The following is a 55,339-nucleotide window of genomic DNA, read 5'->3' as shown; positions in this document are numbered from 1 at the left end:
GCAATCTACGCGGTCACGGCGGTCGGCCTGTTCGGCTCGATCTCCCTGTGGCTCGCCCTGCCGGTGGTGCTCTGGATCGCGGCCTACGCCGCCCTGACCCGCTGGTTCGTGCCCCGGGCCCGGTCCCGCTCGCTGCTCACCGCCGACACCCGCTCGGCCCTGATCGGGCGCATCGTCGACAGCTACACCAACATCCTGACGGTGAAGCTCTTCGCCCGCGACCGCGAGGAGCGTGCGGCGGTGCGCGACGCCGTCGACGTCCACACCAAAGCCTACCTGCACCAGTTCCGCCTGCTGAGCAGCACCACGACCCTGCTCGGCCTCCTCAACAGCCTGCTGATCCTCGCCACCGCCGGCGTCTGCGTGATCCTGTGGCAGCGCGGCGGCATGACCACCGGCGAGGCCTCGGCTGGGCTCGCCCTGGTCCTGCGCCTGATGGCGATGTCGGGCTGGGTGATGCAGACCGTGCGGGGCATCTTCGAGAATGTCGGCGTCATCCAGGAGAGCATGCAGACGATCGCCCGTCCGCACGCCATCACCGACCGGCCCGATGCCGGGACCCTGGCGGTGACGGGCGGCGACATCCGCTTCGAGAACGTCAGCTTCCATTACGGCCGCGACGACGCCGCGATCATCGAGGGCCTGAACCTGCACATCCGGCCGGGCGAGAAGGTCGGCCTCGTCGGCGTCAGCGGCGCCGGCAAGACCACGATCACCGCCCTCCTGCTGCGCCTGCACGACCTCGAAAGCGGGCGTATCCTGGTGGACGGCCAGGACATCGCCGGCGTAACCCAGGGGTCCCTGCGCAGCGCCGTCGCCATGGTGACCCAGGACACCTCGCTGCTGCACCGCTCCATCCGCGACAACATCGCGTATGGCCGCCCCGACGCCACCCAGGCCGAGGTCGAGCGCGCCGCGCGGCTGGCTCAGGCCGACACGTTCATCCGCGATCTCGTCGACCACAAGGGCCGCACCGGCTACGACGCCCAGGTGGGCGAGCGCGGCGTGAAGCTCTCGGGCGGCCAGCGCCAGCGCATCGCCATCGCGCGGGTGATCCTCAAGGATGCGCCGATCCTGATCCTCGACGAGGCGACTTCGGCCCTCGATTCGCAGGTGGAGGCGGCGATCCAGGAGAGCCTCGACACCCTAATGGAGGGCAAGACGGTGCTGGCCATCGCCCACCGGCTCTCGACCATCGCGGCCCTCGACCGCCTCATCGTCCTCGATTCCGGACGGGTCATCGAGGAGGGCACCCATGCCGAGCTGATCGCCGGTGGGGGACTCTATGCGCGCCTGTGGCAGCGCCAGTCCGGCGGCTTCCTCGCCGACGGCCTGGCCGCGCAGCCCTACGAGGCGGCCGCCGAGTAGGGGGGCTCGCCGGCAGACGGTGTCCAGTTCCGGGACATCCGTGCTGCACCGCACACGGGCGGTGCTGGCTTTGCCGGAGCCTTGGGCAGGGGGCGTTGGGCGGGTTTGGCGTCAGGCCGAAGAAACCCAGCGTCAAGAGGGATTTAGGATCGGTTTGCCCAGGGCTTAGGCAATCCCTGCCCTTTTCATGTCCATCCTGCATAGCAGACCGGCCGCCTCAGCCCTCGTGCTGCGCTGCGGCGACGCCTACATCAGGGCCATGGCGATGGGGCGACAGACCCCGTGGCACGAACCGTTTCGGACCCAGACTCCCATGGTACACGCGATCCTCAACCACATCCGTTCCTCCTGGAAGGAGAACGCCTCGGCGCGCCAGATCGCCGATCTGACCGACCAGCAGTTCGCCGATATCGGCGGCGACCGCCTGGACAGCCGCCTGCTCGACAAGGCCCGCCGCCACCGGGTGCGCGAGACCGTGCAGTTCCACAAGTCGGTGGGTGTGTTCTCCTACCCGACCGCCTAAGATCACCGAGGCGCCCTGACCGACATCCCGTCGTCGGGGTGCCGGTGAATCAAGGGGCGCCGCTTGGAGCGAGGCAACCGGACTTCGGCCAAGCGCACGTGGACCCGTCGGAACGCGGGCAAGCGACGGAACGCCGTCGCGTCCCGTCTCCGGGCCGGCCTCGCGGCTATCCTCCTCTCCGCGACCCCGCGCGTGGCCCACGCGGCCGAGCCCGTCGTCATCACGGTCGATCCCCAGTCCGGCGCAGCCGCTCCGAAGCGCGCCGTCGGTCACGCCGTCGTCGCCACCCTGCCGGAAGCCCTGGCCCTGCGCCGCACTTGGCAGAAGGCTTGGCGCCGATCCGATCCGCGTCGCGCGATCGAGATCGCCTTCGCACCGGGCCTGCACCGTCTCGCCGAGCCTGTCCGGTTCGGTCCCGAGGATGGCGGCACGGCCGCCGCCCCCCTGGTGGTGCGCGGCAGCCCGGACGGCACCAGCCGCCTCGTCGGCTCCATTCCCCTGCAGTTCGCCCCCGGCGGCATTCCCGCCGATCTCCTCGCGCGCCTGCCCCCATCCGCCCGGGCCCAGGTCCGCGCCTATCGGCTGCCGGCGGCGGCCGGCCTCGAATCCCGTATCCAGGAACCCCGCACCCTCGCGCAGCGCGACGCCCGGGTGAACCTCGCCGTCTTCGACGGGGCCGGGGCGCTCTGGCCGGCGCGCTGGCCGAATGCCGGCTGGGCGAAGGTGGCGGCCGCCTCCGACGACGCGGCCGGCTTCACCACCTCGGACGGCCGCGCGGCCGGCTGGCGCGGCGAGCCCGACCTGTGGGCCGAGGGCTACTGGCACTGGGACTGGCTGTTCGAGACCTTTCCGGTGGTCGGCCTCGATGGAGCGGCCAAGCGCCTGACCCTCGGGGATCGGCCCTATGAGGGCATCGCCCGGGGCGCCCGCTACCGCATCGTCCACGCGCTCGCCGAACTCGATGCGCCCGGCGAATGGTGGCGGGACGTGGGCTGGGGCGTCCTCCTGGTCTGGCCGCGCGATCCCGCCGCCGCGCCGGAGGTGGCGGTGACCGACACCTTGCTGGCGGTGGAGGGCGCGTCGCACCTGCGTCTCGAAGGGCTGACCCTCGAACAGGCGCGCGGCGACCTCGTCCGGGTCGCGGACGCGACCGACGTCGTCCTGTCCGGCGTGAATCTGCGCCGGACCCCCGGCCGGGCCCTGTCGATCGCGCGCGCGACCGCCAGCGGCCTCGAGCGCAGCAACGTGGCGGAAACGGGTATCGGCGCCCTGCGCCTGTCGGGCGGGGACCGGGCCAGCCTGACCCCGGCCGGGCTCTTCGTGCGGGATTGCCGGATCCGCGACTACGCCCAGGTGGCACGGACCCAGAGCCCGGCGATCACCCTCGACGGCGTGGGCCAGGTGGTGGAGGGCAACTACATCCACGACACCGACGAGTACGCCATCCACTTGCGCGGCAACGACCACCGGGTCGCCTGGAACGAGATCGCCCGGGTCCTGTCCGGCTCGACGGACAGCGGCGCGATCTATTCCGGCCGGGACTGGACCGCCCGCGGCACGGTGATCGAGCACAACTACCTGCACGACATCCGCGCCGCGCCGGGCTTCGAGATCAAGGGCGTCTATCTCGACGACATGGCGAGCGGCGTCACCGTGCGGGACAACCTGTTCGTCCGGGTCGACCAGCCCGTCTTCCTCGGCGGCGGCCGCGATAACCGCGTCGTCGACAACCTGTTCGTGGACTCGAGCCCGGCCATTCACGTCGATGCCCGCGGCCGGACCTGGGCCCGGGACGCGATCGCCGACCCGCAATCGGAGCTGCGGGCGGCCTTCGCGGCGATGCCGGTCGGCTCCAAGCTCTGGCGCGCCCGCTATCCCGGCCTGGCCACGATCCTCCAGGACGATCCGGCGGCGGCGCGCAACAGCCTGACCGGGAACGTCTTCCTGGACAGCGACCCGTTCCGGTTCGCCGACGGCGCCCGGGCTGACGAGCAGGTCCGGTCCGGCAATCGTGGCCCGGACGGCCTGCGCCTGCCCGCCGACGCCCCCGCACAGGGTGCAGCGCGCTTCGGCACGGTGCTCGACGCGGCGGGCGCGGTGGTGCGGCAGGCGGATCTCACGCGGCTGGACCGCGACGCGCGGCTCGCCCCCTCTCCTCCGTCCCCGGCGGAACGATAGCCCCGAACCGCGGGCGGCCCCCGGTCGGTCTCCGGCCGGGACGCATCGGGGCCTGCGCGGCCGCGTTCGCCGCGGAGACATCGGTCGCGCGGGTCGATACGGTGGCGGACGCCCCATGATCGCGGCCCCGCTGCGCCTTCGGGTCGCGCGCGCCGGACCCCGGCGACCACGACGGCATCATCCTGCAATGCGAGGCGGTTCGGATCCGGCATGCGATACGGCGAGACGAAGACGGTGCTGGTCACCGGCGGGGCGGGCTTCCTGGGCTCCCACCTCTGCGAGCGCCTGCTGGAGCAGGGCCACGAGGTGCTCTGCGTCGACAACCTCTTCACCGGGTCCCGCGGCAACATCGCGTCGCTGCTCGACAATCCCCGCTTCGAGTTCATGCGCCACGACGTGACCTTTCCGCTCTACGTCGAGGTGGACGAGATCTACAATCTCGCCTGTCCCGCCTCGCCTGTGCACTACCAGTTCGATCCGGTGCAGACGGCCAAGACCAGCGTCATCGGGGCGATCAACATGCTGGGGCTGGCCAAGCGCCTGAAGATCAAGATCTTCCAGGCCTCGACCAGCGAGGTCTACGGCGACCCCGAGGTGCACCCGCAGCCGGAGGAGTATTGGGGCCGGGTCAACCCGATCGGGCATCGCTCCTGCTACGACGAGGGCAAGCGCTGCGCCGAGACGCTGTTCTTCGACTACCACCGACAGCACAAGCTCTCGATCAAGGTGGCGCGGATCTTCAACACCTACGGCCCGCGCATGCACCCGAACGACGGGCGGGTGGTGTCGAACCTCGTGGTCCAGGCCCTGCGCAACGAGGACATCACGCTCTACGGCGACGGCTCGCAGACCCGGGCCTTCTGCTACGTCGACGACCTCATCGACGGCGTCCTGCGCCTGATGGCGACCGGCCCCGCCGTGACGGGCCCGATCAACCTCGGCAATCCGGGCGAGTTCTCGATCCGCGCGCTCGCCGAGCTGGTGATCGCGCTGACGGGCTCGCGCTCGCGCATCGTCGCCCGCCCGCTGCCCGCCGACGATCCGCGCCAGCGCCGGCCCGACATCGCCCAGGCCAAGGCGCTCCTCGACTGGGAGCCGACCGTGTCGCTGCGCGAGGGGCTGATGCACACGATCGGCTATTTCGACCGGCACCTCGGCGCCGACACCCCCGCCTGACGGGGGTGTTCCGGCGCCTCAGTCGAGCGCCTCGGCCCCGGTGAGCACGAGGCCCACGAAGGGGCGCGGGCCGATGGCCGCGAGCGCCCGGTCGAGGGTGGAATAGCGGCTCTGTCCGTGCCGGACGGTGACGAGCACCGCCGTGACCCGGGGATCGGCCGCCAGGCGCTCGGCGATGGCGTCGGCCCCGATCAGGCCCACATGGATCACCACGAGGTCGTAAGCGTCCTGGGTGCCCAGGATGCTGTCGACGTAGTGGCGCAGGTCGCTGCGCGCGGTCTGGCCGTCCTGCGGGATGAGGGCGAGGCCCGAGCGGTGGCGCACCAGCACGTCGGAGAGGTCGGATCGGCCCGGAACCGGGGCCCCGCCCCGCCGGGGCGGCAGCCCGACCTCTCGGGTCACGGTGCCGTCGGCGGAGGCGTCGACCAGGAGGACGCGCTCGTTCTCCTGGGCGGCCGAGGCGGCGTAGTCGAGGGCGAGCATCGAGCGGCCGGCGACGTCGTCGGCGGAGGTGACCACGATCACGTGCGGGCGCTTGGCCGGCAGGTCGCGCCGCAGGCGGTTGCGCAGGCGGGTGATGGCGACCTCGTAGGGCCCGCTGCCCAGGCGGTCCGTCCCGTTGCGGGCCCCGCGCGGCAGGGTCGGCAGGAGCCCGAGGACGAGGCGCTGGGTCCGGGCTTCGAGGCGGGTGCGCGACCGGATGCGCCCGCTGAACTGCTCGGCCATCAGGCTGCCGCCGACCCCGAGGCCGAGGCCCGCCACGAGGGCGGCCGCGAGGACGAGGGCGGCGGGCGGCCCCTGGCGCCGGGTCGGCGGCAGGGCCGGCGAGATGATGCGCGAGGTGGAGGTGTCGAGCTGCTGCTGCTCCTGCAATTCGCGGGTGCGCACCAGGAAGGCCTCGTAGACCCCGCGCCGGGCCTCGACCTGGCGCTCCAGCTCGCGCAGCTTCACGAAGCTGTCGCCGACCTTCAGGGCCTCGGCCTTGCGCTTCTCCAGGGCCTGCGAGAGCTCGGTGACGTTGGCGAGGCTGGCGCGGTACTCGTTGCGGATGGCCGCGCCGATGCGCTTCACCTCGGCGTCGATCTGGTTGCGGGCGCTACGCACCTGCACGTCGGAGGCGTTCATCGCCGGGTGACGCTCGCCGAGGCTGAGGGCCGCGTCGGCGCGCTGGCGCTCGGCCTGGGCGAGCTGGCTCCGCAGCTGCCCGATGGTCTGCGACTGCAACACCTCCTGGATCGAGTCGAGCTTGGCCGGGTCGCCGCCGGCGGCGCCCTCGATCTGGCGCAGCTTCGCCTGCTGCTCGGCAGCCTTGGCACGGGCGGCGCCGAGCTGGTCGCTGAGCTGGCCGAGCTGCTGCTCACTGACGAGCTGGGTGCGCGTGCCCACGAGGTTGTTCTTTGTGCGGAAGGCCTGGGCCGCGGTCTCGGCCTGCTGGACGCCGTCGCGCAATTCGCCGAGGCGGCTGTTCAGCCCCTCCCGCGCCCGGCGGATCGCCTCGGAGCGGGTGCCGATCTCGGTGGCGAGATAGGTCTCGGCGATGCTCTGGGCGAGGCGGGCGGATTTCTCGCGGTCGTTGGACGAGACCGAGACGTCGACCGCGAAGCTGCGCTCCAGGCGCCGGGCCGACATCCGGTCGCGCAGGGCCCGCAGGGCGGTCAGGGCGGGGTCGGCCTCGGGCTCGGCGGGGCGCCCGAAGAGGTGCCCCACCCAGGCGCGGAAGCGGTCGAGGGCGCCGGGCTCCACGAAGTCCGGGTCGGTGGCGAGGTGCTGCGTGGCCACGACCTTGCGCAGGACGTCGTCCGACTGCAGCACCCGGAGCTGGCTGTCCACGAGGAGCAGGGTGGATTCGTTGGCCTGGCCCTGCGGGTTGGCCTCATCCTTCAGCACGGCGAGGCCGCGCGGGTCGATGAGGAGCTGGACCGTCGCGGCGTACTGGGCGGGCAGGGCGAGGTAGCCCGCCGCCAGGCCCAGGAGGACGAGGATCGGCAGGATCACGGTCGGCCAGCGGCGGCGCAGGATGCGGCCGACCTCGCCCATGTCCAGGAACCAGGGCAGCGACTCGCGCGACGGCTCGGTGCCGGCACCGAGGTGCTGCAGGATCGCAGGGGGGGCGCGTTCGATGACAGCCATGGACGCTTTCCGTTACGCAATCGGCGAGGGCTGGGGCCCGGGGCCGCCCGTGTCCCGCCCTGGGACACCGCGGTCCGCCGAGTCCCGGCCCGGTCGGTCGATCCGGCTGATTTCGGCACGTCGCGCGCCGAAGGCCGCCGGGTGGAGGGCGCGTTTCATGAAATGCGCCACGTGCTCGGGAGGCCGGCCTCGGGGGCGGGCGGGCGCGCAACCGGCGCGGGCGCCGGGGCGCGGGGATAGGCCGGCACGCGCCCGTCCGGCGGCAGCTGGACGCGGATGAAGGCGAGCAGGCCCGCGAGCGCCAGGACGTTGACGTTCCAGTCCTGGAAGATCCCCGGCGTCGTCATGCCGTTGAGCACCAGCATCAGCACGGAGGCGGCCACGAAGCGGCGCCCGCCGAGGTCGAGCTTCATGCCCCAGGACAGGGTGGTGAGCAGGACCACGAGGGCGAAGCCGAGGCCGATCAGCCCAGTGCCGGCCCAGGCGCTGAGGAACATGTTGTGCGAGCTGGTGATGAAGACGTCCTCCCGCCCCAGGGTCTCGGCCAGGGCGGTGGTGGGGATCAGGAGCTGAATGAAGCGGTCGCCCGCCGAGAAGCCCGATCCGGCCAGCCGGTCCTGGGTCGCCGCGATGAAGGTCGGCCAGAAGGTCGAGCGCCCGGTGCCGTTGGCGAGCTCGATGGCGGGCTTCTGCAGGAGGGTGGCCAGGAGGTCGAGGAGCGCCGGGAAGGCCGCGAGGTCGAGCATCAGCAGGACGAAGCCCACGATGGCCAGGAGGGCGCCCGCGATGCCGAGGCGGCGCAGGACGGCGTGGCGCGAGGACATCAGCAGGGCCGGGCCCACCGCGACGAGGGCGCCGGTGCTGGCCGCCGAGCCCGCGATGACGAAGCCCGCGAGGGCGAGGGCGAGGTAGGTCCGGCGCCGGCGCTCGGGCGGCCGGAAGATCACCAGGAAGCCCAGCATCGCGCAGACGAAGGGCATCATGTTGTTCTTGGCGGCCGAGAACACGATGCCGTGCGCCAGGCTGTCCAGGATGATCGGCAGCACGGCGACGAGCCAGGCCACGGTGATGATCGCCAGGAGGTCGGCGAAGCGCCGCTCGATGTCGGTCCGGTCGAAGATCACGATCGAGGCGTGATAGAAGATGAACAGTTCGGCGCTGCGATAGAGGGTGTAGGGCGGCACGATCGACCAGGCGGCGCTCAGCGTGTTCACGCCGATCATCAGGGTGAAGGGCAGGTAGGGCATCGCGAAGGGCAGCAGCGCCACCCGCCGGTCGAGGGCGATCTTTCCGAACAGGTAGAGGCCGGTCAGTCCGGTGAGCACCAGGGTGATGATGTTGGAGGCGCTCAGTCCTTCCTCCAGCACCGCGTTTCCGTCTTCCCGCGGCACCGTGAAGACCAGGGGCATGAACGCGAAGGTGCAGACCAGCACCATCGGCAGCACGAGCCGGGCATCGAGCGGGCGAACCGCCGCCGCGAGCCTGCGCCGGACCACGGGATAGAGCATCGTGAACCAGGCGGGGATCGCCAGGACGAGAAACAGGTTCAGCACGCGTGTTCCTCCCTGGTGGCCTGCGGGTCCGACGCTGACGACACTTCCGGTGTGAAGCGTTTCATCGATGTGAATTGCTCCCGAAACGCGACCGGACTTCGACAATATCGTAAATGCCGGCCGAACGGTCTCGACGACTCTCGGTCGCAGAAGACACAGGCGGGGAAAAGCTTGTGGACGACTGACCCCGGCTCGCTTGCCCGGCATCGACCTCGACACGGAGGGCCCGGCCGGCCGGCGAATCCTAGCAAAGAGGCCATCTCCTCCAATGGCGACGCGACGAGCCGGGCCTCTCGACGAACTTGTGCTTGTCTAAGCCTGCCCTTTGAAAGTACGGACACAACACAGGCCGGGGCTGGGCGAGTCGGGCGGGCGTCCCCAGTCCACGACGGCCCTCGACGCGGCGCCGACCCTCGAACGAGATGCGATGTCCGAGAAGTCCGCTCCGGGAGATCCCGCATCCGAAAATCCCGCGTCCGACGATCAGGCCGCCGCGATCCCGTGCGACCGGTTCCGCTTTCCCGACGATCCGGACCGGTGGGCGCGCGCCTGGGAGGAGCATCTGGCGTCGATCTACGCGGTGACGGTCGCCCGCGATGCCGACCTGTCGGCGGGCTTCGGCCTGACGACCTACCATTTCGGGTCCGTGCTGCTCGGCAGCGTCTCGGCGCCGGTCCAGCGCCTGGAGCGCAACGCCCGCATGATCGCGCAGCAGGGCATCGACCACATCCTCCTGCAGTTCTACACGGTCGGGCAGAGCAGGGTGGCGAATGGGCGCCGGGCCGCCGCGGTGAAGCCGTGGCAGCTGGTCGTCTTCGACATGGCCCAGCCGGTGGTGACCGAGGCGGAGGCCGTCTGCGCCACCAACATCATGCTGCCCCGCGCGCTCCTGGCCGAGCACGGCGCGACGATCGAGGGCCTGCACGGCCAGTCCCTCGATTACGGCGGCACGCCGGTGCGCCGGCTGTTCCACACCTTCCTGTCCGGGCTCGCCGCCTGTGCCGGGGGTTTGAGCGCCCATGAGGCCCACCACCTCGCCCGTTCGGCCGCGCACCTGTGCAGCGCCTGCTTCCAGCCGGAGGAGGGCGCCGCCCGTGCCGCGGACCAGCTCACCGGCATCGCGATCCGGCGCTTCATCGAGGCGGAACTGGGCTCGGAGGCCCTGGATGCCCAGGCGATCCTCGCCCGGTTCGGCCTCTCCCGCTCGAAGCTCTACCGCCTGTTCGAGGCCGAGGGCGGGGTCGCCGCCTACATCCGCGAGCGGCGCCTGTTGCGCGCCATGCGCCTGCTCACCGCCCCCGGCGGGACGCCGCGCGTCTCGTCCGTGGCCTACGCCACCGGGTTCTCCAGCCAGAGCGCGTTCAGCCGCGCCTTCAGCCGGCGCTTCGGCGTCCTGCCGCGGGAGACGGGCCTGGGCGAAGCCTTGTCCGGCATGGGCCGCGAGGCCCAGCCGCCCCTGTTCTCCTGGATGAAGACCCTGGCGGCCTGACGCCGACGGATGCGGGTCTCCGACGGGTCCGGCCGGGGGCTCAGCCGCCCCGGGCCGAGCGTCGGCGCAGGGTCAGGATCAGGTGGGTCGCCGACACCGCGTGCCCGATCGTGATGACGAGGGCCGCGCCGGTGATGCCGTCATAGGCGATGAGCGGTACCATGATCGCCAGGGAGACGACCAGGCTGACGACGAAGGCGCGGAAGACCGGGCCGGTCTCCTGGATCGCCCGGAAATACTGGGTCACCATATCGCGCAGGAAGATGCAGGCGACCGCCAGCGCCAGGATCCGTACGCTGGCGGCGTAGTCCGCGAAGGCCGGTCCGAAGACGAGGGTGAGCCAGGTCCCCGCCGGAAGCGCGATGGCGAGGAGGAGCAGGGCGACGACCGGGCCGAGGGTCAGCGTCGCCTTCTCGAGATAGGCGCGCAGGGCTCCCTCGCCGCCGGTCTCGTAGGCCCGCGCCGCCGCCGTGGGCAGGATGTTCTCCGTGGCGGTGAGCAAAATGATGACGAAGCCCACGAGGTACTGCGCCGCGCGCAGGCCGCCGATCGCCTCGTCGCCGAGCATGATCCCGGCGAGGATCCAGGCCATCTGCTCCTGCCCGAAGGTGACGAAGACCAGGGGGAACATCCAGCGGCCGATGCCCCAGTGCCGGCGCGCCACCGGCCCGAGGCGCAGGGCGCGCCGGGGGGCGCGCCAGATCCCGTAGGCGAGGGGGGCGGCGGTGACGAGCGCGGTCCCCGCCAGGGCCGCGGTGGCGAGGGCGGCGTCGAGGGGCAGGCCCGCCCACCAGGCCGCCCCGAGCACCAGGGGGAAGGCGACGGCGCGGCCGGTGTCCATCGCCACGGCGACGAGGCCGCGCCCCCGGGCGAACAGCGTCCGGCGGACGGTGAGCTGGAGGTTCTGCGCCAGCGCGAGCCCGGCACCGGCGAGGACCACGCCCCACTCCACGGCGTGGTGGCGCAGGGCGAAGATGCCCACGAGGGCGAGGGCCACCCCGGCGGCGGCGACGAGGGCGGCCAGGAGGGCCGCGGCCAGGACGGTGGCGTCGTAGGTCGGGGCCGACCGGCGCCCCTGCGCCGCGAGCGTCATCATCGGGGCGGTCACCAGGGCGTTGTGCAGCCCCTGCGCGAAGGCGGTGACGATCAGGATCAGGACGAAGAGCCCGAATTCCTCGATGCCGACCAGGCGTGCGGTGACGATGCCGCTGACGAAGCCGAAGCCGCTGACGACGGCCTGGTCGAGCAGGGAGGCCAGGGCCGGACGCCGGGCGAAGCGCCGCGCGCGGGCGACGAGCCCGGCCTCGTCGCCGAGGGGCTGGATCACAGGAGCTTGCGGGACCATCGACCTCCGGGGGATGCCTCGCTCAGCGATAGGACAGGAACGCCGCCGCGGCATCCCGCAGGCGGGGGGTGCGGCCATAGATCCAGCGCGGGCCGCTCAGGGCCGGCCGCTTGCTCAGGCCGTGCTTGAACTCGAATACGCCGCGGTTGCCCGCCGGGTCGATGCCGCCGAAGTCGAAGGTCTCGCGGCCCTCCGCATGGGCCTGCTCGACGAAGCGCCAGACCGCCAGGGTGGGCGCGGCGCAGGCCCGGGCCCGGTCGTTCGAGGCCGTGTAGAAATCGGTGAAGCGCCGGCCCGAGACGTGGGCGATCCGCACCAGGACGCGCTCGCCCTTCTCCCGCACCTCCAGGATGCGGTGATGGGGATCGCGCGCGACGAGGTCGCGGAAGAGCGGTCCGTCGAGGCTGTCGCGGAATCCCTTCTGGGCCTGCAGCGCGCCGTACATCGTCCAGAACGCGTCGAAGGCCGCGAGGCGCTCGTCGAGGTCGGTGAGGAAGCGGGTGGTGAGATCCGGGTTGCGCTCGGCCTTGCGCAGGGCCTTGCGCCAGCGCTGGTCCATCGCCTGCAGGAGCGGCGCGGTGCCCCCCGTGAGGTCGAGTTCCAGGGTGAAGTACTTGGCCGACTGCGCCGGCACGAAGCCGTGGCCCAGCAGGGCGAGGAGGATGGCGTCGGACTGGAAGTGCTCGAAGCTCACCGCCAGGAGATCGAGGCGCCCGAGGGCGAGGTGCTCCAGCAGGAGGGCGACCACCGCCTCGGCGTGCTTCTCGCCCTTCTCGGTGAGGAGCGGGCAGCCCTGGAGCAGGACGAACCGCACGAAGCCCCGGCGCTTCACCTGAACCTGGATCAGCCCCACCGGCGCCTCGCTGGCGTCGCGCACGATGAGACGCGTCACGGCCCAGCCGACCTGAGACTTGTACGCGCCCCACATCCACGAGGCGAAGACGTTGCCGTTCGGCAGAGCCCAGATCGCTTCGTCCCAGACGGCCGGATCCAGGCAGGGACGGATGCTCAGTACCGCGCTCATCGGAGCTTCATATCTCGTGTCCTCGACGCATCCCTCGCGGGACGGGCCTTCCTACGGCGAAACGCTTGTCATCCCTTCCTGCCGACCGGAAATCTCCCGCCCAGACTGCGAAGATCCTTAATTTAACGCTGTTGGCGAATGCTGCCGGGGATTGGTGTCCCGTCCGTGCCGCTCGGCCGCGAAACTGCTAACGTCTCGGGATGCCGAGGACGCTCGAACACTTCATCCGCGACACGCCCGTCCTGCGCGAGGCGGCCCTGCGGGTGCGGGCGCTGTCCCGGTCGATGGCGGCGGCGCCGGCGGGTCTCTACACCCTGTGCTACCATCATGTCGCGCCGGGCGAGCAGGCGGGCTTCGCCCGGCAGATGCGCTTCCTCGGCCGCCACGGCACGTTCGTCACGGCGGACCGGGCCGCCGACCTCGTCGCGAACGGCACGGCCGGGCAGGGCCGCCACTTCCTCGTCAGCTTCGACGACGGCTACGCCGACACCCACGGGGTGGCGCTCCCCGTGCTGCGGGCGCTGTCGATCCCCGCGATCGTGTTCCTGGTCAGCGACTGGGTCGACGCGCCCCCCGGCGGGGACCGGGCCGGCTACATGGACCGCGCCGCCGTGGCCGACTGGCTCGCCGCCGGGCTCGACGTCGGGTCGCATTCGGCGAGCCACCGCAACCTCGGGCGTCTCGCGGCGACGGAGGTCGCCGGGGAACTGGGTCGGTCGCGCCGGGACTTGGAGGCGATGACCGGCCGTCCGGTCCGGCACTTCGCCTGCCCCTGGGGCGTGGCCGGCACCGACTTCGACCCGGGCCGCGACCCGGCCCTTGCCCGCGACGCCGGCTACCACAGCTTCCACACCACCCGCCGGGGCGTGGCCCGGGGCCCGGAGGATCTGCTGCTGATGCCCCGCCACGTCCTCGAACCCGCCTGGGGGCTCTACCAGATCGATGCCCTCGTGGGCGGGCCGACGCGCGCCGCCCGATGATCCACGCGATGAGCCACCGCGCATCCGGGCGCCGCGACGGACCCGTCGTCATCGTGATCGGCGCCCGCGCGCCCTACATGCACCGCCTCTACGAGCGCCTGGGAGCGACCCTGGACCGGCCGCTCCACGTCCTCGCCTGCAGCGCCCGGGAGGCGGCCCGGCACTGGGAGATGCCCGAGCCCGAGGCCTATCGCTTCGCCGTGGTGCCGGGGCTGCGCTGGTACCGCAGCGCCGTGAGCAACCTCTACATCAACCCCGCCATCGTGCCGCGTCTCGCGGCCCTGCGGCCCAGCCTCGTCGTCGTCAACGACTTCGCCCCCACCATGCTGATGGCCGTCGCCGCGGCGCGGTGGCTCGGGGTGTCCTACGGCCTGCGCACCGACGGGGTGCCGGAGACCGATCCGGGCCGGCGCTCGCGGCCGCACCGGGCGATGCGGCGCCTGCTGGTGCCGGGGGCGCGCTTCGGCCTCGGAGCGAGCGCCGGCAGCCTCGCGCTCCTCGAAGGCTACGGCCTCCCCGCCGACCGCCTCGCCCTGGCGCCCCTCTTCCCCGCCTGGGAGCCCGGCCCGGCCGCCACGACGCCGGAGACGGAGCGCCCCTACGACCTCCTGTTCTGCGGCATCCTGAACGAGGACGTGAAGGGCGCGCGCTTCTTCACCGACGTCGTCCTTGCCTGCCAGGCCCGGGGCCGGACCCTGCGGGTCCGGGTCGCGGGCGACGGCCCCCTGCGGGCGGAGATGGAGTCGCGGCTGGCGGCGGCCGGGATCGCGGCCCAGTTCGACGGCTTCGTGCAGCAGGCCGACCTCGGGGCCGTCTACGCCTCGGCGCGCCTCTTCCTGTTCCCGAGCCGCGGCGACGTCTGGGGCATCGTGCTGCAGGAGGCCCTGCAGAGCGGCGCGGCGGTGCTGGCCTCGCCGCATTCGGGCGCGGCGCGCGAGCTCGTGGCAGCCTGGGATTGCGGCGAGGTCCGCCCCCTGACGGTGGCGGGCTGGGCCGAGGCGGCCCTGGCGCTCCTCGACGATCCCGCCCGGCGCGCGACCTATCGCACCCGGGCCGTCCCGGCCCTGGCGCGGTTCTCCCTCGAGGCCGCGACGGGGGCCTATCGCGCGGCTTTGGCCCCCGCACTCGGCTGAGGGGCGCCCGGTCTCAGACCGGTCGGACCCCGCCCGGGCGCGGGGCGCGCTTGGCGCAGCGGGCCCGGTCGAGGGCCACGATGGCGAGGAAGCGCGGCACCACCTGGGCGTAGCGGGCGCGCAGGCGCCGGGGCTCCTGGATCAGCCGGTAGAGCCATTCGAGGCCGCACCAGGTCATCAGCCGGGGCGCGCGCGGGATCGTGCCGATGTTCACGTCGAAGGCGGCCCCGACCCCCATGGCGATGACGCCGGGCAGGGCGGGCGTGTGCGCCTGCATGAAGAGTTCCTGCTTGGGCGTGCTCAGGCCGATCCAGAGGATCTGGGTGCCGTTGGCGCGCAGGCGCGCGTAGAGGTCCTGGGCCTCGGGCTCCGTGAGCGGCCGGTAGGGCAGGGTCTCGGCCCCCGCCACGGCGAGGCCCGGCGCGCGCCGGGCCATCTCGGCGGCGAGCTTCTCGGCGACCCCCGGCCCGCCGCCGAGGAAGTAGTGGCGCCAGCCCGCCTCGAGTCCCGCGCGGCACACCGCCTCGACGGATTCGATGCCCGGCACCTGCGCGATGGCCGTGTGGCCGCGCAGGCGCCCGACCCAGGCGAGGGGCCGCCCGTCGGCGCAGACCAGCAGGGCGGCGTCGTGGGCGGCGCGCACCTCCGGCTCGTCCTGCGCCCGCACGATGCCGTGGGCGTCGCGGAAGACCACGAAGGTCCCGGGAGCCGGAGCCTGCCGGCTCAGGCGGCGCCGGAGCGCGGCGACCAGGCCGGCCATGTCGGTGATCGAGATCGGAACGCCGCCGAGGAGGAAGTGGGGGACGTCCGGGTCGTGGCCCCAGGCGCGCACGGGCATGTCATGGTCCGGTGTGAGAGGGCGCGAAGTCAGAGGGCGCGAAGTCAGGGGGCGCGAAGTCAAAGGGCGCGTCATGCGGCAGCCCGGGGCATGGCGGCGGAACGGGTGGCGATGGCTTCGCGGTAGATCGCGAGGGCGCGCGCGGTGACGGCGTCCTCGGTCCAGTCGCGCTCGTAGGCGAGGCGGGCGTGGCGCCCCATCGCCCGTGCGGCGTCGGGGTCGTCGACGATGCGGTCGAGGGCCTGGGCGAGGGCGTCGGGATCGCGGGGCGGGACGAGGAGGCCGGTGCGGCCCTCCGTCACGAGGTCGGCGAGGGCGCCGATGCGCGCGGCGACCACCGGCGTGCCGAGGCTGAACGCCTCGGCGATCACCATCGGCAGGCCCTCGTACCAGTGCGAGGGCACCACCAGGGCGGCCGCCCGCGCCATCGCGGCCTGCACGGCCGTGGGGTCCTGCGGGCCGAGCAGGGTCAGGCCGGGCTCGCGGGCGAGGGCGTCCGCCTCGGGCCCTTCGCCGATGACGGTGATCGGGGCCCGGGTCAGGCGCGCGGCCGCCCTCAGGGTGCCGACGCCCTTCTCGGGCACGAGCCGTCCGACGAACAGGATGCCGGCCCGGGGGCCGCGTGCGTCGAGGCCCGGATCGGCCAAACCGTTGGGCTTGATGCGGATGCGGCTCTCCGGCAGCCCGGCGGCGAGGAAGCGGGTGCGGGCGAAGGGCGTCAGCGCGATGAAGCGGTCGACGTCCCGTTCCCAGGTGCCGGCGCGCCGGTGCACGTCGATCATCCGCGCCACGGCCAGGGACCCCAGGCGGGACCCGCGATAGCAGGCGTGACGCACCGCCTGGTAGGGCGAGCCGGTCACGCAATCCTCGCAGGGGCGGGACTCGCGCATGAGGATGCCGTTGGCGCAGGTCACGCGGAAGTTGTGCAGGGTCTGGACGGTGGCGACCCCCTCGGCCCGGACCGCGGCGTGCATGCCCGGCGACACCTGCGGGAAGACGTTGTGCGCGTGCACCACGTCGGGGCGGAAGGCGCGGACGGCCTCCACCACGGCGGCGATCCCGCGCGGGGCGTGCGGCGCTTCGTAGGCGGTGCGCAGCCGGTCCCAGCCCGTCCGGATCGCGGCATTGTCGAAGAACAGGGTCTCCACGACCTGCCCGGCGCGGCGCAGGCTCGCCACCTCCTGGGCCACCACCGAATCCTCGCCACCGCGCACCTGATAGCGGTTGTGAACCACGAGGATGCGCAGGGGCGCGGCCGTGACGGGGCCCGCGGGCGTATCCCGCCGGTCCGGAAGCGCTGTGGTCGGGCGACGCTGTGCGACTTCTGGTTCCATCATCGCAGGATGCCAAGCCACGGAGAATGGCAGCGGGGCTGCCGGCGAAGAGCGAGACGATCGTGACGTGATCGTCGGTGTTTTGCAAGAATAACAGCGTGTCCTTTAAGATTTCACACCGCGGAACGACAAGCATTGTAAACTGCCGTTCACCAAGATCTTACCAAGTTTGATTGCGTTGCGGCAGAACCCGTCGACCACCATGCATCGCCCCGAATTGTGGGCCCCTCGGCGAGTCGTTTCGCGGTCGGGCCAGCGACAAAGAGTCGTCGTTCAAGATCAGGGGAGCGCCTTGGACTGTCAGTCCGGCCTCTCCGGGGCCAACGCCGTTTCAGCGTGGCCGTCCGCGCCGGTGGTGCGAAAGCCAATTTATGGTTGACGATCGCCCGCCCGTGCCGCGCCGGCCCGGTCGTGCGGGATTCGGGCCGGATCGGATCGGCCGGCCCATGCGGGAATCGCATGCCGCGGGGTGTGATCCCCGCAGATCAGGGATGCGCGACCACAGGGCCAGGAACATGGGCCGGGGCCTGTCGTTGATGGGGCAGACTGATCGCACGGGCGGCGCATCCCGCCTGCCCGAGATCATGTTCCGCCGACATCGGAGGCTCGGCGTCGCGACCGCGCAGGCTGCGGGATGAGCGACGCGCCTTCCATGAGACTTGAAGGACGAACCGAATGGCCGATTCCAAGACCCAAGCCGGAAACCAGCGTCTCCACGAGACCCAGAACGGTACGAAGTCCAACGCGAAGAAGGTTTCGATCGAGGTGCTCAACGCGCGCCTGTCGGACGGGATCGACCTCGCCCTCGACGTGAAGCAGGCGCACTGGAACCTGAAGGGACCGCAGTTCATCGGCATCCACGAGATGCTCGACGGATTCCGGACCGAGCTCGACGACTACAACGACAAGGTCGCGGAGCGCATCACCCAGCTCGGTGGCACCGCCCGCGGCACCGCCCACGCGGTCGCATCGGCCTCGCAGCTGAAGGCCTACCCCCTCGACGCCTACGCGATCGCCGACCACCTGGCCGCACTGATCGACCGCTACGGCGTCTACGCCAACGCGGTGCGTCAGAACATCGACGACACCGACGAGGCCGGTGACGCCGGCACCGCCGACCTCCTCACCGAGGTGTCGCGCGGCGTCGACAAGCAGCTCTGGTTCCTCGAGGCCCACGTGCAGGAGCCGACCGGCGCCCTGCGCGACGGCGACCACGCCGGCCAGCGCTGAGCGTCAGCCAAGAACCGACGGATCGGGGGACGCCACGCGGCGTCCCCTTTTTCGTGGGCGGAATGCCGTGAACGGACGAGCGATTCCCTTCGGTGGTCGCAAGACCTCCCAACCAACGTCCGGCGTCCTGTGCGGGTCTCGTCTCCTTCTGGGAGAGGGAGCGCCGTTGCGTCTCGCAGGGGCGGCCGGTCACCGACGCCGTCCGACCGCCCCGGTCTCCAGAAATCCGCTCGCGATCCGCGAAAACTCCGGCGTGCGCAGGTAGCCGTAGGATTTGTGGTGGTTCGCCTCGCCCGTGGGCCGCCGGTAATCGTTCACCACCCGGTGATCGGCGATGGCGACCCCGGTGTCGCTGGGAGCGTAATCCTCCGCCAGGGTGCCGGTGACGGTGGCGATGTCGTTGCCGTCGGCGAGGTTGGTCCAATGCTTCACGTTGTTCGGCACCCGGGTGGCGCCGAATTCGCTCGCGATCTTCATCTTCACCTTCGCGAGACCGAGGGGCGAGCCGACCGTGATCAGGTGGTCGACGCGCAGGTCCGGCGCGTCGCGCTCCAGCTGCCGCAGGACGTCGTAGGCGATCACCGAGCCCATGGAATGGGCGACCAGCAGGATGCGGTGGTCGCGAAATGCGGCGAGGCGCTCGCTCAGGCGGGTCCGGACCTCCGCCGCGAAGGCGCGTTCGCCGTGGTAGTGCCAGAGATCGTCGAAGCGGTGCTCCAGGATGACGTCGTCGACGAGGGTGACCCCCGTCAGCCCCTCGATGCGGTCGATCCCGGCATACAGGGTGGCCAGCACGTCCTGACTCGTCAGCCTCGGTGCATCCTCCTCGGCGGGGAGGGGGTCGGAGGTCGCCTGGGGGCGGTAGGGCTCGGCGAGGGCGTCGCTGGCCAGCGGCGTCTCGTAGCGCAGGTCGGCCCAGTAGACGAAGTCGAAGGTGAACGCGGCGCCGTCGACGCCCTCGTTGCGCGCCAGGCCCTCGGCGATGGCGTCCCGCCACCAGCGCGTCTTCTCATCGACCGGCGGCTTGTTGGCCAAGCCGTGGATGCCGACGATGACGCTGGGCCGTTCCATGATGTCCGAGGGCGTCCTGATCGTGGGGGGCGGTTCTGCCGCGCTCACCGGGGAACTAGGGTCGATGGCGCGGCCGGCGACCGGGCGAAAGGTCGCCCGGCGGGAGGGCGCTCAGCCGGCATCTTCCCAGTAGCCCCGGACATCGGCCGCCGTGGCGGTGAGGTGGACCTGCTCGTCAACCCGCTCGACCCAGGACAGCGGCAGCAAGTGGTGGCGGCCATGGGCCGCCGGATCGGACCGCGTCAGCTTGATAAGGGTATCGCCCTCCATGTGGTCGACCGTCCCGACATGCAGTCCGTCCGACGATCGCACCTCCATGTGCGCCGCGATCGCCTGCGCCGTGATCTCCGATGGCTCTGCCATGTCGCCTTTCCGCCTTGGACCCTTCGTGCCACAACGGCCAAGCGCCGCCCTGGTTCGACCCCGCGGGCGCTTCGCCACGGGGCCTCAGGCGGGCCGCTTCGTGAAGCCGATATCCGCCGCCACCGCCCGGAGCCGCTCCGGCTCCCGCTCCTTGCGCTCCGAGTAGCGGTCGACGAGGTAATCGGCCCGCTCGCGGGTCAGGAGCGTGAACTTCACGAGTTCCTCGCAGACATCGACCACCCGCTCGTAAAGCGGCCCCGGATTCATCCGGCCGGCGGCGTCGAACTCCCGGTAGGCCATCGGCACCGAGGACTGGTTCGGGATGGTGATCATTCGCATCCAGCGCCCCAGGACGCGCAGGCCGTTGACCGCGTTGAAGGATTGCGAGCCGCCGGACACCTGCATCACCGCCAGGGTCCGCCCCTGGGTCGGGCGCACCGAGCCCTCTGACAGGGGTAGCCAGTCGACCTGGGCCTTCATCACACCGGTCATGGCCCCGTGGCGCTCGGGGCTGACCCAGACCTGGCCCTCGGACCAGACCGAGAGGGCGCGCAGTTCCTGCACCTTGGGATGGTCGGCGGTCGCGTCGTCCGGCAGCGGCAGGCCGTGCGCGTGGTAGATCCGCACCTCGCCGCCCATGGCCTCCAGGAGGCGCGCCGCCTCGTAGGCCAGGAACCGGCTGAACGAGCGCTCCCGCAGGGACCCGTAGAGGATGAGGAAGCGCGGCGCGTGGGTGAAGGTTTCGCGGATCCCGAGGTCGGCGGAGGTCGGGACCGCGAAATGCGTCGCGCTCAGGGCCGGCAGGCCATCGGCGAAGGGCCGCGGTGGCCCGGCGCGATCGGTCTCGTCCCCATCGGTCGTGTTCGGATCGGTCTTGTCCAAGGGCTCGGCATCCTCTACGTTTCAATGATGTTTGAAACATTGACATCATGATGGACGAGGGGCAAGCCGTCGCCGCCTTCGCGGCCCTCGGCCAGGAGCACCGCCTGCGCATCGTGCGCCGCCTCGTCACCGCCGGGCCGGACGGCCTGGCGGCGGGGCTGCTCGCGGAGGCGGTCGGGGTCTCTGCGACCAACCTGTCGTTCCACCTCAAGGAACTGAGCCGCGCCGGCCTCGTCACCGCGCAGCGCGAAGGCCGCTCGATCCGCTACCGCGCCGCCTACCCGGACCTGTCGGCGCTGATCCAGTTCCTGATGCGCGATTGCTGTCAGGGCCGCCCCGAGGTCTGCGCCCCCGCCGTCGCCGCCCTCTCGACCTGCTGCCCGGAGCCCGCCTGATGGACGTCGTCATCTACCACAACCCGGCCTGCGGCACGTCCCGCAACACCCTCGGCCTCATCCGCAACGCCGGCCTTGAGCCGCACGTCGTCGAGTACCTCAAATCGCCCCCGACCGGCGCGCTGCTGCGCCGCCTCGCGGAGCGGGCGGGCCTCACCCTCCGCGATCTCCTGCGCGAGAAGGGGACGCCCTATGCCGAACTCGGCCTCGACGACCCGACCCTCAGCGACGACCAACTCCTCGACGCCATCGCGGCGCACCCGATCCTCCTCAACCGGCCCCTGGTGGTGAGCCCCCTGGGCGTCGCCCTGTGCCGACCCTCCGAGACCGTGCTCGCCCTGCTTCCGCCGCAGCGCGGGGCCTTCGCCAAGGAGGATGGCGCCCCCGTCGTCGATGCCCAGGGGCGGCCGGCCACGAGACTCTGATCCCGCCGGGGAGCAAGACCTCGCCGGGGAGCAAGACCTCGCCGGGGAGCAAGACCTCGCCCCGGTGAAAGAACTCGCCCGGGTGAAAGAACTCGCAAGATTTCGTCGCGACACCAACAAGAAACGCCGATGCTCGCCCTCGCCATCTTCGTCGTCACCCTGGTCCTCGTCATCGTCCAGCCGCGAGGGCTCGGGATCGGATGGAGCGCCCTCGCGGGGGCCGCCGTCGCCCTGGCCACCGGCGTGATCCAGCCCGGCGACATCCCGGTGGTCTGGCACATCGTCTGGGACGCCACCTTCACCTTCGTGGCGCTGATCGTGATCTCCCTCCTCCTCGACGCGGCGGGCTTCTTCCAATGGGCCGCCCTGCACGTCGCCCGCTGGGGCGGCGGTCGCGGTCGCCGGCTGTTCCCCCTGGTGATCCTGCTCGGCGCCGCCATCGCGGCGGTCTTCGCCAATGACGGGGCCGCCCTGCTGCTCACCCCGATCGTGCTGGCGATCCTGCTCCGGCTGGATTTCCCGCCGGCGGCCGCGATGGCCTTCATCGTCGGCTGCGGGTTCGTCGCCGATTCGACCAGCCTGCCGCTGGTCATCTCGAATCTCGTCAACATCGTTTCGGCGAATATCTTCGGCATTTCCTTCGGCCGCTACGCCGCCGTGATGGGGCCGGTGAACCTCGTGTCCCTGGCCGCGACCCTCGCGGTGCTGTGGCTATTCTACCGGCGCGACCTCGACACGACCTACGCGGTATACCGTCTGGACCCGCCGGCCTCCGCCATCCGCGACGCCCGCGTGTTCCGGGCGGCCTTCCCGCTTCTCGCCGTGCTCCTCGGCGCCTACTTCGTCACCGCCCCGTTCGGCGTCCCGGTCTCCGCCGTCACCGGTGCCGGCGCGCTCCTTCTGCTCGCCCTCGCGAATCGCAGCGGCGTGATTCCCCTGCGGAAGGTCCTCGCCGGGGCCCCCTGGCAGATCGTGCTGTTCAGCCTCGGCATGTACCTCGTGGTCTACGGCCTGAAGAATGCCGGCCTCACCGAACTCCTCGCCCAGAGCCTGGTCCGGCTCGCCGAGGCGGGCCCGGTGGTCGCCACCCTCGGCACGGGCGTCGCCGCCGCCCTGCTGTCCTCCGTGATGAACAACATGCCGAGCGTCCTGGTTGGGGCGCTGGCGATCCAGCAGCCCCACGACCTGTCGCCCCTGACCCGCGAATTGATGATCTACGCCAACGTCATAGGCTGCGATCTCGGCCCGAAATTCACGCCGATCGGCAGTCTCGCGACCCTGCTGTGGCTGCACGTCCTCGACGCCAAGGGCCACCGCATCACCTGGGGCCAGTACATGCGGGTCGGCCTGCTCATCACGCCGCCGGTCCTGCTGGCGAGCCTCCTCGCCCTGGCCCTCTGGCTCCCGCATCTCGGGACGCCGTGAGCCGCCCGCGGCCTGCGCCGCGGCGCGAAATCGCTCGGCGACCAACAATCGTGAATGCGCGCTCCGGCCCGATGCCGGACCCTGTCCGCTCACCGAGGCTCCGAGGGGGTCCCATGAGAGCGGCGTTGGAGGAGGGTCTGGCGGCCCTGGAGCGGATCATCGCCACGGCCGAGGAGCGCCGGGTCGACCAGATGATCCGGATCGCCGTTCTCCTCGCCGAGGAACAGGACCCGACCGACGCGCAGGACGCATTGCGCCGGACCGAGCGCCTCCTCAAGATCATGCGGACGCAACGGACCCTGCTGATCGGCGTCCATCCGGTGCCAACCGACCCCGTCGGGCAAGTCGATGACTCCCTCGCGGCGGTCCTGTCCGGTCCGGCGCCTGACCGCGCCGCACGCCTGTAATCTCACCGCTGCACCTGGAGCGGGAAGCTGAGTTCCGTGGTGCCGGCCGGGGTCAGAAGCGGCGCGGGCGGCGGGCCGAACGGCCCGGCTGCCCGGACCAGGCTCCGTGCCCGCTCATCGAGATCCGGCACGCCGGAACTCCGCTCGACCTCCACCCGATTGACGAAGCCGTCGGCCGCGATCTGGACCCGCACCACCACCGTTCGGCGCCCGCGCTTGCGCCCGGCGGGGGCTGGGCCCCGCTCGGCCATATCGATCTTCGCGAGGACCGCCGACACCCAGCCCGTCACCTCCGACGAGGGGCGCTCCCGTGCCTCGAGCCCCGCGCCGCTCAAGAGCGTCGCGCCAACGCTGATCCAGCCGACGACCGAGCGCAGTCTCATCGTGGGTACTCCAGCACGCTGCCGTCAGAACGTTCGACCGGTCCGGCCCGCCGGGCCATCCACCCCGCGGCGCCGATTAAACACAAACGGCGCAGGGCCTTGAGGCCGCTGCGCCGCTGGTTCTGGCCGCCGAGGGGGCGAAGGCGGCCGCAGGTGTGATGCGCCCGGATCGCCCGCGCGGATGTGCGCCTAAACACGCCCAGTGCGACGTGGCCGGTTGCGGTTGCATCCACGGCGGCTTTCGGGCCTGTCCCTCACGGTGCCGAGGGTTTGATCGGCCCGCTCCGCGTCAGGCGCGGTGGACGATAGTCCAGAGTTGCGTGATGCGGACTGGGGTGCCGCACCTGGGACGGGCGTCCGTCCGCGCGCATCCGCTGATCCGCTTCGGCCCAGGATGGTGGGCCGGCCCCGGGCTGCGTCCAGTGGACCAAGGAAGCTTCGTCACACCAATGGATCAGCTTCGGCATCGCCTGCCGATGCGCGCCGGCCATCATGTAACGGCGCATGGCAGCCTCGTCGTCCCACACCGTCATGGTCCAGAAGGTCCAGGCATGATCGGCCAGGATTGATCCCGCCCGGAACCCGGCCGCCTGCCGCGCCTGTCTCTGCGTGCGGACGGCGTGGACGGCAAAGCCCGGCAGGAACCGAACCGAGCGGATTCTCAAGCGCGTGATACTCACGAAGGGCACGTCATGCAGTCCCCGGTTACCTCTCGTTGCGACGGTTCTTCAGGCAGATTAGACCATCAGCCGACCGAGCGGGAATTCGTCCGCCGCATGGTCCCTTCCTGTGGTTGCGGACCGATCCGGGCTTCTACGCCGTTCTCGCTTTCGACATGCCAATGATCAAACGCTGGCAACGTGCCGAACGGCACGGTTTTTCCGGTTGTGAGATGCCGGTTCGACATCGCGTTACAAGCCGCATCTAGCCGCAACTTGATGGAGACCATGCAAACCCGATTGGACGGCGCTACGGATCCGCGTGTTGCTTCGTTTTGGCTGCACTTGTTATGCGCGCCGAAGCCGTTGCTTCGCCTACGGTTACGCTGTGCGTTAAGGCATTTGGCGGGCGTCGCTGCCGACGCGGTACCCTGTGGACATCAACCCCCCGGCGGCGACATCACCCGCGTCTCCAGCGGGTATGGCCGCCAACCCCCTTTGCACCGGAGGAGAACGCCGAGCAGGACAGCTTCCCGGTCTGGCAGTCCGGCCGTACCTCTGGGGGGACGTCTCGGTCACCCCGCACATCGGGGTAGGGGATATCGAAACACCCTGACTGCACCCGCCCGCCGCACCGCGCGACGCGGCGGCAGGTCCAAACTCATCGCGACGGTGTCCCGCGACATCATCGAACGGCGGCAAAAGGCGCTGCGGCACCCTATCTATTCACCAGCGACGTCAGGCGTCGATCCGGGAGAGAGGGAACCATGAGCCATGAACGCGCAGTCCTCGCAGGAGGATGCTTCTGGGGAATGCAGGATCTGATCCGGCGGCAGGAGGGCGTCGTGTCGACCCGTGTCGGCTATACGGGGGGCGATGTTCCGAACGCAACCTACCCGAACCACGGCACACATGCGGAGGCGATCGAGATCATTTTCGATCCCGAGCGGACGAGCTTTCGCCGGGTGCTGGAATTCTTCTTTCAGATCCACGATCCGACAACCCCGAATCGGCAGGGAAACGATCGTGGCCTAAGCTATCGCTCGGCGATCTATTACGCCGATGACGCTCAACGCCGGGTCGCCGCGGAGACCATCGCCGATGTCGATGCATCGGGTCTCTGGCCCGGGAAGGTCGTCACCGAACTGGCTCCCGTCGGGCCTTTCTGGGAGGCCGAGCCTGAGCACCAGGATTACCTCGAGCGCCGCCCCGACGGCTATACGTGTCACTTCATCCGCCCGAATTGGCGGCTTCCTGTAAGGACGCCCACTTCGCAGAATGCCTGACCGTCGAGGATCCCTCTGATTTACCTTGCCCGCAGGCGATGGGATCGGTTGGCGGACTGGCTGGACGTCTGTCCGACGGCGAGGTCCTGGGGCCGCCTAGCTGGATTGGCTACGTCAGCACGGGTATCGGTCCAATTGCGGTAGTTCGCGAACGCTCCGGCGCTGCGAAGACGGGCCAACCGAACCTCCAGACCGCAGGACAGCCCCGCTGCCGCGCAGACGATCCCGTCGACCTCCGGACGAGGATCGCTCGGCGCGGTGGTTCGGTCTCGGGTCGATCGCGTCGTGACCGGGAGGGGCCTTCCCTTGTCGATGCGCTTTTCGAGGCACGCTGAGAGCCGAGACTTCGCGATGCCGATCGACCGACCGGCATGATTGTAGTGCTGCGAAAGGAGGAAGTGGTGCCGCAAGAGGGATTCGAACCCCCGACCCCCTCATTACGAATAGTGTCGCACCCGGTCCATGGGGGTATCGGGAGGTATATCCGGCACCCCTCAACACTCTGTTTCTGCTGATTTAATCGGGATACCGTGGGATATATGGCGTCCGGCAGGTTTGCGAAAACCGTGCTGCCCATGTGCTGCCCACGGGGTTCTGATCGATGAAACAGAAGCTAACCGACGCTCTCGTCGCAAAGGCGGCTCTGCCGCCGAGCGTCGTCGATCTGGTGCTCTGGGACAGCGACGTATCCGGCTTCGGCCTGCGCATACGTCCCGCCGGAAAGACCTGGATCCTCGCCTACCGCCCGGCCGGTGCTGGCCGGCGTGCCTGCACCAAGAAGATGAAGCTGGCGACACTCGGTGCAATCGCCAAGGTGTCTGCCGCGCGCACGCTGGCCCAGATAGAGCTCGGACGAATTGCGTCGGGCGCTGACCCCCTGGCCGCGCGTGCTCAAAACCGCATTCGCGAGAAAGCTCGCCTGGGCGACCTGCTCGATCGCTACGACCGGCACCTCGAGCGACGGCAGTACGTGAACCGTAAGGACGTGCTGGTCATGCTGCGCTCGAGGATGGCGCCACTCCTGAATCGCGACGTGGCAACCATCACCGGCGCCGAGTTCGCGAAGATCACCGACGCCATCAGGGAAAAGGGCCTGCACGGCGCGGCCGCGCATTTCCGCACGCTCTGCCGGGCGTTCCTAACTTGGTGCGTTGCCGACGCGAAGGTGCTGCCGGTGAACCCGCTCGCTGGGCATCGGAAGGAGCGGGCCACACGCGCCGACCGCCTCGCGAAGACGGAGAAAGGTCGAGCCCTGTCTGACACCGACCTGGCCAAAGTGTGGGCCGCAGCCGGTCCGGATTCGACCGCCGGCCGGCTGATCCGCTTCTATATCCTCACCGGCTGCCGGCGTGGGGAGGGGGCCGGTATCACGTGGGCGATGCTCAAGACGGGCACCGCCGTATTCGAGCTGCCTCCGGTCTTCGTGAAGCAGGGTCGCGGGCACAAGGTCCCCGTGACGGCCCAGCTACAGAGCTTGCTTGATTTCTGCCACAGGGACGCCCGGTCCGATCTCGTCTTTCCGTCCGTCCGGACAGGCGGCCCGATGAGCGGCTGGACGAAGCTGGTCGCTAGCCTGACGAAGGCCTCAGGCGTCGAGTTCACGCTGCACGATCTGCGCAGGACTTTCCGAACCGGCTTGTCTCGGCTCGGTGTCGATGTGGACACCGCAGAGCTCGCCCTGGGGCACGCGCGGGCGGATCTCGAAGCAATCTATAATCGGGACGAAGGGCTTGATCGCCTCCGGGATGCCTTCGAACGGTGGGGTGCGTTTGTGGCTTCGCTACCAGCGACTGCCGAAGGGCAGAGAGTGGCGGCTTGAAACGGCGCTGCGTGTTAGGGGTCAGCTATCATGCTGAGTAAGCAATAGAAAAGACGATGTTGTATGTCACCTGTATGTCACCTTACGGAATACACGGTGAGACCTTGACGAACCAAATAATACTTTAATATACTGCGGTCGCCGCGCTGCCCTGAGTATCTGTGAATCGCGAACCTGAAGCGGCTCAACCTTCATCGCAACGATGACGGACGACGCATGCGCGTTCCGTTTCACAGGAGAGCTGTATGTCAGCGAGCGCAGCCCCATGCGCCGGCGCAAGCCCGCGTGCCGTACCGGATATCGAAAAACTACCTGGCGAAGCGCTGATTACCCGGCAGCAACTTGCGGCAGTGAGCAGCTTCGCTCTCATCACCCTGAAGGTGTGGGCGAAGCAAGGCCGCGGTCCTCGTATCACCGTCGTGGAAGGTCGCCCCCGCTACCGCGTGCGCGACGTCCGCGAGTGGATGGGAGTAGCGCCATGAGCGGCCGACGCCACTACTCCTCCTTCGCCAAGAAGCCCGTCGCCGGCACGGTCTTCGACTTCCACGTGGCCGCGACGGAGATCTGCGATGAAGAGCCGATCCCGTCGATCGGGTGGTCTCCGGTGCCGATCACCGAAGACATGGCGCCTCAGATGCGGAGCTTCTGGGAGCGGCGCAATCCGCTACTTGTATCGATCGGCAAGCAGATCGAGGACGAGGCAATCGCGAAGCTCGCGGCAGTCGGCGTGCCGGCATCGAAGCTGACACCGCCGTTTTCACCGGAAGTCGAAGCCCTGGTCGCAGACTATGTCCGCGGTGTGCGTCACGGCTTCTTGCTAAAAGACGAGACGTTCAATCGCCCGCCGGCGACGAGATCGGATCTTACCGACCTGCAGCCACATCACAGGGTGATCGTCGGCGCTTGGCTCAGTCGCGGAGGCTCGACGAAGGCCGCCGAGGCGCTGAATGGCGGTTTGCCGACAGGTGTCAGGGGTGGCCTGAATCGCAACCACGTCGACCGGGTGATGCACGCCTTCAAGCGCCTGCCCGGTCGCACGAGGATAGTCTTTCAGGCCGAAATCCTTGTGTTCTCGACGAGCTTCCTCGGCCTGGAACGCGTGCGACTGGATGCCAGCCCGCGCCCCGAGTTCAAGGGGCTCCGGGGTCGTGAGCTGGCCGAGGCAATCCACGAGAGCCGTGATCTCTGGAGCGTCATGGATCGAGCCGTGTCGACGATCCCGCGCTCGCAGATCCCGAACGTAGCCTGATCGACGGACGCGCGATCTGCGGCCTGCTCAGAGCATCTCGTATCGCGCGCGAAGCCTCGTCAGTCTGCCTGCTTCCATCCCGCCACGTCAGCAGGACCGCGCATGACCGCACTCCCGAACGAATTTGAACTCTGGCGCGAGCGCAATTCGCTCTCGGTCCGCGAGACCGCAGCCGTTTTTCGCCGGTCCACCTCGTGGGTCCGCGACCGCATCACCGATCGGAGCCTGGCAGTCCTTCACTCGCCTATCCGCAGCCCGACCGAAGTCACCGTCAGCAGCATCGCGGCTCTGCTCGATCGGCTCGGCCCTGAAAGAGTGCAGATCAGCCCACCGCGCCGTCGCGGCGCCTACCTGAGACTGATCGTCGACAACACAGCTTCATAAACAAAACGGCCAGAAACCCTCGCCACAAGGGTGCTCCTGGCCGTTCCGCATTAGTGTTCGAGGACGTCTTATGCTGGATATCGAAAACATATCGGCTTACGAGCCGCAGGACAATGGCTCGCCTGCGCAAACCAATGGAGGCGCGCTGATCGCCGATACCGGCGATATGCAATCGTTCATTCGTGTAGCGTTCGGTGGGATCGAAGCAGAGCGCGGCTACATCGCGCTCCGGTCGCTCCCCAATGACGGCACGAAGGGGAAGCCGGATATTTGCTGGCACACCTTCGGCCGGGGATTGATTCCGACTGCTGTCGGCCTCGCCACCGAGGCGGCCAACCGAACCGGCGACGATGCTGCGGTTTTCGCCCCGCCAGTGTGCGTGTTTGGTGACGCGACGTGGAAGGGTAGGCGCCGGGCCTACGAGGATAACGTCATCGCGTGCCGTGTCGTCTCGCTTGAACTCGATGAGCGGCCACGGGAGATGCTGAGTAAGGCGGCCGAGATCCTGGGGGAGCCGCCGACGCTCCTAGTGAGATCGGGCGGCGTGTGGTTCGGCCCTGGAGGTCCGGAGGACAAGCTGCACGCTTACTGGCGACTGGCGAAGGTCGCTACGACACCAGAGGATCTTGCCCGGCTTAAAGCTGTGCGGCGCGGGCTAACGCGCCTTTGCGGTGGCGATGGCACCGCCCCGCCCTTGTCGCACCCGATGCGCTGGCCGGGGTCGTGGCATACGAAGGCCGCGCCGAGACGGTGCGCCGTGATCGACGAGACCCCGACCGAGATCAGTCTTGAGGCCGCGGGCGCACGGATCGCCGCGGCGGCGGAGGCCGCCGGCCTCGACCTGGACCACATCGGGCGCCCGCGGCGGCCTCGGGGCGAAGGCTTCAAGACCAAGCATCCTCTAGGGGCGGCAGAGCTGGCCGCATTGGCGGCGGCAATTCCCAACCCCGCCGATCTGCCGTGGGACAGGTGGAACCACATCGGCATGACGTTCTGGGATTCCTCGCACGGGTCGGCCGAAGGGCAGGAAGCGTTCGACACCTGGAGTGCGAAGAACGAAGCGAAGTACGACCCCGACAGCGTGGCCGAGCGATGGGCGCACTGGTTCACATCGCCACCGGACAACCTGTCTACCGGTTCGCTCGTTCGTCTGGCGCAGTCGAGCGTTCCTGGCTTCGCACTGCCCTTCAACCTTGAACGATGGTTCGATGAATCCGCCGCGGCGGTTTCGATCACTGCAGGAGATGAGGCGCTTGCGGGTGCTCCCGCGGGCGAAGCGGCGTCCTCGGTATTCGACGACGTCGAACCGATCGACATCTTCGGCGATGCGGATCCTTCCGAGCTCGATACTCCGCCGGACGGGGCAATCCCTCCCATCATTGGCCCATGGGCACGCGACGAAGCTCGACGAAAGGGCGTTCCGCTTTCCCTGCCCGTAATGGCGGCGCTGAGCGTCATCGGCGCGGCGATCGGGTGTTCGCTGAAGATCCGATCGCGTCTTCACGACAAGCGCGAGGAACCCGCGGCCCTATGGGTCACCATCGTTGCGGATCCGGGGAGCGTGAAGTCCCCTGTTATCTCGGCCGCCCTCGATCCCCTCAGAAAGTTGGATCGCGAAAACTACCTGCGCGATAAGCCGCTTCACGATGCTTGGGCTGCGAAGAAGCGGCCTCGGGGCGCAGTCGTCACTGACCCGGAACCCAAGATCCGGCGCTGCGTGGTGGATGACGCCACCGTCGAACAGCAGATACGCATACACACGGATAACCCGCGAGGCATCATGCGCGCGCCGGACGAGCTCGTGGGGCTGCTCGGCTCGCTTGGAGCCTACAAAAAGGGCGCCCAGGTCGACCGAAGCATGATGCTCCGCATGTTCGACGGCGAAGCAATCATGGTGGATCGCGTCGGCGGCGGGAACAGGTATGCAGCCTCCGGCCTGATGGGGATCCTGGCGGGGACGCAACCCGATGTCCTGCGCGAGCTGACCCGAGATCTCGGGACGGACGGGCTTCTGCAGCGCGCCATCTTCATCCTTTACGATGGCCGCCGCCGGCCGGAGCTGGATGTGCCGCCGGATCACGCTGCAGCCGGAGCGTATGCGCGAGCGGTGCGCGTGCTGGGAGCGTCAGAGGCGGGGTCCGGTGTCGTGGAACTCTCACCGGACGCCTACGCCGTGTTGACCCGAGCGGAGGCTGATTTTCGAGCGATGTCCGATCTGCCGGGGGTCTCGAAGGCGTGGCAGGGGCACATAGCCAAATGGGGCAAGCTCTTGCCACGCCTCACGCTGATCTGTCACGCGCTCCGGCACGCAGACGAGTTCGACGGATTGCTGCCCGGGGTGAAAGTCGACAAGGCGACGGCCGAGCAGGCGGTGCTGCTAGGACGTTTTGTCCTCCGACACAGCCTGCGCTTCTACGAGGATTATTTCGACGCCCGCGCCGAGACGAGCGAAGCGCGGAAGATCGCGGGCTACATCCTGACTAAGCCGGACAAATCCCGGCTGAGCCATCGCGATCTCTACGAGGCTCGGAAGGAGCTGCGCGGTGCCGATAGAGCCAAGATCCGGCTCCGCGTCGAGATCATGGGCGAGCTGGAACGCGCCGGCTGGTGCGCTGTGGCGGAGCGGGGGCCGGACGGTCCGGTAGTCTGGCTCATCAATCCGAAAATCCGAACCCGCTTCCAGGATCGCGCAGCGCGTGAGGTCCAGGACCGCAACAGTGCTCGGGAGAAGATCATCGAAGCGGGCAAGGCGCGAAAGAGAATGAACACCGACACGCTGTCGGACGGGGAGGCATAATGGCCTGCGTGACATACAAAAGGTCTGGTGAGACGTTTGCTACGGGGGGCGATTGCGGAAATTGCGGCTTGCGTGTGCGCGAACTTATATATGGTTTTCCTCTCTCTTTTAATTATCTCCTTGTTCCCCCGGCTATCCGAGTGGGTTCAAAAGTATCTCATACGCACACAAGCCGCAGTTTCCGCAACTCAACCGCTAGCATCGATGCTGGAAGGCCGACGATCCAGCCGCTTCGGGGCCTAACTGAAGGGGCCGCAACGTGAAGCGCGGCTTTGGAACAAACGAGCCGGCATCCGCACGGCAGATTGCGTGGCGACGCTCCACCCGCTTCAAAGCGATGGGCCGGGCCGCCTGCATCCAGTTCAACCAGGCGCGCCAAGCCGCACCGAAATGCGGGGCAAGAAAGAAGTCCGACGGGGAGCCGTGTCAGAATCCGGCCATGGCCAACGGACGCTGTAGGCTGCACGGCGGGCGCGTGCCCTCGGGTAAAGCCTGGCACGTCGTCCAACTCCCGCCGGTCGACACGCCAAAGTTCGATCGTAAGCTGACCGCCGTTCAGAAGCGCGCCCGCGCGCTGGCGAAGCGTCTCGCCGCCATGACCCCCGAGCAACGGGAGCGCTACGACCGGTGGCAGCGCACCCATAAGCCGGGATCGGCTGGCGCGCGGTCGGCGGCTCGTTACCGGGCGGCGCAGGACAACGCCATCGCCGAGATCCTGGCGCGGCCGGAGGCGCCGGGCGCCAACGCCGCAAAGATCGCCGAGGTCGAGGGGTTCGTCGCACGGCTGAAGCGAGAGCAGGCCGCAGCGGCGATCCAAATCGCAGTGACATACAGCGAAGGGATATTCGGATGAGCCAGCACACGCATGAGATGACGCCGGCACAAGTGCGCCGGCACCTTCGGGAACGGATGGAAACGGAAGGGGCGCTCCTCGCCTACGAAACCGCCGTCGCAATCTGTCGCGACACGCGGGCGCCGGCGACCGCGAAGGCCTCTGCCCTCAAGGCGCTGCTGTACGTCGGCGGCTACGACGGCAAGCCTGCGCCCGATCGCGACAAGCCGATTTCCGCGATGACGCTGCAGGAGACGGAAGCGTTGATCGCCCGGCTGAAGGGCGAGGAGCCTGCCTTGTCGGATGACGTTTTCGGGTAGGTGCTCAGCACCTGCCTTCAGGACGTTCCCGGCTTCTCTCGAGCCTTTGCAGCTCGGCGAAGCACGGCTCGCTGCCTTTTCTTCCTTTGGTCCTGGCGAAAGGTTTCCCGGCGAGCCTTTTCCTCATCTGTCAGCGGCGTACGCTTGATGGGGCCGGCGATCTTTCTCAGCAGCAAGATCCGCCGAGCACGAGCCGCCGCGTCTATGCCGGCTTGCTCCTCGGGTGAAGGGTAAGGTCTCGCGGTCGGTTCTTCATCTTGCAGTTTGAATTTTGCGGATCTGCGCATGAATTCGTCCAAATCGTCGACATGGATGAGGACTGGCCTACCCGGTATGTATTTCAGCTTGCCGGCGAGTCTAAGGCGTTTGACGTTTCGTGCGGAGCACCGCAAGTGATCCGCCGCTTCTTCTTGCGTTAGAAGATGGTTGCCACGCTCTGGCTGTCGTTTATCGCCGCTTCGATCTGTTTTATCTTCAGCTAATAAAACTAGAATATTGATAATTTGCCTATGAGAGATCGGCTGATCTATGCGCACCCGGCCTAAGGTCTTGCTCCGTCCGATTGGAAAGTATGTCGGTTTCGACGGAGTTCTATCCGAAGGCCATTCCCATTCCACTTCGCATTGGTCTTTTATGGGTTTTATTTTGAGCATAGACAATGTCCAATGTTGTACAGTATGTCGATTGACAAAATGAACACCCGATGCAGGTTTCATTTTGATTCATTGTCGGATATACGATCTTAAGGTGCTTGAAAACACTTGAACACATAAACGAACCCAGCGGGTCCGGGGTCTCCACGCGAATGTCCAAGGCGAAAGCCTAAAGGCGTGCGAGGGCCGACGTGTCCGGTTTTTCAAGCTCCGGATCTGCAGCAGCCGCGTGAAAACGGCTTCGATGGGACACGTCCAACCATGTCGCACTTAAGCATCGTGCCGCCTCCGGCGGCGCAGTCGAACACGCTCGACCTTTTCAGGCACCCCCTCGCGGCGGGCGGGTTGCACCCGGGCTATATGGTCCCCTGCTTCCCTGTGGTTGACGGGCAGGAGCTGTGTTTGAACGCCTCGATTGAGGTGCTCATTCACCAGGACCAGCTCACGGCGTTCACGGACGAGGCCAACGCCTTCGGGGAAGCCGTCGGCCTCTCACACCCCGTGTGTGATGTCGCCACCGACCAAGGCGGCGGCGCGTGGCGCCTTGTCGAGATCGTCGGCCCTCGCGCGCTCATCCTGGAGCTGATGCAGGTGGCGCAGCGCCACGGATGCAAGCGCGTGCTGTTCCCGGGCTAGTGCCCGCCAACCTCGAACGACCCGAGGGGCGCCCTGACTGGCGCCCCTTTCGCGTTCCGGGTCGGCCTCGTGTGAGAGGCCGGAAAACGGCGCCGGACAGAGAGAAACTGATTGGGTAACATTTTAAAACGGTCGTATGAGATTGTTATAGACGAGATCGAGACGCCCATGACTGGCACGAACCACCCCGAACTGCCCCTGACCAAGCCGGTCGTCGCCTACGTCCGCGTCTCGACGGATCGGCAAGGCAAGTCGGGCCTAGGGCTCGACGCGCAACGGGCGGCCCTGGCGGCCTTCGTCGTGGCCCACGGCTTCGAGATCGTGGAGGAGTTCACGGACGTTGCCTCGGGCAAGGGAGAGGACGCCCTAGAGCGCCGGCCGCAGCTTGCTAAGGCGCTGGCCCGGGCGAAGAAGCTGAAGTGCCCTGTCGTGGTCGCCAAGCTCGACCGCCTGTCCCGCGATGTGGCCTTCATCGCCGGCCTCATGGCGCAGCGGGTCCCCTTCATCGTGGCCGAGCTCGGCGCCGATGCCGACCCCTTCATGCTCCACATCTACGCCGCCCTGGCCGAAAAGGAGCGCGCCTTGATCTCGGCCCGCACCCGGGCCGCGCTGGCGCCGATGGTTGGCCGCGGCGTGCTCGGAAACCGGACGAACCTTGCCGAGGCATCAGCCAAGGGCCGCGAGACCCTGACTGCCAAGGCCGACGACTTCGCCGCGAACGTCCTCCCGGTCATCCGGGAGATGCAAGCCCGGGGCTCTTCTATGCGGGCCGTGGCGACCGAGCTGAACGACCGCAACGTCAAGACGGCGCGCGGCGGCACGTGGACCGCCGTTCAGGTTTCCCGGATCCTCGACCGGGCAGCGTGAGAGGGCCTAGCCCGCCCGGAGGGCGATGACGTTCGATCCGGGCTCGCTGTGACCCACGAAGCGCCGTGACGGCTTCGGCGGGATCGGAGACATCACCGCAGCCGGGACGGGCCGTAGCGCCTCCTCAAGCTCAATTGCAGTTAGCCGCGCATCCTCCAGCACCCCAGCGAGGCGCACGGCCAGCGCGGGCGTGAGTTCGACCTGGCGGATCGTCTCGGCGACCGTATCGAGGGTGGAGCGAAGGACAAGGGCGCGCATGTCGGCCGGAAGGCACATGGGGTCGATCTCCTGTGGCGAGCCGCCATTGTGCGCCCGCCGACACGCTGGACCAATGGCGCGGCATCGCCTTGCTAACCCGGTGGCCGCTAGTCGGACCCCACCCCTGGGTACCAGTCACAACGGCGTTCCGGGAGCCGCGTCAGACGGCCGAAGAAAAATGCCGCAGCTGAAAAACTCGGCTCCCCAGGCACACAATTGTCATAGTGGCCGCCATGCGCGCGAATTCCAGCGCATAGGTGCCGCCTATTATCGCGCACGCGGCGCCCATACGGTTTGGCATCAACTTCCGGATGAAAGCCCGATCGCCAATGGCCAACTCTGCGACAGACGCTCTCTTCCAGGAAGGCCCGGACGATCCGGACTTCGACGAGCCGGCGCCGCCCTCCCGTGTGGAGGAAGAGCTCGACTACAAAATCTTCGATCTCCGCAAGCACCTGATGCAGATCGCGGGCGGCGATGACCCGCAGTGGGCACTCGATCACGTCCTCCGATGCCTCCGGTCCCACGCACTTGATCGCAAGGGCCTGCGGCCGTCGGGAGATGACCGGGATGAGTTGCTCGGCGTCATGACGCACGCGCTGGCCGGTGCGATCGAGCATCTGCCGGCGAGCTACGACCGGGGCAAAATCCGGCTCGGCATGAACGCGGCCCGCGGTCTGATCATCTACTGGGCAGAGCCGGACGGGGTACGCGCGCAGCGGCATCCGCATGTCCTCCCCGATCTTCTCGCCTACGCCGCGCTGCTGCGGAACGATGCGCGCAGCATGACGCTGGTCGGAGAGATCCGGGAACGCGCCGACCTTCGCCGAAGAGACTTGCTGGCGGGGCTTCACGAAGCATTCGGCAACGAAGGAGCGGCGTAATGGAACCGAGCACCCGACCCGCGATCGATCCGGCGCTCAATCGGCTCCTCGTCGACAGGATCATGGGACGGCCGGCATCCGTGCCAGCCCCGGCCGGTTCCGCCGATCCCTGGGACGCCTTTCCCGACGCTCCTGAGGCCCCAGCAAAGGCTGTCGACCCCTTCGCCGAATTCCCCGATGCGCCGCAGGCTGCAGGGGCGCAAAAGCCCGCCCGCGTCATCAGCTTTGAAGGCCGCCGGATCAGCGTTCCGGGCGATGCGACCGACGACGAGATCAGGGAGATCTTGAACACGCCCGCTCCGCCGGCCTCAAGGATCATCGAGGTCGACGCGCCGGACGGGAGCATTGTCGAGTTCCCGGCCGGCACGTCCGACGATGTCATGTCGAAGGCGATGCGGGCGAAGTTCGGCGGTCCCTCGGGAGACACCCGTGCCCCCGCGGCACCGGCCGAGACCGGCGGCTTCCTGTCGACGATCGGCGGAATGGCGAAGGCCGGCGCGCAGGGCGCGGTGCAGGGCCTGAACATGCTGGCCGACGCACCGGTCCAGGCGGTGAATCAAGCACCACGACTCCTCAATATTAACGGCGGGCTCATCAATCGGATCATGGGTCGCGAGGTCGTGCCGACCTTCGGGCCGATCAGCGACAACCCGCTTCTGCCCTCCGATATTATCCAGGCCGGCCCGCGCGCGGCCGGCGCCCGCGAGTACCAGCCGCAAGGCCTCGTCGAGCGCATCGTCAACCGCGTCGGCCAGGAAGTCGGCGCATCGGCCGTTCCTGCGGCCGGCGCGCTCGTTGCCGGTAGCCGTCTCGGCGTTCATGGCGCCCGGGCGCTGGCAACGAGCGAGAACCCGCTTGCAGCGCTGGCGTACGGCCCGGTGGAGGCCGCGGCCGCGAACCCGTCCGGCATGCTGGCGCGCGAGGCCCTTGGCGCTGGTGCTGCCGGGACCGGAGCCGGCATCGCCAACGAGGCCGCGCGCGCCGTCACCGGTGACGACGTCAATCCGATCTCGGATCTCGCCGGTTCGGCCGCCGGCGTCAGCGCCCTCGCCATTGCCAAGCCGATCCTCGGCGCCGTCGGTTCGCTTGCCTCGGCCGCGCGCGGCTCCACTCGTTTCGCCGACGATGTCGCCCGCGAGGCCGTCGCCCACGAGATCATCGCCAACTCGGGCCATGCGCAGGCGCAGGTGGCCGGTGGCATCGACCGCGGCGCCATCGATGCGCAGCCGCTGGCCGACCAGCTCCGGCGGACCTCCGCAGCGGAATCGACCGTTCCGGGATACCGGTCGGACATCGCGGATCGCTCCGGCGACCCCGGGCTGGCGGCTTACGTGTTCGGCCATACGGCGGCCAATCCCGGCCTCGACACGGTCCGGCGCGCCGCGAACCAGCAAGCCATCGGCGACCGCATGGCCGAGCTCGCGCCGACGGGCTCGTCGGGCCAGTTCCGGGCCGACCTGCAGAGCGGCGTCGACCGACGGGTCGCGGCGGTCGAGAGCCAAGCCGAGATCGCGCAACGCACCCTCGACGACCACGCGCAGCGCCTGACGGCCTCCATGACGGGTGAAGCCCGCGGCGCCGACATTCGGGCCGCTCTGGCGCGTGCGGCCGACGAGGCACGCGCCGGCGTGCGCCAGGCCTACGAGCCGATCAACCGGGCGACGACGAGCGTCGACGTGGCACCGCTGGCCGAGCGATTCAGCGGCATCGACGAGGGCTTGAGCGTGGCCGAGCGCCAACGCTTCCGCCCGGCCGAGGCCGGCATCCCGGATCGGCTCATCGGGCCGGCTGAAGCCGCCGGGCCGGTCGATACCGGCATCCTCGATGCGTCCGGACGGCCGATCACCCGCGAGCCGGCGCCGGGCAACAGTCGGCAGCCGCTCCGAGAGGTGACGGGACTGCGCTCGGCCCTGACGGACGACGCACGGGCCGCCCGTACGGCCAACCGGCCGGCCGAGGCCCGCATCATCGATCAGCACGTGACGGCGCTCGACGAGTACCTCGACCAAGCCGTTCCGGAGGGCCTGCGGGGCCAGTACGATGCGGCACGCGCGGCCCGGCGGGACTTCGCCGACCGGTTCGAGCGTCCGCAGAACGCGGTCGCGCAGGTGCTCGGCGAACGCCAGGGCGTCTACGATGTGCCCGACAGCGGCGTCGCGCCCCGGTTCGCGCAGTCCGAGGAAGGCCGGCTCTTCGATCTGCGCCAGCTCATGAGCGAGGCCGGCGGTGATGCCCGGGTGCGCCCGGCCCTGCGCGATCAGTTCCTGGCGAACATCCGCGACCGCGGCTTGCTCGACCGGCCGGACCAGCTCGGCGCCTATCTGGATCGGCACGCGACCTTGCTCGAACAACTCCCCGGCCTGCGCGACGAACTCACGGCCGGCGGTCAGGCCAGCCGCGCTTCGGCGGAAGCCAGGACCACGGCCGATGCGTCCCTGCGCGATCTCACGACGCCCGGGCGTTCGCCCGAGGCCGCCTATCTCCGCTACGACGAGGCCGGGACGGTTCGCTCGATGCGCACGGTGCTCGGCGCGGCCAAGCCCGCGGAAGCGGCGGAGCGGCTCCTGGCGACGGCCGGCACGAACCCGGAGCACGCCCGGGCGGCGTTCTGGGAGGCACTGAAGGACCGAGCCACGGTCGACGGCGGGGTGAACCAGCCGAAGCAGATCAGTGGGCGGCGGGGCAACGACTTCCTGAACGACCCGCAGACAAAGGCGGTGGCCGAGGTGCTGTATCGCGACAAGCCGGAGCAGCTCCGGGACATCACGGACGTGTTCGATGCGTTGGCCGGCGCGAACAGCGCCACGCGCGCCCGGCGGCCCGGCTCCTCGGGGACGGCGCAGGGCATGCGGGCCGGCTATGACGCCGCCCTGTCGGCTGCTTCGATCTCCAGCCGTCTGCGCAGTGTCCACCGCGGCCAGCTCTCGCCGACGATTGCGGGCATCGATCTCCTGGCGACGTACCTGCGCAGGAAATCGGCGCAAATCCAGGCCGGCTCGATCTCGCGGCTACGCGACGAGGTCGTCCAGAACCCCGAGCTCGCGGCCCGACTCTTGGAGGACTACAACCCGGCGACCTACTCGGCCAAGCGCCGGGAGCTGCAGACCGCCTTCGGTGCGCGTGCCACCACGGCTATCCGGTTGTTCGACGAGGCCCACGACGAACAGGAGCGGCCGGAGGCGGCGGCCGTGCGCCGCGGAGCGCGATAGGCCGTCGCTATCCTAAGGGGCGGGGCCTACGTGGGGGCGTTCTGTTATGCCCTCCTGGCGCGTAGATCCCGGACGCTCCCCAGAACAAAACCGATGAGCACGGCGCCAAGCACACTCCCGACGAACATGCTCAGATTGTGCGCAACGTACTCGTTGCTGGTCCATGGATAGAAAAGTTTCCCTCTCCATTCGGTGATGAGGTCAGCTAAGGAGACCAGGAAGCCAATTGCAGCACCGAAGAGCGCCCAACGCCACTTTGCTTTATCCATCGACAGAGCACTCCCTTCCTTTACTTGCCGAAAACCATAGGCGATATAATCTATATCTCCAGTGGTAGTCTGCGGATACCCTGTTTTGAGACAAGCATCGACGCGATGCTGCGCTCGCTCATTTAGGCCCCCAGAGCTTTGTCCGCCCGATGACACACGCGCTGCATCTCCCCGCGCGCGGAGCGCGATCAAGGGGTGGTGCGATGTCCGTCTCGCTCAAGGCCGCGGGGGACTCATTTGATTTAAAAATGCTGCGGTTTCTAAATGGTTGTCTTTCGTAACAAGCGGTGCTGAATTAGATCACCGCACCTTCGCCGCCCTGCCGCTGCTGATGGGCTGTGGTGATCTTCTTCATCAGCCGGATCAGGGTCTCCCGCTCGTGACTCGTGAGGGGCTCTAGGGTCGCGTCGTGCGCCTGACGCGCGGCCTCTTCCATGCGCTCGAGCAAATCGCGCCCCGCCTGGGTCGGGCGACAGCACTGGGCGCGCCGGTCAGTTGGGGACGCCGTCCGTTCGATGAAGCCGCGGGCTTCGAGGCGTTTCAGAGCCCCGGTCGTCGTCGTTCGGTCCAAGGCGACCGAATTGGCCAAGGTCGTCTGATCGGCTTCGCCCCGCTCTGCCAGCAGAGAGAGCAGACTATACTGCAGCGGAGTGACGCGGAATGCGCCACAACGCTCGGAAAAGAGGCTGACGTGGATCTGATGCAGCCGCCGCATCAGAAAACCCGGTCGCTCCGGCAGGGGCCAGGGTCGCCCCCGCTCCTGAACGCACTCCGGCGATATTGCCGTCCCGGCCTCGACCGGCCCGATCTCGTCCATCCGAGTCCTGTGCCTCCCCGCGCGATCCGCATCCCGGTCGGCTCCTGGCACATACCATGCTTGAAGCAGATACGAAGCATGCTTCGCATCTGCCCGTCCAGGCGATGCGCAGGCCGATGCGAGACGCTGGAGGACGCCGAATGGACGATGGACGCTACGACATGCTGCTGCGCGGCGGCCGGGTGATCTGCCCGGCCTCGGGCATCGACGGCCTCAAGGACGTCGCCATCCGTGACGGGCGGATCGCCGCGGTTGCGGACAGCATCATTCCCTCTGCAGCCACCGAGGTAGTCAACGTGGCGGGTAAGCTGGTCCTGCCGGGCCTGATCGACACGCATGGGCACGTCTACCAGTACGTGACCGGCCGGTTCGGCCTGCCGCCGGACATGGTCGGCGTGCGCTCTGGCGTGACCACGGTGATCGACCAGGGCGGCGCGTCCTGCATGACCCTGCCGGGTTTCCGCCACTTCATTGCCGAGCCAGCCGAGACTCGGATCTACGCCTTCCTGTCGGCCTATCTAGTCGGCGGTCTCGAAGGACATTTCTATCCCAATCTCTATAGCCCGGACGGCGTCGACATCGACGCCACGGTGAAGTCGGCGGTGGAGAACCGCGATCTGGTGCGCGGCATCAAGGGGCATGCTGAGATCGGAGGGTTCGCCCGCTGGGGCATCAAGGTCATGGAGATGGCAGCCGAGATCAGCCGCCGCGCCGACCTGCCGCTCTACGTGCATTTCGGCCAACTCTGGGGCCTGCCCGAGAGCGGCGCCAACGGCGAGGACGCCAACACGATCATGGAGCGGGTGATCCCGCTGCTGCGCCCCGGGGACTACCTCGCGCACCCGTTCACCCGCCATCCCGGCGGTTTCATCAACGAAGAGGGCGTGGTCCACCCGATCATCCGGGCCGCGATGGACGCCGGCCTGCGGGTTGATGTCGGGCATGGCAGCCACTTCTCCTACCGGGTTGCTCGCGCCTCCCTGCCGGCGGGCGTCGTGCCCTACACCCTCGGGGCGGACATGCACGGCTACAACACCGAGGTGCCGCAGCCGGCGGGGACGCCCGACGAGCACCACGACGACGAGAACCACCCCTTCCTCGGCCAAGCCCGCTTCAGCCTGACCCAGGCCATGAGCTCGATGATGGCACTCGGGCTCAGCCTCGAACAGGTCGTGCCGATGGTGACGCAGCACCCGGCCGAAATGCTGGGCCTCTCCGATCGCATCGGCGCCCTGACCCCGGGCTTCGCCGCCGACGTCTCGGTGCTGCACGATCATCGCGGTCGCTTCCTCCTGCGCGACAACGAGGACACGCAGGTGATCGCCGAGCGCCTGCTGCAGCCGGCCTTCTGCCTGCGCGCCGGCAAGCGCTTCGACGCCAATTCGCCGATCCTGCCCCAGGCCATCGCGGCCTGACCCCGGGGATGCAGGTACACGACCGCAGGGAGGCCGACAGCATGGGCGACTACCAGACGGAGATCCCGCTGCCGTCCGACCCCCGGCACGACTGGGCGCGCCTCGACCGGGCCGCTCGCGACGCCGCCTACGACAACAACGGCGCGGTGCCCGATGCCGCCGCCCAGGCGGCCGCGCGCAACGCGGCCTCCGCGGCCTACCGGTCGGCGCATCCCGCGGCGCTCGACATTCCGTATGCGCCGGCGCCGCGCACGGCCTTCGACCTCTACCCGGCCGCCGACCCGGCCGCGCCGTGCCTCGTCTTCATCCATGGCGGCTACTGGCAGCGCAATTCCCGGGATCTCTTCGCCTGCCTCGCCGAGGGACCCGCCGCGGTCGGCTGGTCCGTGGCGATGCCGGGCCACACCCTCGCCCCCGAGGCGAGCCTGACCCGGATCGTCGCAGAGATCGGCCTGGCCCTCGACTGGCTGGCGGAGCACGGACCGGCGCAGGGCATTGCCGGTCACCTGGTGCTCGCCGGGTGGTCGGCCGGCGCCCATCTCGCCGCGATGCAGCTGCATCACCCCGCCGTGGCGGCGGGGTTGGCCATCTCGGGCGTCTACGAGCTCGGACCGATCCGCGACACCGGCCTGAACGAGGCCATCCGCCTCAACGACGCGGAGGTCGCCGGTCTCTCGCCCCTGCGCCGGCCGGTCGTGGCCAAGCCCCTGGCCATCGCCTACGGGACCGCCGAACGCCCGGCTCTGGTCCACGATGCCCGCCACTTCCACGCCCTGCGCAGCGCCCACCACGCGCCGGGGGCCCTGCTGCCCGTGGCCGGTGCCGAACATTTCTCGATCCTGAACGAATTGCGCCGCCCCGGCGGCGCCCTGGTCCGTGCCGCCTTAGACCTCGTCGCGGGCCTGTCCGACGGAGGTCCGTCCGCATGACCGATGCAAGCCCGCTTACCGAGGGCGTCGGTGCCCGCCTACCTCGCAAAGAGGACGATCGCCTTATGCGCGGGCGCGGACAGTATGTCGGCGACCTGCGCCTACCCGGCCTACAGGACGTCGCCTTCGTGCGCAGCCCCCTCGCGCATGCCCGCATCCGGGCCATCCAGGTTCCGGAGGCCTATCGCGGACAGGTCTTCACCGCGGCCGACCTCGCGGACGTGCAGCCGATCCGGGCGGTCTCGGGGCTCGCTGGCTTCAAGGTCTCCGAGCAACCGGTTCTGGCGAAGGACAAGGTGCGCCAGGTCGGCGAACTCCTGGCGATCTGCCTCGCCCCGACCCGGGCCGAGGCCGAGGACATCGCCGCGGCCGTCGTCCTCGACCTCGAGGAGCTGCCGGCGGTCCACGACATGCAGGCAGCCCGCGAGCCGGGGTCCGCCCTGGTCCACGAGCACTGGGGCGACAACGTCTTCCTGGAGACTTTCGTCGACGTGAATTTCGCGGCCGCCCTCGACGCGCCGATCCGGGTCTCGCGGACCCTCTCCACGGGCCGCCAGTGCATGGCGCCGATCGAGGGGCGGGGCACGGTGGTGCATCTCGACCACCGCCTCGACCAGCTTGTGGTCCACACGGCGAGCCAGATGCCGCACATCGTGCGCAACGGCCTGTCCGAATGTCTCGGGATCGAGCAGGGACGCCTGCGCATCGTCTCGCCCGACGTCGGCGGCGGCTTCGGCTACAAGGCCATCCTGCTCGCCGAGGACGTCTGCCTCTCCTGGCTAGCGCTCAGGGTCGGCCATCCGGTCCGCTGGCTCGAGGACCGGCGCGAGCACCTCACCGCCAACGCCAATTGCCGCGAGCACCACTACCGCATCACGGCCTATGCCGAGCGTGACGGCACCCTGCGGGGTATCGATTGCGAGGCCACTGTCGATTCCGGCGCCTACTCGGCCTACCCCTTCTCGGCCTGCCTGGAGGCCGCGCAGGTGGCGAGCATCCTGCCCGGCCCCTACGACTTCCCGTCCTATCGTTGCCGGACCTGGTCGGTGGCCACCAACAAGTGCCCGATCCTGCCCTATCGCGGGGTCGCTCGAACCGGCGTCTGTTTCGCGATGGAGCTGATCCTCGATGCGTTAGCGGCCGAGGCCGGCCTGGAGCCCTGGGTGATCCGCGAGAAAAACCTCGTGCGCGCCGACCAGATGCCCTTCGACAACATCACGGCAAAGCATTTCGACAGCGGCGATTACCCGGAGGCACTCCGGCGCGCCCTCGCGGCCATCGACGTCGAGGCCGTGCGGACGCGGCAGCGGACGCCCGAGCCTGACGGACGCCGGATCGGCCTCGGGCTGTCGATCTACTGTGAGCAGGCGGCGCACGGCACGTCAGTCTATTCCGGCTGGGGCATCCCCATGGTGCCCGGCCACGAGCAGGCCGGAGCCCGCCTGACGCCCGACGGGGGCCTCGAACTCAGGATCGGAGCGCATTCTCACGGCCAGGGGCTGGAGACCACCCTAGCCCAGGTGGCGCACGAGATCCTCGGGGTGCCGGTGGCACGGACGCGGGTCGTTCACGGCGACACCGCGATGACGCCCTACTCCACCGGCTCCTGGGGCTCGCGCGTGATGGTGATGGCGGGCGGCGCCGTCGCGGCGGCCTGCCGCGAACTCGCCGACCGCGCCCTGCGCATAGGCGCGCACCTGCTCCAGGCCGACCCGGCGGCCTGCCGCTTCGAGGCTGGCCGCGTCGTCGGTCCCTCGGGTGACATCGGTCTCGCGCAGATCGCGCACACCTGGTACCGGCGCCCGCAGGATCTCGCCCGCGACGTCGATGCCGGCGGGCTCGAAGTCACCGCCGGCTATAAGCCCCAGCGCGATTCCGGCACCTTCTCGTACGCGGCCCACGCGGCCGTCGTCGCGGTGGATCCCGATCTCGGTGCGGTGGAGATCCTCGACTACGTCATCGTCGAGGACGGCGGCACTCTGGTGAACCCGCTCGTGGTCGACGGCCAGATCTATGGCGGCCTTGCGCAGGGGATCGGCACGGCCCTCTACGAGGAGATGCGCTTCGATGCCCGCGGGCAGCCCCTCGCCTCGACCTTCGCAGATTACCTCCTGCCGGGTCCCGCCGAGGTGCCCGAGCCGCGCATCGACCACATGACGACGCCCTCGCCCTACACGCAGTTCGGCGTGAAGGGCATCGGCGAGGGCGGGGCGATCGCACCGCCGGCGGCCCTGGCCAACGCGATCAACGACGCCCTGCGCCCCCTCGGCGCGACGATGCTGCATGCGCCGGTGACCCAGCATCGCATCGTCGAGGCCGTGCTGGAGGCCCGCGCAGCCGCCCTCGCATGCCCCCGGGAGGCCGCATGAAATCCGCCCGCTTCGCCTACGAGCGCCCCGGCGACCTCGCCGCCCTGCTGGCGCGGCTGGCCGAGGCCGGAGACGGCGTGAAGCTGATGGCCGGGGGCCAGTCCCTCGGCCCGATGCTCAACCTGCGTCTGGCCGAGCCCGATTGCGTCCTCGACATCACGGGCGTCCCCGAGCTGCGCCGCGCGGCGATAGAGGGCGACACCCTGGTGCTCGGCGCCTGCATCACCCACGCGGACATTGAGGACGGGCGCGTTCCGGACCTCACCGGTGGGGCCATGGCCCGCGTGGCGACGGCCATCGCTTACCGGCCGGTGCGCAATCGGGGCACGATCGGGGGCTCCCTGGTCCATGCCGACCCCGCCGCCGACTGGGTCAGCGCGCTGGTCGCCCTTGGCGCCGAGGTCGAGCTGGCCACCGCATCCGGACGGCGGCGCTTGACCGTTGAACGCTTCGTCACCGGCGCCCTCGACGTAGCCCTGACGCCCGGCGAGATGCTGGTGGCGGTGCGGATCCCCGCCCTCAGGCCCGGCGCCGCCTGGGGTTACGCCAAGCACTGTTCCAAGATCGGCGAGTTCGCCCACGCCATCGGCGCCGTGCGGATCGAGCCCGATGCGGGGCGCGCCCGGGTGGTAATCGGCGCCATCGAGCGCGCGCCCCTGCTGGTGCCGGACCCGCGCGACCTGTTCGGCGGCCGCATCGACCGGGATTTTGGCGAGCGCTTCGACGCCGGCGCCGCCGAGGCTGTCCTGCGGCAGGCCGGCATGACGGACGCGGTGGCACGCCACGTCCACGTCACCGTGCTGGGTCGCGCCGTCGCCCAAGCTGCAGCCCCGCTCCCTTCCACCGCCCTGCCACCGTCCCCCACCCGTACCGTCAGCGAGGCCGCATGAGCACCGCATCGGCCGCGCTTCGCGACGACAGCCTGCCCCTCGACCTCACAGTGAACGGCCGGGCCCGGAGCCTGCGCGCCGAGCCGCGCACGCATCTCGGTGACGTCCTGCGCGACGCCCTCGATCTCACCGGCACGCATCTCGGCTGCGAGCACGGGGTCTGTGGCGCCTGCACAGTGCTCCTCGACGGCGAGCCGGCCCGCGCCTGCCTCACCTTCTCGGGTGCCTGCGCCGGCGCCGAGATCGTCACCATCGAGGGGCTCGACGACGATCCGGTCGCAGGCGAGTTGCGCGCCGCCTTCAACCGCGAGCACGCCCTGCAGTGCGGCTACTGCACGCCCGGCATGCTTATCGCCGCCCGCGATCTCGTCCTGCGCCTGCCGGAGGCCGACGAGCGCCGGATCCGGGCCGGCCTCTCCGGCAACCTCTGCCGCTGCACCGGCTATGTCGGCATCGTCCGGGCCGTGCACAGCGTCATCGCCGAGCGCCGGGCCCGGGGCATCGCGCCGGAGACCGGTGCGCACCGCCCCCTCGGACCTATCGGAGCCCGCCCCGGCACGTCGGTCGCGGCGGCCCGAACCCCGCTGCCCCGCGCCGCGGCGAGCCCTCCGGTGATGGCTATGCTGCCGACTGCGGATCTCGGGGCAGATTTCGTGCCCGCTCACCGGTTCGAACAGTCGTTTCGGGTGGCGCATTCGCCCGAGATCGTCTTCGCCGCGTTCGGCGACGTGGAGGCCGTGGCCGACTGCCTGCCCGGGGCGGTGCTGACGGGTCCACCGAGCCCGGAGGCCGTCGAGGGCGCCCTACAGGTGCGGATCGGCCCCATCGCGGCGCAATTCCGCGGGCGGGCCCGCATCAGCCGGGACGAAGAGACCCGGTCAGGGCGCATCGTCGGCGCGGGCAGCGATGCCGGCGGCCGGTCCGCCACCCAGGGCGAGATCCGCTACCGGGTCATGGCGGGTGAGGAAACCGGCACGGCCCGAGTCGATCTCGCCATCGGCTACACCCTAAAGGGACCGCTGGCGCAGTTCGGCCGGCCCGGGCTCGTACGCGATCTCGCCGGACGGCTCTGTGCGGACTTCACTCGGAACCTCGAGGCCCGGCTCTCAGGCGCCCCGGCTCCAAAGACGACCGGCCTGAACCCACTGCACCTCCTGCTCTCCACCCTCCTGGCGCCGTTGCGGCGGCGCCTCGCCGCCCTCCTGGCGCCGCTGCGGCGCCCCTGAGCGCCCCTCCATCCACGCCAGACAGCCTTCGCCACACCGCCTTCGCCTTCCCATCCGCCCACCGAGACCGGAGCCCACCATGACGCGCAGCAGCCTCACGAGACTCCCCGCCCTCACGCTCGCGCTCAGCCTCTCGGCGGGATTTGCCCAGGCCCAGGCGATCCGGATCGGCGTCAACGAGCCCCTGACCGGCCCGTTCGCGGCCTCCGGCACGTACGTGGTCAACGGCGCGAAGATCGCCGCGGACGAGATTAACGCCAAGGGCGGCGTTCTGGGCCGGACGCTCGAACTCGTCATCGAGGACAACAAGAGCAACCCCACCGAAGCCGCGGCGGTGGCCGAGAAGCTGATCACCAGCGACAAGACGCCGGTGCTGATGGGCGCCTGGGGATCTAGCCTCACCCTGGCGGTGATGCCCAAGCTCGCCGATTACGAGACCGCGATGCTGGTCGAGACTTCGTCCTCCGGCAAGATCACCACTTCGGGCAATCCGTTCGTCTTCCGCATCTCGCCGCCCTCGGCGCTAGAGGCCGAGGCCTTCGCGCCCCTGGTGGAGAAGATCGGCCTGAAGAAGGTCGACTTCCTCGCTATCAACAACGACTGGGGCCGAGGGGCGGCCGCCGATTTCACCAAGATGCTCAAGGGCAAGGGCGTCAGCGTCGGCCTCATGGAGACCATGGATCAGGGCGCGCAGGACATGAGCGCCCAGCTCTCCAAGCTCAAGGGGTCGGACGCCGACACCATCATGATCACCGCCGCCGTCGATCAGCTCACACTGCTGTTCAAGCAGATGGCGGCCCTCGGCCTGAAGAAGCGGGTCATCACCACCGGCGGCTCGCAGAACCCCGACCAGATAATCGCCCAGGCGGGGGCTGCGGCCGATGGGACGATGCACCTGACCACCTTCCTGCCCTGGTACCCCGAGAAGACCCCGAACCCGTCGGCGACGGCCTACTTTATCGGCGAGTGGAAGAAGCGCGGCTTCGAGTTCGCTGGCGTCACCGAGAGCTTCCGCGGCTACGACGGTATCCGCGCCATCGCGGCGGCCATCGAGAAGGGTGGCGCCGCCGACGCCGCCGCGATCCGCAAGGGCTTCTGGTCGGTGGACTTCACCGGCCTCAACGGTCCGATCCGCTTCGCGAAGGCCGGCCCGTCCGGATCCGAGAGCGGCCAGAGCAAGCCGGACGTCTACCTTGTGAAGATCGACGCCGGCAAAGTCGTCGTCCCCGAGCTCTAAGGCCGGCCGCTCCCTTGCCCGGCCGCCCGCCTCCGGGGGGCGGCCGGGCTCCCGTCCGCTCCGGCGAGGGCCCTCATGAACGAATTTCTGCAGCACCTCCTCAACACCCTGATCCTGGGCGGCACCTATGCCCTCCTGGGCATCGGCCTGACCTTGATCTTTGGCATCATGAACGTGGTGAACTTCACCCACGGGGCACTCTACACGGTGGGCGCCTACGTCATGTACCTGGCGGTGACGGCCCTGGGTCTCAACTTCTTCGCGGCCCTGCCGACGGCGATCCTCGGTGGCCTCCTCCTCGGGGCGGTCCTCGACCTAGCCCTGCTGCGCCCACTGCGCGGCGCGGACATGGACACCACCATGCTGGTCATGATCGGGGCCGGCATCGTCCTACAATCGGGCACGCTCTGGCTCTTCGGCGGCGTCGCCAAGTCGATCCCGACGCCGTTCCCCGACGCGCCGCTCCAACTCGGCCCCGTATCGGTGTCCTGGCTGCGCCTGTTCGTGCTCGGAGCGGCCCTTGTGCTGATCAGCCTGACCTACTGGCTGATCAACCGCACCCGGCTCGGGCTCGCCATGCGGGCCACCTTTCAGGATAACGACACCGCCGCCCTGATGGGCGTCAACGTGCGGCTGATCTACACCGCGACCTTCGCCATGGGTTCGAGCCTCGCAGCGGCGGCCGGGGCCCTGCTCGGCCCGGTCTACGTCGTGTTCCCGCAGATGGGCGGCATGGCTGAGTTAAAGGCGTTCGCCATCGTAATTCTGGGCGGCCTCGGTAACGTCACCGGCGCCGCCATCGGCGGCTTCATCCTGGCGCTCGCCGAGGAACTGGGTGCCGGCTACATTTCCTCGGGCTACCGGGACGCCATGGGCTTCCTGATCATCATTGCGGTGCTGATCTTCAAGCCGACCGGCCTGTTCGCCAAGGCGGAGCGCATCGGATGACCCGGCCTTCCAGGACGCGCCACCTCCCCGCCCTCGCCCTCCTAGCGGCGCTCGCCGCCCTGCCTTTCGCGCTCGGCCACGACCCGTACCTTCTCAATGCGCTGATCACGACGGGCATCGTCACCGTCGCGGCCATGAGCCTGAACCTGCTCCTCGGCTTCACCGGGCAGCTCAGCCTCGGCCACATCGCCTTCTTCGGCATCGGCGCCTACGTCAGCGCCCTAACCAGCCTCGGCTTCGACGTCGAGCTCTTCGGCGGCTTGCGCGTCGTGCACGAGCCGTGGCCGCCAGCCGTCGGATTCGGTCTCGCCGTGCTGGCGACTGCCGCCTGCGGTTACCTCGTCGGACGCCTCTCCTTCCGGGTGCGCGGCGCCTACTTCGTGATCGTGACGATCTCCTTTGCTGAGGTGGTGCGCCTCGTCGCACTCAACTGGGTGGAGCTGACGCAGGGTCCCCTGGCCCTCACAGGGATCCCGCCCCTCGGCCTCTGGCTTCCCGGCCTCGGCACGACGGTCCTGCGCACGAAGCTGCAGAACTTCTACCTCGTCCTCGCTGTTGGCACGCTCTGCTACGTCCTCATCGCGCGCCTCGTGGCCTCGCGCTTCGGCCGGGCCATGCGGGGCCTGAAGGAGAACGAGTCCCTCGCCCTCTCGGTCGGCATCAACGCCACCCGCACGCTGACCCTTGCGGCGGTGATCTCAGCAGCGATGGCAGGGGCGGCGGGCAGCCTCTACGCCCACTACCTGCGCATCATCGATCCCGACGTGTTCCTGTTTTCTACCACGGTGACGATGGTCATCATGGTGGTGGGCGGCGGCAAGGGCACGCTGCTCGGCCCCGTCGTCGGCGGCCTGATCTTCGGCCTGCTCCCCGTCGCCCTGCGCCCGGTCATGGTGCCGGAAGCGCAGTGGATGGTGTTTGGTCTCGTGCTGATCGGGATCCAGTTCGTCATGCCGAGGGGCATCGTTCCGGGCCTCGTCCGTCTCGTCGCACGCCGCCGTCCCGCGGCGGCGTCCTCCAGCCCTGTCCCTGCGGAGGTCCGGCCGTGAGCGAACGCGCAGTCCCCATCCTCTCCGTTGACCATGTCGGCGTGCGTTTCGGCGGCTTGGTCGCCATCGCGGACCTGCATTTCGACGTCCATCCCGGAGAGATCGTCAGCCTGATCGGCCCGAACGGCGCCGGCAAGACCACGGCCTTCAACGTGATGACCGGATTCCTGAAGCCCAGCCAGGGACAGGTCCGCTTCCGCGGCACCAGCCTGCACGGCTTGCAGCCCCACGAGATCGTCCGGCTGGGCCTGAGCCGGACGTTCCAGCGAACCAGCGTGTTTCCCGATGACACGGTGTTCGACAACGTGATGATCGGCCTCCACCGCCGCAGCCGCGCGCGCCTCGTCGACACGCTGCTCGGGCGGGATCGCGCCAGTGAGGCGGCCCTGCGCGACCGTGCCCGCGAACTCCTCGATTGGGTCGGCCTCTCCGGCCGGGCCCAAGAGAAGGCCGGGGCCCTGGCCTACGGTGAGCAGCGCCTCGTCGGGGTCGCGCTAGCGCTCGCGACCGAGCCCGCCATGCTCCTCCTCGACGAGCCGGTCTCGGGCATGAACGCCTCCGAGACGCAGGTTTTCGTCCGCCTGATCCGCGCGATCCGCGACCGGGGCGTCACCCTGGTGCTGGTCGAGCACGATATGCCGATGGTGATGGAGGTCTCCGACCGCATCGTGGTGCTGAATTATGGCCGCCTCATCGCGGAGGGGCCACCAGCGGTGATTAGGTCCGATCCCGCCGTGATCGAGGCCTATCTCGGCCAGGGCAGTGCCGCCCGCGCGGCTGCGCAATCCGTCCGGGAGGCGGCTAATGCTTGAGATCCGCGACCTCGTCTGCGGCTATGGCACGGTGACCGCCCTGAAAGGCCTTTCGCTTAGGGTCGAGGAGGGCCAACTCGTGGCCCTGGTCGGGGCCAACGGCGCCGGCAAGTCGACGACGCTCCGGGCTGTCTCGGGCCTGATCCCGGCGCGCGCGGGCAGCATCCACTTCGCCGGCCGGGACATCACCGGCACCGATCCGCGCAAGGTGCTGGCCCATGGCATTGCCCATTGCCCCGAGGGACGCCGCGTCTTCCCGCAGATGAGCGTCGCCGAGAACCTCGCTATGGGCGCCTACCTGCGGCGCGACCCTGCCGGGGTCTCCGCCGATCTGGCACGGATCTACAGCGAGTTCCCGCGCCTCGCCGAGCGCCGGCATCAGGCGGCCGGCACCCTCTCGGGCGGCGAGCAGCAGATGCTGGCGATTGGGCGCGCACTGATGTCCCGCCCGCGACTGGTCCTGTTCGACGAGCCCTCCCTCGGCCTCGCGCCCAACATCGTCGAGCGCATGTTCGCCGTCATCCGGGCGATCTGCGACACCGGCACCACGGTCCTCCTAGTGGAGCAGAACGCGTTCGCCGCCCTCGAGCTCTGCGACTATGCCTACCTCCTGGAGACCGGCCGCATCGTCCTTTCGGGGCCGGGCGCGACGCTGATCGCAGACCCCCATGTGCGCCAAGCCTATCTTGGAGGTTGAGGCGGGAACCTGGGTCCGGGCCTGCCGGATCGAGGCGCTGGCGGACCGTGCGATCCTCCCCGTCTGCGTGGCGGGCCTCCATCTCGTGCTCGTCCAGGACGGGGGCCGAATCTTCGCCGCCGAGCGGGCTTGTCCGCACGAGGGAGCGGACCTGGCCCTGGGGCGCTGCGCCGCCGGGCGCCTGTTCTGTCCCCGGCACCTGGCCTGGTTCACCCTGCCGGGCGGGGCTGTCTCACCGGGATGGTACTTTCGGGACCTGCGCACCTATCCGGTCCGCATCGAGGGGTCCACGATCGTAGTCCGCATCAACGGAGGCCTTTAACGCTTCGAGACGACCAGCAGCGGGGCAAAATCTCCGCCGTTTTCGTTTCAGGAACGCTGTAGAGGTCAGGCAGGCGCTTTGGCTGGCTAGGGTCTGTCATCGCTTGAGCCAATCGAGGGCCGCGGCAAGACAGAGGACGCCCATGAAGCTGACGGTCGTCTTCTCGTAGCGTGTGGCGATGGCGCGCCACTCCTTGAGCCTGGCCCAGAGGCGCTCGACCTGGTTGCGGTTGTTGTAGATCCAGTCCGGGCAGGCGACGGGTNACCGCCGCGCAGATCCGGGCGATCGCTTGAGCCAATCGAGGGCCGCGGCAAGACAGAGGACGCCCATGAGGCTGACGGTCGTCTTCTCGTAGCGTGTGGCGATGGCGCGCCACTCCTTGAGCCTGGCCCAGAGGCGCTCGACCTGGTTGCGGTTGTTGTAGATCCAGTCCGGGCAGGCGACGGGTGCTTCGTGGCGCTGAGGCGGGATCGCGGGCYGCGCGCCSATGTCCCAGATGTGCTCACGAAAGGCGTGGCTGGTGTAGCCCCGGTCCCCGACGACCCACTTGGGCACACCCGGAAGCTGGTCGAGCAGCGGAACCGCATGGGGCAGTTCATGGGCCTRACCGGGCGCCAGCCGGAAGGCGATGGCGCGACCCCGTCCATCCGCGATCACGCAAGCCTTGGTGCCATAGCCGCCACGTGAGCRGCCAAGAGCTTCACGAGCATCTCGCTCGGGCCCAGATCCCCCCTTTTGGCAGCTCCCGCCGCCTTTTGGTGCGCTCGCATGTTCGTGCCGTCCAGGAACACCATCCCGAGTTGGACGCCCCGCTCCTGCACGAGGCCAAGCAGTCGCTCCCAGACGCCGGCACGGTGGTGCGCTCGCATGTTCGTGCCGTCCAGGAACACCATCCCGAGTTGGACGCCCCGCTCCTGCACGAGGCCAAGCAGTCGCTCCCAGACGCCGGCACGCGACCAGCGGATGAAGATCTGCGCAGCGCGCCACCAGGGACCCAGATCCTCCGGAATAGCCCGCCACTTGGCCCCGCTCTGATGCCGCCAGAGAATGGCTGAGAGCGTGCGCCGAAGATCCTGTGGGGGCGTCTTGGCCTTGGGCCGGCAGGCCTCCACCAGGGGCTCCAGTTCAGACCACTGCGCGTCGCTCAGCATCATCCCTCCTGCATCAGAGAGACGAAAACGAAAGCCAAACCAATCCGTTCAGGCGACGACAGACCCTAGTCTCCGTTGCCGTGTTTACCCAACGAGATCAACGCAACGGTTCAGCTTTCCCCTACGTTCTTACCCTTGTCCCGGATTGGCTGGGTTTCCTTGGAGCAGATCATGTTGGTACGTTTTGGGCTAGGCTTTGTGGTCGTGGCCGCCGCAGCGAGCGCGGCCTTGGCTGCCCCGATGTCGGATGATGATAAGGCAGCTCTCCAACAGCAGTGTGCTGGCGACTTCACGACCTTCTGCGCTGGCCTACCGCCTGAGGACGGTCCTGAGACGCAGGCATGTTTTCAGAAGAACATGTCTAAGCTGTCGCCAGGATGTCAGAACGCGATCCAGGCTTACAAGAAGAAGGGCTGACGCCGTAGACGGTACTGTCTGCTACACTCTACAGGCTGGCTCCATTTTCTGCCCCCAGAGCCTTCGAGCCGGCGGCGGCCGAGAACGTCCCCAATGCGCACTCGGCCGCCTACCTGTAATTGAGTAGGTCTGAACCAGCCGCTCGAACAACGGGAGCCCCGAAGGCTGTCATCAGCTCCCGCAGGAACTCCACCTCGGCCTCGGTCTCGGACAAGGTCATGAACCCTGTCCGCGCATGCAGCACTCGCGCGCCGACGAGCACAAGAAGATCGAAGCGTCCATCCGACTGATCGACGATGCTGTAGGTGACCTGCTGAGCCATAGGGCTCCCTACGCAGACCTCACACCAAAGGTTGCGAGGAGGCTGTGCGCAGCTGCCCCTCAGGCAGGAGTACGGTCATCGGACGCCTTGAGGGTGTCTGACAGAAATGCCCGTGCTCGGCTGACCCGGCTCTTCATGGTACCCGTCTGTGTACCCAGAAGAGCGGCAGCCGCTTCGTAGGTCATGCCCTGGCCGGCCACGAGCAGCAGGGCCTCACGTTGCGCCGGGGGCAGCTTAGCGAGGACGGCCCAGACCTTCTGCAGCTCAATGCCATGCTCCTGGGACGGCAGTACAATGAGCTGTGCAGCCGCAGCGCCATCGGCATCCTCGACCTCCCGCTTGGCCTTGCGGCACTCGGTGTAGAACTGGTTGCGCATGATGGTGCAGAGCCAAGCCATCAGGTTGCTGCCTGGCTCGAACCGATCCTGGCTCTTCCATGCCTTTAGCAGCGTTTCTTGCACGAGATCGTCGGCGCGGGTGGGGTTCACGACGAGCGACATCGCAAAGCCACGCAGGCCGGGCAAGGCAGCGAGCAGCTCCTGTCGAAACACCGATGCCGCCTGAGAGCCCTGACGGCCGAGTGCGACATCGAGCTGGGCGATCAGATCCAGAAGCCGCTGCGGCTGATCCTCTGTCGTGAGAGAGCCGTAGACGGCCTGAAGCTGTCGTCCGAGATGATCGCGCACAAGCTCGGGGAGAAAAGGGCTCACTACTGCGGCGTTCAGCTCGCCGTGAGAGGCTTCATGCGAGCCGCCGCCCGTTATCCGCTTCTGTTGGTTTTCCGTGCTCATACCGCCCCGCTTCTCTCCTTTGCGGGCTAACGGGCTCGGGAGCTTTAAGAAATTGCAGGTGGGAGTAAATGATACCAATCCTCACTGATCAGAACGCATGGGCCCATCGGCGCAGTCCGATGGACATGAGGCGCCAGGGTTGGGCGATGATCTTGTTCCAGGCATCGCAGCAG

52 protein-coding genes and 2 pseudogenes (1 of these 54 cut by a window edge) are annotated in these 55,339 nt (G+C 69.1%); 35 read left to right on the top strand and 19 right to left on the bottom strand.

All coding sequences use genetic code 11. The features are described from left to right. From ASG63_RS04380 to ASG63_RS04360, 4 genes are all read left to right on the top strand, one after another. A protein-coding gene (locus ASG63_RS04380; protein WP_056212466.1) for an ABC transporter ATP-binding protein crosses the window boundary here: on the top strand, window positions 1-1,368 show its 3' portion. 504 nt of this gene lie to the left of the window's left edge; 1,368 of the gene's 1,872 nt are visible here — the last part of the coding sequence; its start codon lies off the left edge, out of view; the stop codon is at window positions 1,366-1,368. Window positions 1,369-1,681: 313 nt separating this feature from the next. Next, complete coding sequence (locus ASG63_RS04375; RefSeq protein WP_056212464.1) at window positions 1,682-1,891, top strand: hypothetical protein; 210 nt, start codon at window positions 1,682-1,684, stop codon at window positions 1,889-1,891. A gap of 192 nt (window positions 1,892-2,083) precedes the next feature. After that, window positions 2,084-4,069, top strand: coding sequence for a right-handed parallel beta-helix repeat-containing protein (locus ASG63_RS04365; protein ID WP_056212460.1), 1,986 nt, complete (start codon window positions 2,084-2,086; stop codon window positions 4,067-4,069). Window positions 4,070-4,279: 210 nt separating this feature from the next. Next, the gene (locus ASG63_RS04360) at window positions 4,280-5,245 is read left to right on the top strand and encodes a UDP-glucuronic acid decarboxylase family protein (protein WP_056212459.1); all 966 of its coding nucleotides are present in this window, start codon (window positions 4,280-4,282) and stop codon (window positions 5,243-5,245) included. An 18-nt stretch (window positions 5,246-5,263) separates the two neighbouring features. On the opposite strand, the gene ASG63_RS04355 is transcribed toward ASG63_RS04360, so the two are convergent. After that, entirely contained in the window at window positions 5,264-7,375 is a 2,112-nt protein-coding gene (locus ASG63_RS04355) for a GumC family protein (RefSeq protein WP_056212457.1), read from the bottom strand. Window positions 7,376-7,530: 155 nt separating this feature from the next. Then, window positions 7,531-8,928 (bottom strand): O-antigen ligase family protein, encoded by a 1,398-nt coding sequence (locus ASG63_RS04350; protein ID WP_056212455.1) that lies wholly within the window; start codon window positions 8,926-8,928, stop codon window positions 7,531-7,533. A 427-nt stretch (window positions 8,929-9,355) separates the two neighbouring features. On the opposite strand from ASG63_RS04350, the gene ASG63_RS04345 reads away from it, so the two are divergent. Next, on the top strand, window positions 9,356-10,417 hold the full coding sequence (locus tag ASG63_RS04345; protein WP_056212453.1) for a helix-turn-helix domain-containing protein: 1,062 nt from the start codon (window positions 9,356-9,358) through the stop codon (window positions 10,415-10,417). A 40-nt stretch (window positions 10,418-10,457) separates the two neighbouring features. On the opposite strand, the gene ASG63_RS04340 is transcribed toward ASG63_RS04345, so the two are convergent. After that, window positions 10,458-11,762, bottom strand: a complete 1,305-nt coding sequence (locus ASG63_RS04340; RefSeq protein ID WP_056212451.1) for a lipopolysaccharide biosynthesis protein — start codon at window positions 11,760-11,762, stop codon at window positions 10,458-10,460. A gap of 22 nt (window positions 11,763-11,784) precedes the next feature. Beyond that, window positions 11,785-12,786, bottom strand: a complete 1,002-nt coding sequence (locus ASG63_RS04335) for a lipid II:glycine glycyltransferase FemX (RefSeq protein WP_056212449.1) — start codon at window positions 12,784-12,786, stop codon at window positions 11,785-11,787. Between the two features lie 200 nt (window positions 12,787-12,986). Between ASG63_RS04335 and ASG63_RS04330 the strand changes: the two genes are divergently transcribed. Continuing rightward, entirely contained in the window at window positions 12,987-13,766 is a 780-nt protein-coding gene (locus ASG63_RS04330) for a polysaccharide deacetylase family protein (protein ID WP_056212446.1), read from the top strand. 8 nt (window positions 13,767-13,774) lie between these two features. Beyond that, on the top strand, window positions 13,775-14,899 hold the full coding sequence (locus ASG63_RS04325; RefSeq protein ID WP_056212685.1) for a glycosyltransferase family 4 protein: 1,125 nt from the start codon (window positions 13,775-13,777) through the stop codon (window positions 14,897-14,899). A gap of 13 nt (window positions 14,900-14,912) precedes the next feature. On the opposite strand, the gene ASG63_RS04320 is transcribed toward ASG63_RS04325, so the two are convergent. Together ASG63_RS04320 and ASG63_RS04315 are read right to left on the bottom strand one after the other, a co-directional pair. After that, window positions 14,913-15,737: a WecB/TagA/CpsF family glycosyltransferase gene (locus ASG63_RS04320; RefSeq protein WP_056212444.1), complete on the bottom strand. Its 825-nt coding sequence runs from the start codon at window positions 15,735-15,737 to the stop codon at window positions 14,913-14,915. Between the two features lie 71 nt (window positions 15,738-15,808). Next, window positions 15,809-17,074 (bottom strand): glycosyltransferase family 4 protein, encoded by a 1,266-nt coding sequence (locus ASG63_RS04315; RefSeq protein WP_244472733.1) that lies wholly within the window; start codon window positions 17,072-17,074, stop codon window positions 15,809-15,811. 672 nt (window positions 17,075-17,746) lie between these two features. Between ASG63_RS04315 and dps the strand changes: the two genes are divergently transcribed. Beyond that, window positions 17,747-18,301 carry a DNA starvation/stationary phase protection protein Dps gene (gene dps, locus ASG63_RS04310; RefSeq protein ID WP_056212442.1) on the top strand — a complete coding sequence of 185 codons (555 nt, stop codon included), beginning with the start codon at window positions 17,747-17,749 and terminating at the stop codon, window positions 18,299-18,301. A 189-nt stretch (window positions 18,302-18,490) separates the two neighbouring features. Here the strand turns inward: dps and ASG63_RS04305 are convergent, their stop codons facing one another. From ASG63_RS04305 to arsH, 3 genes are all read right to left on the bottom strand, one after another. Next, the gene (locus ASG63_RS04305; protein ID WP_056212440.1) at window positions 18,491-19,372 is read right to left on the bottom strand and encodes an esterase/lipase family protein; all 882 of its coding nucleotides are present in this window, start codon (window positions 19,370-19,372) and stop codon (window positions 18,491-18,493) included. A gap of 111 nt (window positions 19,373-19,483) precedes the next feature. Beyond that, window positions 19,484-19,735: a DUF2171 domain-containing protein gene (locus ASG63_RS04300; protein WP_056212438.1), complete on the bottom strand. Its 252-nt coding sequence runs from the start codon at window positions 19,733-19,735 to the stop codon at window positions 19,484-19,486. 84 nt (window positions 19,736-19,819) lie between these two features. Beyond that, window positions 19,820-20,617, bottom strand: a complete 798-nt coding sequence (gene arsH, locus ASG63_RS04295; protein ID WP_056212436.1) for an arsenical resistance protein ArsH — start codon at window positions 20,615-20,617, stop codon at window positions 19,820-19,822. Window positions 20,618-20,664: 47 nt separating this feature from the next. On the opposite strand from arsH, the gene ASG63_RS04290 reads away from it, so the two are divergent. From ASG63_RS04290 to ASG63_RS04275, 4 genes are all read left to right on the top strand, one after another. After that, entirely contained in the window at window positions 20,665-21,012 is a 348-nt protein-coding gene (locus tag ASG63_RS04290; protein WP_056212433.1) for an ArsR/SmtB family transcription factor, read from the top strand. Next, the gene (arsC, locus tag ASG63_RS04285; RefSeq protein ID WP_056212431.1) at window positions 21,012-21,437 is read left to right on the top strand and encodes an arsenate reductase (glutaredoxin); all 426 of its coding nucleotides are present in this window, start codon (window positions 21,012-21,014) and stop codon (window positions 21,435-21,437) included. The genes ASG63_RS04290 and arsC overlap by 1 nt, the downstream gene beginning before the upstream one ends. A 129-nt stretch (window positions 21,438-21,566) precedes the next feature. Beyond that, window positions 21,567-22,862 carry an arsenic transporter gene (locus tag ASG63_RS04280; RefSeq protein WP_056212429.1) on the top strand — a complete coding sequence of 432 codons (1,296 nt, stop codon included), beginning with the start codon at window positions 21,567-21,569 and terminating at the stop codon, window positions 22,860-22,862. Between the two features lie 113 nt (window positions 22,863-22,975). After that, complete coding sequence (locus tag ASG63_RS04275) at window positions 22,976-23,269, top strand: hypothetical protein (RefSeq protein WP_156394066.1); 294 nt, start codon at window positions 22,976-22,978, stop codon at window positions 23,267-23,269. Window positions 23,270-23,271: 2 nt separating this feature from the next. On the opposite strand, the gene ASG63_RS04270 is transcribed toward ASG63_RS04275, so the two are convergent. The 3 genes from ASG63_RS04270 to ASG63_RS24975 form a co-directional block, all read right to left on the bottom strand. Beyond that, the gene (locus ASG63_RS04270; protein ID WP_056212425.1) at window positions 23,272-23,652 is read right to left on the bottom strand and encodes an energy transducer TonB; all 381 of its coding nucleotides are present in this window, start codon (window positions 23,650-23,652) and stop codon (window positions 23,272-23,274) included. A gap of 254 nt (window positions 23,653-23,906) precedes the next feature. Continuing rightward, window positions 23,907-24,332: a DUF3291 domain-containing protein gene (locus tag ASG63_RS04265; protein WP_244479813.1), complete on the bottom strand. Its 426-nt coding sequence runs from the start codon at window positions 24,330-24,332 to the stop codon at window positions 23,907-23,909. Window positions 24,333-24,397: 65 nt separating this feature from the next. After that, window positions 24,398-24,601 carry a hypothetical protein gene (locus ASG63_RS24975; RefSeq protein WP_156394065.1) on the bottom strand — a complete coding sequence of 68 codons (204 nt, stop codon included), beginning with the start codon at window positions 24,599-24,601 and terminating at the stop codon, window positions 24,398-24,400. A gap of 477 nt (window positions 24,602-25,078) precedes the next feature. Between ASG63_RS24975 and msrA the strand changes: the two genes are divergently transcribed. The 7 genes from msrA (at window position 25,079) to ASG63_RS04235 (ending at window position 32,998) form a co-directional block, all read left to right on the top strand. Beyond that, window positions 25,079-25,597, top strand: a complete 519-nt coding sequence (msrA, locus tag ASG63_RS04260; protein ID WP_056212422.1) for a peptide-methionine (S)-S-oxide reductase MsrA — start codon at window positions 25,079-25,081, stop codon at window positions 25,595-25,597. Between the two features lie 601 nt (window positions 25,598-26,198). Continuing rightward, window positions 26,199-27,416, top strand: a complete 1,218-nt coding sequence (locus tag ASG63_RS04255) for a tyrosine-type recombinase/integrase (RefSeq protein WP_056212419.1) — start codon at window positions 26,199-26,201, stop codon at window positions 27,414-27,416. A gap of 478 nt (window positions 27,417-27,894) precedes the next feature. Further along, entirely contained in the window at window positions 27,895-28,665 is a 771-nt protein-coding gene (locus tag ASG63_RS04250; RefSeq protein WP_056212417.1) for a hypothetical protein, read from the top strand. 102 nt (window positions 28,666-28,767) lie between these two features. Then, complete coding sequence (locus ASG63_RS24970) at window positions 28,768-29,049, top strand: hypothetical protein (RefSeq protein ID WP_156394064.1); 282 nt, start codon at window positions 28,768-28,770, stop codon at window positions 29,047-29,049. A 70-nt stretch (window positions 29,050-29,119) separates the two neighbouring features. Then, the gene (locus tag ASG63_RS04245; RefSeq protein WP_056212416.1) at window positions 29,120-31,846 is read left to right on the top strand and encodes a DUF3987 domain-containing protein; all 2,727 of its coding nucleotides are present in this window, start codon (window positions 29,120-29,122) and stop codon (window positions 31,844-31,846) included. 259 nt (window positions 31,847-32,105) lie between these two features. Beyond that, window positions 32,106-32,699 (top strand): HGGxSTG domain-containing protein, encoded by a 594-nt coding sequence (locus ASG63_RS04240; protein WP_156394063.1) that lies wholly within the window; start codon window positions 32,106-32,108, stop codon window positions 32,697-32,699. After that, the gene (locus ASG63_RS04235) at window positions 32,696-32,998 is read left to right on the top strand and encodes a hypothetical protein (protein ID WP_056212410.1); all 303 of its coding nucleotides are present in this window, start codon (window positions 32,696-32,698) and stop codon (window positions 32,996-32,998) included. Before ASG63_RS04240 ends, ASG63_RS04235 begins: the two co-directional genes overlap by 4 nt. 17 nt (window positions 32,999-33,015) lie before the next feature. On the opposite strand, the gene ASG63_RS23960 is transcribed toward ASG63_RS04235, so the two are convergent. After that, complete coding sequence (locus tag ASG63_RS23960; RefSeq protein ID WP_244479812.1) at window positions 33,016-33,714, bottom strand: helix-turn-helix domain-containing protein; 699 nt, start codon at window positions 33,712-33,714, stop codon at window positions 33,016-33,018. 198 nt (window positions 33,715-33,912) lie between these two features. On the opposite strand from ASG63_RS23960, the gene ASG63_RS04230 reads away from it, so the two are divergent. Together ASG63_RS04230 and ASG63_RS04225 are read left to right on the top strand one after the other, a co-directional pair. Beyond that, window positions 33,913-34,287: a hypothetical protein gene (locus ASG63_RS04230; RefSeq protein WP_056212408.1), complete on the top strand. Its 375-nt coding sequence runs from the start codon at window positions 33,913-33,915 to the stop codon at window positions 34,285-34,287. A gap of 168 nt (window positions 34,288-34,455) precedes the next feature. After that, window positions 34,456-35,154, top strand: a complete 699-nt coding sequence (locus tag ASG63_RS04225; RefSeq protein WP_056212406.1) for a recombinase family protein — start codon at window positions 34,456-34,458, stop codon at window positions 35,152-35,154. A 6-nt stretch (window positions 35,155-35,160) separates the two neighbouring features. Here ASG63_RS04225 and ASG63_RS04220 read toward each other — a convergent pair whose 3' ends face one another. Then, a complete protein-coding gene (locus ASG63_RS04220; RefSeq protein WP_056212403.1) occupies window positions 35,161-35,430 on the bottom strand; it encodes a hypothetical protein in 270 nt (89 codons plus the stop codon). 311 nt (window positions 35,431-35,741) lie between these two features. Between ASG63_RS04220 and ASG63_RS04215 the strand changes: the two genes are divergently transcribed. Both ASG63_RS04215 and ASG63_RS04210 read left to right on the top strand, forming a co-directional pair. Then, window positions 35,742-36,296, top strand: coding sequence for a hypothetical protein (locus tag ASG63_RS04215; RefSeq protein ID WP_056212401.1), 555 nt, complete (start codon window positions 35,742-35,744; stop codon window positions 36,294-36,296). Continuing rightward, complete coding sequence (locus tag ASG63_RS04210) at window positions 36,296-39,505, top strand: hypothetical protein (protein WP_056212399.1); 3,210 nt, start codon at window positions 36,296-36,298, stop codon at window positions 39,503-39,505. The genes ASG63_RS04215 and ASG63_RS04210 overlap by 1 nt, the downstream gene beginning before the upstream one ends. A 564-nt stretch (window positions 39,506-40,069) precedes the next feature. Here the strand turns inward: ASG63_RS04210 and ASG63_RS04205 are convergent. Continuing rightward, window positions 40,070-40,591 (bottom strand): MarR family winged helix-turn-helix transcriptional regulator, encoded by a 522-nt coding sequence (locus ASG63_RS04205; RefSeq protein WP_056212398.1) that lies wholly within the window; start codon window positions 40,589-40,591, stop codon window positions 40,070-40,072. 140 nt (window positions 40,592-40,731) lie between these two features. Here ASG63_RS04205 and ASG63_RS04200 point away from each other — a divergent pair, with 140 nt between their 5' ends. The 11 genes from ASG63_RS04200 to ASG63_RS04150 all read left to right on the top strand — a co-directional run bounded on the left by ASG63_RS04200 (window position 40,732) and on the right by ASG63_RS04150 (window position 52,485). Continuing rightward, window positions 40,732-42,006 carry an amidohydrolase/deacetylase family metallohydrolase gene (locus tag ASG63_RS04200; RefSeq protein ID WP_056212396.1) on the top strand — a complete coding sequence of 425 codons (1,275 nt, stop codon included), beginning with the start codon at window positions 40,732-40,734 and terminating at the stop codon, window positions 42,004-42,006. Window positions 42,007-42,014: 8 nt separating this feature from the next. Continuing rightward, on the top strand, window positions 42,015-42,935 hold the full coding sequence (locus ASG63_RS04195) for an alpha/beta hydrolase (protein WP_244479811.1): 921 nt from the start codon (window positions 42,015-42,017) through the stop codon (window positions 42,933-42,935). Next, the gene (locus tag ASG63_RS04190) at window positions 42,932-45,304 is read left to right on the top strand and encodes a xanthine dehydrogenase family protein molybdopterin-binding subunit (protein ID WP_056212394.1); all 2,373 of its coding nucleotides are present in this window, start codon (window positions 42,932-42,934) and stop codon (window positions 45,302-45,304) included. Before ASG63_RS04195 ends, ASG63_RS04190 begins: the two co-directional genes overlap by 4 nt. Beyond that, window positions 45,301-46,194 carry an FAD binding domain-containing protein gene (locus ASG63_RS04185; protein WP_056212678.1) on the top strand — a complete coding sequence of 298 codons (894 nt, stop codon included), beginning with the start codon at window positions 45,301-45,303 and terminating at the stop codon, window positions 46,192-46,194. The genes ASG63_RS04190 and ASG63_RS04185 overlap by 4 nt, the downstream gene beginning before the upstream one ends. Continuing rightward, window positions 46,191-47,420 carry a xanthine dehydrogenase family Fe-S subunit gene (locus tag ASG63_RS04180; protein WP_056212392.1) on the top strand — a complete coding sequence of 410 codons (1,230 nt, stop codon included), beginning with the start codon at window positions 46,191-46,193 and terminating at the stop codon, window positions 47,418-47,420. The genes ASG63_RS04185 and ASG63_RS04180 overlap by 4 nt, the downstream gene beginning before the upstream one ends. Window positions 47,421-47,499: 79 nt before the next feature. Continuing rightward, entirely contained in the window at window positions 47,500-48,657 is a 1,158-nt protein-coding gene (locus ASG63_RS04175) for an ABC transporter substrate-binding protein (protein WP_056212390.1), read from the top strand. A gap of 75 nt (window positions 48,658-48,732) precedes the next feature. Continuing rightward, complete coding sequence (locus ASG63_RS04170) at window positions 48,733-49,605, top strand: branched-chain amino acid ABC transporter permease (protein WP_056212388.1); 873 nt, start codon at window positions 48,733-48,735, stop codon at window positions 49,603-49,605. Then, window positions 49,602-50,654 (top strand): branched-chain amino acid ABC transporter permease, encoded by a 1,053-nt coding sequence (locus ASG63_RS04165; protein ID WP_056212386.1) that lies wholly within the window; start codon window positions 49,602-49,604, stop codon window positions 50,652-50,654. The genes ASG63_RS04170 and ASG63_RS04165 overlap by 4 nt, the downstream gene beginning before the upstream one ends. Continuing rightward, on the top strand, window positions 50,651-51,466 hold the full coding sequence (locus ASG63_RS04160; RefSeq protein WP_056212384.1) for an ABC transporter ATP-binding protein: 816 nt from the start codon (window positions 50,651-50,653) through the stop codon (window positions 51,464-51,466). Before ASG63_RS04165 ends, ASG63_RS04160 begins: the two co-directional genes overlap by 4 nt. After that, window positions 51,459-52,163 (top strand): ABC transporter ATP-binding protein, encoded by a 705-nt coding sequence (locus tag ASG63_RS04155; RefSeq protein ID WP_056212382.1) that lies wholly within the window; start codon window positions 51,459-51,461, stop codon window positions 52,161-52,163. Before ASG63_RS04160 ends, ASG63_RS04155 begins: the two co-directional genes overlap by 8 nt. Further along, a complete protein-coding gene (locus tag ASG63_RS04150; protein ID WP_056212379.1) occupies window positions 52,135-52,485 on the top strand; it encodes a Rieske (2Fe-2S) protein in 351 nt (116 codons plus the stop codon). The genes ASG63_RS04155 and ASG63_RS04150 overlap by 29 nt, the downstream gene beginning before the upstream one ends. Before the next feature lie 96 nt (window positions 52,486-52,581). Here ASG63_RS04150 and ASG63_RS26990 read toward each other — a convergent pair. Continuing rightward, window positions 52,582-52,747 (bottom strand): annotated as a pseudogene (locus ASG63_RS26990) (transposase); the annotation flags it as partial. 1 nt (window position 52,748) lies between these two features. Further along, window positions 52,749-53,636, bottom strand: a pseudogene (locus ASG63_RS23955) (IS5 family transposase); the annotation flags it as partial. Window positions 53,637-53,795: 159 nt separating this feature from the next. Between ASG63_RS23955 and ASG63_RS04135 the strand changes: the two are divergent. Then, the gene (locus tag ASG63_RS04135) at window positions 53,796-54,053 is read left to right on the top strand and encodes a hypothetical protein (protein WP_443189774.1); all 258 of its coding nucleotides are present in this window, start codon (window positions 53,796-53,798) and stop codon (window positions 54,051-54,053) included. Between the two features lie 109 nt (window positions 54,054-54,162). Here ASG63_RS04135 and ASG63_RS04130 read toward each other — a convergent pair whose 3' ends face one another. Both ASG63_RS04130 and ASG63_RS04125 read right to left on the bottom strand, forming a co-directional pair. Continuing rightward, window positions 54,163-54,375, bottom strand: a complete 213-nt coding sequence (locus ASG63_RS04130) for a hypothetical protein (protein ID WP_056212376.1) — start codon at window positions 54,373-54,375, stop codon at window positions 54,163-54,165. 59 nt (window positions 54,376-54,434) lie between these two features. Then, complete coding sequence (locus ASG63_RS04125; RefSeq protein ID WP_082559170.1) at window positions 54,435-55,166, bottom strand: NepR family anti-sigma factor; 732 nt, start codon at window positions 55,164-55,166, stop codon at window positions 54,435-54,437. Window positions 55,167-55,339 lie beyond the last annotated feature (173 nt).

The sequence above is a fragment of the Methylobacterium sp. Leaf94 genome (genome assembly GCF_001426045.1).
Lineage (GTDB): Bacteria > Pseudomonadota > Alphaproteobacteria > Rhizobiales > Beijerinckiaceae > Methylobacterium.
This window is presented reverse-complemented; position numbering and strand designations above follow the sequence as displayed.

What these genes read in the sequence shown, in the direction of transcription:
- ASG63_RS04375 (WP_056212464.1), top strand. Translation starts at nt 1,682, where the DNA reads ATGGTACACGCGATCCTCAACCACATCCGTTCCTCCTGGAAGGAGAAC.
- ASG63_RS04360 (WP_056212459.1), top strand. Translation starts at nt 4,280, where the DNA reads ATGCGATACGGCGAGACGAAGACGGTGCTGGTCACCGGCGGGGCGGGC.
- ASG63_RS04355 (WP_056212457.1), bottom strand. Translation starts at nt 7,375, where the DNA reads ATGGCTGTCATCGAACGCGCCCCCCCTGCGATCCTGCAGCACCTCGGT.
- ASG63_RS04345 (WP_056212453.1), top strand. Translation starts at nt 9,356, where the DNA reads ATGTCCGAGAAGTCCGCTCCGGGAGATCCCGCATCCGAAAATCCCGCG.
- ASG63_RS04340 (WP_056212451.1), bottom strand. Translation starts at nt 11,762, where the DNA reads ATGGTCCCGCAAGCTCCTGTGATCCAGCCCCTCGGCGACGAGGCCGGG.
- ASG63_RS04335 (WP_056212449.1), bottom strand. Translation starts at nt 12,786, where the DNA reads ATGAGCGCGGTACTGAGCATCCGTCCCTGCCTGGATCCGGCCGTCTGG.
- ASG63_RS04330 (WP_056212446.1), top strand. Translation starts at nt 12,987, where the DNA reads ATGCCGAGGACGCTCGAACACTTCATCCGCGACACGCCCGTCCTGCGC.
- ASG63_RS04325 (WP_056212685.1), top strand. Translation starts at nt 13,775, where the DNA reads ATGAGCCACCGCGCATCCGGGCGCCGCGACGGACCCGTCGTCATCGTG.
- ASG63_RS04320 (WP_056212444.1), bottom strand. Translation starts at nt 15,737, where the DNA reads ATGCCCGTGCGCGCCTGGGGCCACGACCCGGACGTCCCCCACTTCCTC.
- ASG63_RS04315 (WP_244472733.1), bottom strand. Translation starts at nt 17,074, where the DNA reads ATGATGGAACCAGAAGTCGCACAGCGTCGCCCGACCACAGCGCTTCCG.
- dps (WP_056212442.1), top strand. Translation starts at nt 17,747, where the DNA reads ATGGCCGATTCCAAGACCCAAGCCGGAAACCAGCGTCTCCACGAGACC.
- ASG63_RS04305 (WP_056212440.1), bottom strand. Translation starts at nt 19,372, where the DNA reads ATGGAACGGCCCAGCGTCATCGTCGGCATCCACGGCTTGGCCAACAAG.
- ASG63_RS04300 (WP_056212438.1), bottom strand. Translation starts at nt 19,735, where the DNA reads ATGGCAGAGCCATCGGAGATCACGGCGCAGGCGATCGCGGCGCACATG.
- ASG63_RS04290 (WP_056212433.1), top strand. Translation starts at nt 20,665, where the DNA reads ATGATGGACGAGGGGCAAGCCGTCGCCGCCTTCGCGGCCCTCGGCCAG.
- arsC (WP_056212431.1), top strand. Translation starts at nt 21,012, where the DNA reads ATGGACGTCGTCATCTACCACAACCCGGCCTGCGGCACGTCCCGCAAC.
- ASG63_RS04280 (WP_056212429.1), top strand. Translation starts at nt 21,567, where the DNA reads ATGCTCGCCCTCGCCATCTTCGTCGTCACCCTGGTCCTCGTCATCGTC.
- ASG63_RS04275 (WP_156394066.1), top strand. Translation starts at nt 22,976, where the DNA reads ATGAGAGCGGCGTTGGAGGAGGGTCTGGCGGCCCTGGAGCGGATCATC.
- ASG63_RS04270 (WP_056212425.1), bottom strand. Translation starts at nt 23,652, where the DNA reads ATGAGACTGCGCTCGGTCGTCGGCTGGATCAGCGTTGGCGCGACGCTC.
- ASG63_RS24975 (WP_156394065.1), bottom strand. Translation starts at nt 24,601, where the DNA reads ATGGTCTCCATCAAGTTGCGGCTAGATGCGGCTTGTAACGCGATGTCG.
- msrA (WP_056212422.1), top strand. Translation starts at nt 25,079, where the DNA reads ATGAGCCATGAACGCGCAGTCCTCGCAGGAGGATGCTTCTGGGGAATG.
- ASG63_RS04255 (WP_056212419.1), top strand. Translation starts at nt 26,199, where the DNA reads ATGAAACAGAAGCTAACCGACGCTCTCGTCGCAAAGGCGGCTCTGCCG.
- ASG63_RS04250 (WP_056212417.1), top strand. Translation starts at nt 27,895, where the DNA reads ATGAGCGGCCGACGCCACTACTCCTCCTTCGCCAAGAAGCCCGTCGCC.
- ASG63_RS24970 (WP_156394064.1), top strand. Translation starts at nt 28,768, where the DNA reads ATGACCGCACTCCCGAACGAATTTGAACTCTGGCGCGAGCGCAATTCG.
- ASG63_RS04245 (WP_056212416.1), top strand. Translation starts at nt 29,120, where the DNA reads ATGCTGGATATCGAAAACATATCGGCTTACGAGCCGCAGGACAATGGC.
- ASG63_RS04235 (WP_056212410.1), top strand. Translation starts at nt 32,696, where the DNA reads ATGAGCCAGCACACGCATGAGATGACGCCGGCACAAGTGCGCCGGCAC.
- ASG63_RS23960 (WP_244479812.1), bottom strand. Translation starts at nt 33,714, where the DNA reads ATGAAACCTGCATCGGGTGTTCATTTTGTCAATCGACATACTGTACAA.
- ASG63_RS04230 (WP_056212408.1), top strand. Translation starts at nt 33,913, where the DNA reads ATGTCGCACTTAAGCATCGTGCCGCCTCCGGCGGCGCAGTCGAACACG.
- ASG63_RS04225 (WP_056212406.1), top strand. Translation starts at nt 34,456, where the DNA reads ATGACTGGCACGAACCACCCCGAACTGCCCCTGACCAAGCCGGTCGTC.
- ASG63_RS04220 (WP_056212403.1), bottom strand. Translation starts at nt 35,430, where the DNA reads ATGTGCCTTCCGGCCGACATGCGCGCCCTTGTCCTTCGCTCCACCCTC.
- ASG63_RS04215 (WP_056212401.1), top strand. Translation starts at nt 35,742, where the DNA reads ATGGCCAACTCTGCGACAGACGCTCTCTTCCAGGAAGGCCCGGACGAT.
- ASG63_RS04210 (WP_056212399.1), top strand. Translation starts at nt 36,296, where the DNA reads ATGGAACCGAGCACCCGACCCGCGATCGATCCGGCGCTCAATCGGCTC.
- ASG63_RS04205 (WP_056212398.1), bottom strand. Translation starts at nt 40,591, where the DNA reads ATGGACGAGATCGGGCCGGTCGAGGCCGGGACGGCAATATCGCCGGAG.
- ASG63_RS04200 (WP_056212396.1), top strand. Translation starts at nt 40,732, where the DNA reads ATGGACGATGGACGCTACGACATGCTGCTGCGCGGCGGCCGGGTGATC.
- ASG63_RS04195 (WP_244479811.1), top strand. Translation starts at nt 42,015, where the DNA reads ATGCAGGTACACGACCGCAGGGAGGCCGACAGCATGGGCGACTACCAG.
- ASG63_RS04190 (WP_056212394.1), top strand. Translation starts at nt 42,932, where the DNA reads ATGACCGATGCAAGCCCGCTTACCGAGGGCGTCGGTGCCCGCCTACCT.
- ASG63_RS04185 (WP_056212678.1), top strand. Translation starts at nt 45,301, where the DNA reads ATGAAATCCGCCCGCTTCGCCTACGAGCGCCCCGGCGACCTCGCCGCC.
- ASG63_RS04180 (WP_056212392.1), top strand. Translation starts at nt 46,191, where the DNA reads ATGAGCACCGCATCGGCCGCGCTTCGCGACGACAGCCTGCCCCTCGAC.
- ASG63_RS04175 (WP_056212390.1), top strand. Translation starts at nt 47,500, where the DNA reads ATGACGCGCAGCAGCCTCACGAGACTCCCCGCCCTCACGCTCGCGCTC.
- ASG63_RS04170 (WP_056212388.1), top strand. Translation starts at nt 48,733, where the DNA reads ATGAACGAATTTCTGCAGCACCTCCTCAACACCCTGATCCTGGGCGGC.
- ASG63_RS04165 (WP_056212386.1), top strand. Translation starts at nt 49,602, where the DNA reads ATGACCCGGCCTTCCAGGACGCGCCACCTCCCCGCCCTCGCCCTCCTA.
- ASG63_RS04155 (WP_056212382.1), top strand. Translation starts at nt 51,459, where the DNA reads ATGCTTGAGATCCGCGACCTCGTCTGCGGCTATGGCACGGTGACCGCC.
- ASG63_RS04150 (WP_056212379.1), top strand. Translation starts at nt 52,135, where the DNA reads ATGTGCGCCAAGCCTATCTTGGAGGTTGAGGCGGGAACCTGGGTCCGG.
- ASG63_RS04130 (WP_056212376.1), bottom strand. Translation starts at nt 54,375, where the DNA reads ATGGCTCAGCAGGTCACCTACAGCATCGTCGATCAGTCGGATGGACGC.
- ASG63_RS04125 (WP_082559170.1), bottom strand. Translation starts at nt 55,166, where the DNA reads ATGAGCACGGAAAACCAACAGAAGCGGATAACGGGCGGCGGCTCGCAT.